The organism is Microbacterium sp. 05N427, assembly GCF_056397105.1.
On the sequence record NZ_JBFTMT010000015.1, the window covers coordinates 1 to 55,877 of the forward strand.

Consider the following 55,877-nt stretch of genomic DNA (forward strand, 5'->3'; position numbering starts at 1 on the left):
CAAAAAGGGTGCGAGCTCGACCCGCAACGGTCGTGACTCCAACGCACAGCGACTCGGCGTGAAGCGCTTCGGCGGCCAGACCGTCAGCGCCGGCGAGATCCTCGTCCGTCAGCGCGGCACGCACTTCCACCCCGGCGTGAACGTCGGCCGTGGCGGCGACGACACGCTGTTCGCCCTCTCCGCCGGTGCGGTCGAGTTCGGCGCGAAGGGCGGCCGCAAGGTCGTCAACATCGTCGCAGCTGCCGAGTAACGCAGCAGACAACTTCGGCAACGGGGCGGGCTTCGGCTCGCCCCGTTTCCCCATTTCCGGGCACATCCCGTCCCGCCCCCAATCCAGGAGGATCCGCATGGTCACGTTCGTCGACAGGGTGACGCTGCACCTGCGCGCGGGCAAGGGCGGCAACGGCTGCGTGTCCGTGCACCGCGAGAAGTTTAAGCCTTTGGGCGGCCCGGACGGCGGCAAGGGCGGCGACGGCGGCGACATCGTGCTCGTAGCCGACCCGCAGACCGGCACGCTGCTCTCGTACCACCACTCGCCGCACCGCACGTCCCAGAACGGCGGCTTCGGCATGGGGGACCACCGCTCCGGCTACGACGGTGAGGACCTCGAACTGCCCGTGCCCGTGGGGACGGTCGTGAAGGGCCCGGACGGCGAAGTACTGGCCGACATGGTGACCCCCGGCGAGCGCTTCGTGGTCGCCGCGGGCGGTCACGGCGGCCTCGGCAACGCCTCGCTCGCGACGCCGAAGCGCAAGGCGCCCGGTTTCGCACTGCTGGGCACGCCCGGTTTCGAGGGCGACGTCGTGCTCGAGCTCAAGACCGTCGCCGACGTGGCGCTGGTCGGCTATCCGTCCGCCGGCAAGTCGAGCCTGATCGCGGCGATCTCCGCCGCGCGGCCGAAGATCGCGGACTACCCCTTCACCACGCTGCATCCGAACCTCGGTGTCGTGCAGGCGGGGGAGTCGCGCTACACCGTGGCCGATGTGCCGGGCCTGGTCGAGGGCGCGAGCGAGGGCCGCGGCCTCGGTCTCCAGTTCCTGCGGCACGTGGAGCGCTGCTCCGCTCTCCTGCACGTGCTCGACTGCGCCACGCTCGAGCCCGGCCGCGACCCGCTCAGCGACCTCGACGTGATCCTTGCCGAACTCGGCGCCTATGAGGTGCCGGAGGGGCAGATCCCGCTGCTGGAACGCCCGCAGGTGGTCGCGCTCAACAAGATCGATGTGCCGGAGGCGCGCGAGCTCGCCGACTTCGTGCGTCCCGAGCTCGAGGAGCGCGGCTTCCGCGTCTTCGAGATCTCCACCGTGTCGCACGAGGGGCTGCGACCGCTGACCTTCGCGCTCGGCGAGATCGTCGACGCGCACCGCGCAGAGCTGGCCGCGGCCGCCGCGGCTCCCAAGGAGCTCGTCGTGATCCGGCCCCGCGGCTCGAAGCGCGAGTTCGAGATCCGCGTCGAGGGCGGCAGCTACGGCAACGTGTACCGGATCCTCGGCGACAAGCCGGTGCGCTGGGTGCAGCAGACCGACTTCCAGAACGAGGAGGCCGTGGGCTACCTCGCCGACCGGCTCGAGAAGCTCGGCGTCGAGGACGAGCTTTTCCGCCTGGGCGCCGAACGCGGATCCACCGTCGTCATCGGCGCCGGGGAGAGCATCGTGTTCGACTGGGAGCCGCAGATGTCCTCCGCGGCCGAGCTCATCACCTCGCCGCGCGGTCTGGATTCGCGCTTCGATCCGAACACCCGCCGCACCACGAACGAGCGTCGTGAGCGGTATCACGAGCGCATGGACGCGAAGGCGGCCGCCCGAGCCGAGCTCGAGGAGCAGCGCCTCGCCAGGGGCGCCGCAGCAGGGGAGGAAGCCGGCAGCGAGGACGTCGGATGACGGCGCTGACCCGGGAGGATCTGCCGACCGCGGCGCGCATCGTCGTCAAGGTCGGATCCTCCTCGATCAGCGGTGAGGCGGCCTGGCGGATCCCGGTGCTCGTGGAGGCGCTCGCAGCGGCGCACGCGCGCGGCACTGAGATCGTCCTGGTGTCCTCCGGTGCGATCGCGACCGGTATCCCGTTCCTGCAGCTCGATGCGCGGCCGACCGACCTCGCCACGCAGCAGGCTGCCGCCGCCGTCGGGCAGAACCTGCTGATCTACCGCTACCAGGAGGCCCTGCGCCCGCACGGCATCGTGGCGGGGCAGGTGCTGCTGACCACGGGCGACCTGGAGCATCCGACCTCGCGCAGCAATGCGCGCCGCGCCATGGAACGCCTGCTCGGCCTGCGCGTGCTGCCGATCGTGAACGAGAACGACACCGTGGCCACCCAGGAGATCCGCTTCGGCGACAACGACCGGCTCGGCGCGCTGGTGGCGCAGCTGACCGGAGCCGATGCGCTCGTGCTGCTCAGCGATGTGGAGTCCCTCTACACCCGGCCACCGTCCGACCCCGCCGCCGAACCGCTCGACATCGTCGCGGCTGGTGCCGACCTGTCCGGCCTCGAGTTCGGTGCGACCGTCGTGAACGGCGTCGGCACCGGGGGAGCGGCGACCAAGGTCTCCGCGGCCCGCCTGGCCGCCGCGAGCGGCATCGGGGTGCTGGTGACCAGCGCGGATCTGGTCGCAGAGGCGCTCGCAGGCGCCGAGATCGGCACCTGGTTCGAGCCCGCGGTCTGATTGCGTCATCCGGGCCTCGGGGGTGCGACGCGTGGGTACACTGACCGCATGTCCACCGTGATCGCCGACTTCGCCGTGCCCGCAGACGCCTCCGCGCAGGACGTGCCGGATTCGCCCGAGACGCGGATGCGTGCCGCCAAGGAGGCGTCCCGCGAGATCGCGCGGCTCACGAGCGCCGGCAAGCTCGCCGCCCTGCACGCCATCGCGGACGCGCTCTCGGCTTCATCGGCGGACATCGTCGCCGCCAATGCCCGCGACCTCGCGCGCGGTGCGGAGGACGGCATCGGCGACGGTCTCCTTGACCGGCTGCGCCTGGACGAGAAGCGGATCGACGCGCTGGCGGCCGCGGTGCGCGAAGTCGCCGCCCTGCCCGATCCCGTCGGCCGCGTCGTCGGCGGGCATCGCATGCCCAACGGCGTCGCCCTCGAGCAGGTGCGGGTGCCCTTCGGCGTGGTCGGCGCGATCTACGAGGCGCGCCCCAACGTCACGGTCGACATCGCCGCGCTCGCGCTGCGATCGGGCAACGCCGCCGTGCTGCGCGGCGGGAGCGCGGCCAAGGAGAGCAACACCGTGCTCGTGCGCATCATGCGCGACGCTCTCGCCGGGGCAGGGGTGACCGCAGAGGCGATCCAGACGGTGGACGACTTCGGTCGCGCCGGCGCCACCGCGATGATGCACGCGCGCGGTCTCATCGACGTGCTCGTGCCCCGCGGCAGCGCCGGGCTGATCGAGACCGTCGTGACTGAATCGACCGTCCCCGTGATCGAGACGGGCGCAGGCGTGGTGCACATCGTGCTGGACGAGACCGCGCCGCTGGACTGGGCGCGCGACATCGTCGTGAACGCGAAGGTGCAGCGCCCCAGCGTGTGCAACGCCGTGGAGACCGTCCTGGTGCTCCGAGCAGCCGCCGACCGACTCGTGCCAGAGGTCGCTGAGGCCCTGATCGCGCAGGGGGTCACGATCCACGGCGACGCGGACGTCCGCCGCCTCGTTCCCGCAGCGGTCCCGACGACGGACGAGGATTGGGCCACCGAGCACATGAGCCTCGACCTGTCGATGCGCGTGGTGGACGATCTCGACGACGCGCTCGCGCACATCCGGCAGTACAGCACGGGGCACACCGAGTCGATCATCAGCACCGACGCCCTCGCGATCGAGCGCTTCCTCGCCGAGGTCGACTCGGCCGTCGTGATGGCGAACGCGTCGACGCGCTTCACGGACGGCGGCGAGTTCGGGTTCGGCGCCGAGGTGGGCATCTCCACGCAGAAGCTGCACGCCAGGGGGCCGATGGGACTCGCCGAGCTGACCAGCACCAAGTGGCTTGCGCGCGGGGCGGGGCAGACACGCGCCTGAGGGCTAGACTGAGGAGCTGAGATCCACCCTGATCACTCTGGAGAATCGATGAACCTCGTCGCACAGCTCGTGCAGACCGCCGCAGAGACCACCGAGCACCACGGCAACGTGGCGCTGGAGACCCTTCCGTTCGGTCTGATCGCCGCCGGCGTGTTCGCGCTGCTCGGCCTGGTCGCGCTCTCCTACCGCAACGTCGCCAACCGCCACGACCGCAAGGCGCAGGCGTGGGCCGCGGAGCATGGTCACGAAGGACACGGGGCCGGCCACGGTCACTGAGCTGATCCGATGACGACCACTCCGGCGCCGCGGATCGGCGTGATGGGCGGAACCTTCGACCCCATCCATCACGGTCACCTCGTTGCAGCCAGCGAAGTGGCGCACTCGTTCGGACTGGACGAGGTCGTCTTCGTGCCCACGGGCCAGCCCTGGCAGAAGAGCGGCGTGTCGGACAGCGAGCATCGCTATCTGATGACGGTCATCGCGACGGCCTCCAACCCGTCGTTCACCGTCAGCCGCGTGGATATCGATCGCGAGGGACCGACCTACACGATCGACACGCTGCGGGATCTGAAGGCCCAGCGCCCCGATGCGGAGTTCTTCTTCATCACCGGCGCAGACGCCGTAGCGCAGATTCTCAGCTGGAGGGATCATGATGAACTGTGGGAACTGGCCCACTTCGTCGCGGTTTCCCGACCAGGTCACGTGCTGAGCACGGACGGTCTGCCCAGCGACAACGTCAGCCAATTGGAAGTCCCCGCCCTCTCGATCTCGTCGACAGATTGCCGATCCCGCGTCAGCGAGGGGGATCCCGTCTGGTACCTGGTGCCGGACGGTGTGGTCCAGTACATCGCGAAGCATCATCTTTATCGGAGCACGTCATGAGCACATCGGATCAGCACGAGCACGGCCAGCTGACCCGCAAGCAGCTGCGGGAGGCACGCCTCACCGGATCGACCCCGATCGTCACGCCGGAGGAGGCCGAGGCGGCGCGCCAGCAGAGCATCGCCGCCGCGACCGCACCCGAGGCCGAGCCCGTCGCCGATGCCCCCGCCGTCGATCCGGCTGCAGAGGTTCCCGCGCCTGCCGCTGAGGTTCCTGCGCCCGCCGCCCTCGAACCGCAGGACTCCGCCGAGGAGGAAGAGCCGCTCACGCGTCGCCAGAAGCGCGAGCAGGAGCGGGTCCGCACCGGCGTACTGCCGGTGTCCGATCCGTCCGCGCAGGACACGCCGAGTGCGACCGCGCCTGCTGCCTTGGACCACTCCGCGGCCCCCGCCGCACCGGCCCCTTCGTTCGCGCCGCCGGCGGTCCCCGTTGCGTCGCCTGCCACGCCCGAGCCCGCGCGGAGTGCGTCGACGGCTCCCGACGCATCCGAGATGATCACGGACGTGCCGCGGCCCAGCTACCCGAGCCGACGCCGTTCATTCGAATCCGCCACGGCCGCCGTGTCGGGCGCGGTGCCTGACGAGCAGGACGGCGTCGACGACGCCGAGCAGGGCGTCGCCCCGGTGTCGGTCTCCTCGGTCATGCGCGCCGAGGAGGAGACCGGACGCACGTGGCATGCGGATCCCGTCTCCGCAGCGCCCAGGACCGTCGAAGACGCCCGTCCGGCCGACTCGGCCTCCGCCTCGCTGCTGCCCGCCGTTCCGGCCACGGGCCCCACGCCCGCGCCCGATGCCGGCCCGGTGAGCCTGCCCTTCTCGTCCGAACAGACGGCACTCTGGTCCGCAGCGGCGGACTCCGCCTCTGAGGCTCCGCAGGCCCCCGCCGCCCCGGCTCCGGCCGCGCCCGCCGAGGTCGCGCCGCGCCCCGTTCCGCAGCCCGCAGCCGGTTCCGCGTCCACGCTCAACGCCGGTTTCGGCGAGCGCGTGCTCGCCGAGCAGGCGCGCACCACGCAGGTCGACTCCTTCGACGCGCTGATCGGCGACTCCACCGGGTCGCACCACGCCGCGCCGAACGCGCTGATCTTCCAGCAGGCGCCCGCCGGTCTGTCGCTGTCGGGACCCGTCGCCTCCACCGGCGAGATCCTGGTCACCGGCAGCTACGACCTTCCTTCCGGTCTCGGTTCGCGAGGCCACGCCGACGGCGTCGCCGACGGCAAGGAAGTCGACGCCGTGCTCGTCGACGGCGAGCTCGCGCCCGCGTCCTCTCCCACTCCGATCGCCGCGAGCGCGGCGATCGGCACGATCAAGCCCGCCGGCGAGGTCATCCGCCCGCCCGAGCCCGAAAAGGGCAACAAGCTCATGCTCGCTCTGACCATCACCGCCGGCGCTCTCGCCGTCGCCCTGGTCGGCGCGCTCATCGTCGCCATCACCACAGGAGCGTTCTCTTCATGATGCAGTCGCCGTCCGCCGCAGACATGCTGCAGATCGCCGCCGACGCGGCCCGTTCCAAGGGCGGAGAGGATCTGCTCGCGCTGAACGTGTCAGAGCCGCTGCCGCTCGTCGACATCTTCCTCCTCGTCACCGGCAACAGCGAGCGCAACGTCGCCGCGATCGCCGACGAGGTCGAGGACAGGATGATCGAGGCGGGCCACAAGCGCGTGCGCCGCGAGGGACGCAGCGAGGCCCGTTGGGTCCTGCTCGACTTCGGAGACCTCATCGTGCACGTCTTCCACGAGGAGGAGCGCACCTACTACGGCCTGGAGCGCCTCTGGAAGGACTGCCCCGTGGTGCCGATCGCCGAGCCTGCGCCGCTCGCGGTGCCCGCCGAGCGGGACTGATCCGGCGAGGATCCGGGATCCGCGAGTAGGGTCGAGCCGTGGGACGGATCACGACGCTGCGGCCGGTCACCCGGATCGCCCTGGGGGAGGGCGTGCATCGTCGCGCCGACACGCTCGCGGTCGAGGAACCGCTGGAGATCCGGATCGGCGGTGCGCCGCTCGCCGTCACGATGCGCACCCCAGGTCATGACGTCGAGCTCGCGATCGGATTCCTCGTCTCTGAGGGCGTGATCGCGGAGCGGTCCGACTTCCGTGCGGCGATCCACTGCGGCGGCCCCGGGACCGGCGGCGCCGAGAACACCTACAACGTGCTGGACACGTCGCTCGCTCCGGGGGTGCGACTGCCCGGCGCCGACGAGGCGCGCCGTTTCTACACGACCAGTTCGTGCGGCGTGTGCGGCAGGGCCAGCATCGACGCCGTGCGGACGGTGTCCCACCACGATGTCGCGCAGGACGACGTGCAGGTCGAGGCGGGATGGATCGCGGAGCTGCCGGACCGGCTGCGCGCCGAACAGGCCGCGTTCGACAAGACCGGGGGGCTGCACGCCGCCGCGCTCTTCGACGCCGTCAGCGGTGAGCTGCTCGTGATCCGGGAGGACGTGGGCAGGCACAACGCCGTGGACAAGGTGGTCGGCTGGTCGCTCCAGGAGGGGCGGCTCCCGCTGCGCTCGACCGTGCTGCAGGTATCGGGACGGGCGAGCTTCGAGCTCGTGCAGAAGGCCGTCATGGCCGGGATCCCGATCCTCTCGGCGGTCTCCGCGCCGTCCTCGCTGGCGGCGGAGCTCGCCGAGGAGACGGGTCTGACGCTGATCGGCTTCGTGCGAGGACGATCCATGAACGTGTACGCGCATGCGCATCGCGTGCTGATCGATGCGGTGACGCAGGGCGAGGAGCCCGTGCGGGAAGGACGGGGAGAGCGATGAGCGACGACGTGGACGCGCGCGGAGGAACGGCCTTCGGACTCATGCCGGACGAGCCGAGGCAGGGCGGCTACGGACCGCGCACGACGGCGGCCTGGTCGCGGAAGCCCTACCGCCACCCGGCCGCGGGCTGGGGTGCGGCGAAGTCGGTCGGGCAGGTGCTGCTGCGCGAGCGCGAGCCGATCGCAGGCTCCGGCGCGATGCTCATCATGAACCACGGCGCATCGGGATACGACTGCCCAGGCTGCGCCTGGCCGGACGATCCGGGCAACCTGCGCCTGGACATCTGCGAGAACGGGATCAAGCACGTCACGTGGGAGATGACGCACAAGCGCGTCGACCGGCAGTTCTTCGCGGCGCACACGGTCGCGGAGCTGTCGGAATGGACCGACTTCGACCTCGAGGATGAGGGGCGCCTCACCGAGCCGATGAGCTACGACGCCGCGAGCGACACGTACGTGCCGATCTCCTGGGACGACGCGTTCGCCCTCATCGGCGATGAGCTGCGCGGCCTCGCCAGTCCGGACGAGGCCAGCTTCTACACCTCGGGCCGCCTGAGCAACGAGGCGACCTTCCTCTATCAGCTCATGGTCCGCGAGTACGGCACCAACAACCTCCCTGACTGCTCGAACATGTGCCACGAGGCCTCGGGGCGCGCGCTCAAGGCGTCTCTGGCCACGGGCAAGGGCACGGCGGATCTGCGCGACTGGGAGGAGTGCGACGCGCTCTTCGTCCTCGGCGTGAACGCCGCGTCGAATGCTCCGCGCATGCTGACGGCGCTGTCGGACGCTGTTCGTCGGGGCGCGCAGGTGGTGCATGTGAACCCGCTCGTGGAGGTCGGGGCGACGCGGACGATCGTGCCGCACGATTTCGTCGACATGGCCCTGTTCAAGAGCACTGCCACGAGCACGATGAACCTGCAGGTGCGGCTCGGCGGCGATCTGGCGCTCATCCGCGGGATGGCCAAGGTCGTCTTCGAGGCGGCCGAGACGGATCCCGCCGTCCTCGACTCCGCATTCCTCCGCGCGTACACGAACGGACTCGAGGATTACCGGGCGCTCGTCGACGCCACGCCCTGGGCGGAACTCGTGCGCCAGTCCGGACTCAGCGAGGCGCAGATCCGCGAAGCCGCGGCGATCTACCTCGGCTCGGAGCGGACCATCATCAGCTGGTGCCTCGGTGTGAGCCAGCACGAGCACGGCGTGGACACCGTGCGCGAGATCGTGAATCTGCTGCTGCTGCGCGGCAACGTGGGGCGCCCCGGGACCGGGCCGTCTCCCGTGCGCGGCCACAGCAACGTGCAGGGCAACCGCACGTGCGGCATCGACCATCGCCCGCCCGCCTGGACGGATCGGCTCGCGGAGGTCTGCCGCATCGACCCTCCGCGCCACCCCGGGCTGGACACGGTCAAGACGATCCGCGGCATGCACGACGGAACGGTCAAGGTCTTCGTCGGCATGGGAGGCAACTTCGTGCTCGCCGCCCCCGACACCGCGTACACCGCCGAAGGGCTCAGTCGCTGCCGGCTGACGGTGCAGGTGAGCACCAAGCTCAACCGCAGCCACCTCGTCCACGGCGAGAAGGCGCTGATCCTGCCTTGCCTCGGACGCACCGAACGCGACCAGCAGCAGGCCGGCCCGCAGGGCGTCACGGTCGAGGACGCGATGAGCATGGTGCATCTCTCGGTGGGACGCAAACGGCCGGCCTCGGCCTACCTCCGCTCGGAACCCGCGATCGTCGCCGGGATCGCGAAAGCCACATTGCCGGCGTCGCAGACCCCCTGGGACGACTACATCGCCGACTACGACCGCATCAGGGACGTCATGGCGCAGGTCCTCCCCGGCTTCGAGGGCTTCAACGACCTGATCCGCAACCGCCACGGCTTCCGCATCCCGCAGCCCGCGCGCGAGCGCGTGTTCGAGACGGAATCCGGGCAGGCGGAGTTCTCGCTCGCCCCGCTTCCCGATGTGATCCCCGCTTCCGCCGAGACCCTGGTGCTGCAGACCATGCGCTCGCACGACCAGTGGAACACGACGATCTACTCGAGCAACGACCGCTATCGCGGCGTGAAGAACCTGCGCGAGCTGATCTTCCTGCACGCGGAGGACATGCGCGCGAGGGGGATCGCGGAAGGGGACCTCGTCGACATCCGATCGACCTCGAAGGACGGATCCACCCGTGTCGTGCGCGCCTTCCGTGCGGTGCCCTACGACCTTCCGCAGGGATGCGCGGCCGGCTACATGCCGGAGCTGAACGTGCTGATCGGACATGCCGACTTCAGCGCGCAGAGCGATCAGCCGCTCATGAAGAGCATCCAGGTCACGGTCGCACGATCCGCGGCACGCGCGGCCTGAGCGCGGCCGCGCCGCCGGGAGCCTTCGTCCTCAGGCGACCGGGAGACGCCGGGCTGCTTCTCGGACGGCGCGGAGGCGCTCTCCGAAGCCGTCCGGCACCTCCGCGGGCAGAGCGTCGACCCGGAACCAGCGCACGTCCTCGCTCTCGTCGCTGACGACGATCGGCGCAGCGGGATCCGCGAGGGCCGCGAAGCCGACGTCCCAGTGCGCGGCGCAGGCGAAACCCCCGTGCAGCGCGTGCCGGTCGAGGTCGAGGATCGCGGTGGAGAGCAGGCGCAGGTCGTCGATGCCGGATTCCTCTCGCGCTTCCCTCTGCGCGGCTGCGGAGATCGATGGATCCTGCGGCTCGACGTGCCCGCCGAACTGCACCCAGAATCGTCCCTTGCCATGGAAGCACAGCAGCACGTGGGCGAAGTCGGGGGAGAACACGAAGCAGGATCCCGTGAGGTGCTCCGCTCCGCCGTCGCGGCGCAGTGCGTCATCGCCGCCGGCGCGCACGAACCGCAGGTAAGCGTCCCGCGCGGGAGAAGGCGGCATCGCGGTCAGTTCGCGGATCAGGTCGTGAAGGCGCATCCTGCCATTCTGCCTCGGCACGAGCGAGGCCCTTCGCCCTGGTGCTCAGAGATCGCGGGCGAACAGGTCGTCCCAGGTCTCGCGGCGGATCACGGCTCTGGCCTCGCCGTCGCGCACGAACACCACGGGCGGGCGGCGATAGCCGTTGTAGTTGTTGGCCATGGTGTGCGTGTAGGCGCCGGTGGCGGGCACGGCGAGCAGATCGCCGACGCGGGCCTCGGGAAGGCGCAGGGGATCGATGAGCACGTCGCCCGACTCGCAGTGCCGGCCGACCACGACGACATCCTCCACGGCGTCCTCGTGCAGGCGCTCGGCGAGCGCGGCTTCGTAGCGCTGCTGGAAGAGGGCGACCTCGAGGTTGTCGCCCATTCCGCCGTCGACCGCCACGAAAGTGCGGGCGTCGCGCTTCACGGTGGTCACGGTGTACAGGGTCAGCGCCGAGGCGTTCACCATGCTGCGCCCCGGCTCGATGATGATCTCCGCCTCGGCGGGGAGGTGCTCCGCCGCCGCGGCGAGCAGCGCCTCGACGTAGGCGTCGACCGAGGCGGGGTGCTCGTCGTACGTGTAGCGCGCTCCCAGCCCGCCGCCGAGGTCGTAGACCGGGAACGTGCCGAGCGCGGCGAGAGGTGCGACGGCGGCGGCGAGTTCAGCGGGATCCATGATCTGCGATCCGACGTGGGCGTGCACGCCGCGCATCCGCAGCCGCGGGCTCGCCTCGATCCGGGCGATGAGCGCCTTCGCGGCGGCGGCGGTGAGGCCGAACTTGGATCCGACCTGGCCGGTCTGCACGTGCGGATGCGTGGAGGACTCCACCTCGGGGATCACGCGCACCAGCACGTCCTGGGCGCGACCTTCCGGCACCAGCTGCTCCAGGCGGTCCACGTCGTCGGAGTTGTCGACGACGACAAGGCCGACGCCGGCGTCCACCGCGATCCTCAGCTCTTCGGTGGTCTTCGCGTTGCCGTGCATGACCAGCAGTGCGGGGTCGATGCCCGCGCGCAGCGCGCTGAGGATCTCGCCCCCGCCCGCGACGTCCAGTCCGATGCCCTCCTCGACCATGACCCGCTGCACGGCGGTGGCCGGGAACGCCTTCGACGCGAACACCACGCGGGAGTTCGGGCGGCGTGAGGTCAGCGCGGTGCGGTACTCCTGCGCACGGGCGCGCAGTGCCGTCTCGTCGACGATGATCGCCGGTGTGCCGAACTGGAGGGCGAGGTCGTCGACACGGCACCCGCCGATCCGCAGGGTGCCGTCGGGATCGACCCCGGTGCCGGCGGGGAGGAGTTCGAGCAGGGGGTGCGGCATGGGTATCGCCCTTCGTTCGATTCGGAGTCTACGCAGGGGCCGCCGCTCGAGAGCTGCGGCCCCTGCCGTGCGGAGATCGGGATCCGCCGTACCCGTGGGTCAATCGAGGTCGGGGGCTGCGGCCCCGCGCGGCACCACGACCACCGGAACGGGGGAGTGGCGCACGACCTTCGCCGCGTGCGAACCCAGGAACACCCGAGCGATCGGCCCGAGCGTGCTCGACCCCACCACGAGCACCTCGTCGGCCCGCCACTCGACCTGCGCCATCGCGGAGTCCCAGCCGTCGCCCACGCCGATCTCGGTGCCCGCGACCCGTGGCGCCTCCTCGAGGTGCGACACCCGCGCGAGCAGATCGCCCGCCTGACGCTCGATGTCCTCCGTCCACTGCAGGGCGATGCGCTGCTCGACGTCGCGTCCTGCTCCAGAGGTGCCGGATTCCGGCGGCACGACGGCGAACGAGGCGATGCGCAGATCGGCGCCCACCGCGGCGGCCACGCCGGCTGCGCCGAGCACGAGGTCTCCGGAGGAGTCGGTCCCGCGGAACGCCGCCGTGACCCGGGCCACGCGGGCACCCTCGGCGGCGCGGAAACCGCGAGGGGCGATCGCAACCGGCACGGGCGATGCGTGCAGCAGCGCGTCGCTCTCCGATCCCAGAGCGATCCGGCCCACGGGAGCGGTGGACGAGGAACCGATCACGATGAGGGCGGCGCCGCGTTCGACCGCGAGCTCGGCGAGCCCGCGCCGCGCGGAGGACGCTTCATGCACCAGGTACTCCGCGCGAACGGTGCCCCCCAGCACGGCGGCAGCATGGTCCAGCACGAGGTTCGCGGTGTCGCGCGTATAGCCGCGCCACTCCGCGTCGGCGCTCCCCGCGGCCAGCGGCCAGGTCTGCGGAAGCACCGCGGCGGCGACGAGGTCGGTGTCGGCCGAGCGGGCCAGCATCGCTGCGAGATGCAGTACCGCCGTGGAGCGGTGGGCCGGATCCAGCCCGACGACAAGGCTCATCCCCGGTCCGCCTTGCGACGGGCGGCTGCCGCCTCGCGTACGGCTCCGGTGCTGGGCTGTGCGACGTTGGTGGTGAACGGCGCCTCGGCCTCGATCACGGGATGCCCGACCTGCAGCGCGGAGTGGCGACGGCCGTAGAACCAGTAGAAGATCAGGAAGACGGCGGTCCAGCCGAGGAACACGAGGATCGTGTCGGTGCGCAGCTGGCTGATGATCGCGATGCAGCCGAGGATCGACAGGATCGGGATCGTCCAGCCGAGCGGGAGGCGGAAGCCCCGCTCCAGCTCCGGCTCGCGCACGCGCAGGATGATCACGCCGAGGGACACCACCAGGAACGCGACGAGCGTGCCGATGCTCGTCATCTCCGCGAGGAAGCCGATCGGGACGACCGCGGCGAGGACGCTGGTCGCGATCATGACGATCACCGTGTTGGGGATCGGCGTCATCGTGCGCGGGTTGACCTTCGCGAACACCCGCGGAATCATCCCGTCGCGGGACATTGCGAACAGGATGCGCGTCTGCCCGTACAGGCAGACCAGCGTGACCGAGAAGATCGAGATGATCGCCCCGATCGCGACCACGGTGCCCGGCCAGGTGGATCCGATGATGTTCTGCAGGATCGCGGCGAGGCCGGCCTCCTGGTTCTTGAACTTCTCGGGCGCCTGAGCGCCGAGCGCGGCGAGGCACGTGAGCACGTACAGCGTGATGATGATCCCGAGCGCGAACATGATCGCGAGCGGCAGGTTGCGCTTCGGGTTCTTCGCCTCGTCTCCCGCGGTGGAGACCGCGTCGAGCCCGACGAACGAGAAGAAGATGATGCCGGCTCCGCCGACGACGCCGGCGAACCCGGCGGGGGCGAAGTTGTGGAAGTGGTCGGTGTTCCAGCCGGTGAATGCGACCGCGCAGAAGAACAGCACGACCGCGATCTTGACGAGCACCATGACGCTGTTCACGAGCGTGGACTCGCGGGCGCCGCGCATCAGCAGCAGCGCGCAGAGCACGATCACGATCACGGCGGGGATGTTCACGATTCCGCCCTGCTCTGGCGCCTGCGAGAACTCGACGGGAATCTGCCAGCCGAACAGGTTCTGCAGCAGCTGGTTGACGTACTGGGACCATCCGACGGCGACCGCCGCGGTCGAGACGCCGTACTCCAGGAGCAGGCACGCGCCGACCGCCATCGCGGTGCCCTCGCCGAGGGTCGCGTACGCATAGGAGTAGGTGGATCCCGACACCGGGACGGCACCGGCCATCTCCGCGTAGCAGAGCGCGGTGAGCCCCGCCACGACGCCGCCGATGACGAAGGACCAGATCACGGCGGGGCCCGCGATCGGTACGGCCTGCGAAAGGATGAAGAAGATACCGGTGCCGAGGGTTCCGCCGACGCCGATCATGGTCAGCGAGAACAGGCCGATGCTCCTCTTCAGGTGCACCTCCCCGGTCGCGACCGGCGTCGTGGGTTTCCGGCGCAGCAGTTGCTGGGCAATGGTGGGCATGGACCAATCTCCTTCGAATGGTGGGGCCGACCCGCGACGCGGTGCGCCGCGGGAACCTGGGTCAGTCTTCTCTCGTCACCCGGAAGCGAGACACCTGCGCGTCCACGGCGCCGCGGACGTACCCGCTGGGCGACACGGCGACCGCCTGGAGGAACGCGACGGTCTCGGCCGTGATCTGCTCGCCCGGGATGACGTTCGGGATCCCCGGGGGGTAGGCGGCGAGGGTGTCGGCAGAGATGCGGCCGACCGCTTCCGCGGCAGGGACGAGTTCGGTGGCGGAGAAGAACGCGTCGCGTGGCAGGATCCGCAGCGGTCCCGACGGCGGGAGCGCCGGGAAGGCGGCCCCGTCGCCCGCGGTGCGCTCCGCGTGAGCGTCCGCCGAATCGACGGCGGCGGCGAGCGCCCGGTGCGCGGTCGTGAGGTCCGGCGTCGTCCCGGCGCCGATGAGCGCGACGAGGGAGGTCGCGGTGGACATCTCGAAGTAGATGCCGTCCCTCTCGATGAGGCGCTGACGAAGCCAGTGTCCGCTCACGCCCGTGGCGGAGACGTCGATGGGAACGCGCAGCGGGTCGACCGCGACGATGTCCTCGAAGGCATCGAAGCCGTCGCTGAGGACGGCGAAGCGCGGGTCCTCGCGCAGCGCGTCGCGGAACGCCTCTGTGGCGGCGATGGAACGGCCGATCTGCTCCTCGCCGGTCATCAGGGAGTGGCGGGYGATGTCGAGCGAGGCCTGCAGCAGGGCGGAGGACGAGGTCGAGGCGGTGAGGGTGACCGCGCGCTCGACCAGCGGCTCGATGCGGTCGGCGAACGGGCCGTGCCCGAGATGCAGCATCGCCGACTGGGTGAGCGATCCGGCGAGCTTGTGCGTGCTCGAGACGACGAGGTCGGCGCCGAGCCGGGTGGGCGACTCCGGCAGATCGGGGTGGAACCCGAAGTGCGGGCCCCAGGCGCCATCCACGATGAGCGGAGCGCCGTGCGCATGGGCGACCCTGGCGAGGCCGGCGATGTCCGCGACGGCGCCGAAGTAGCTGGGCGAGACGACGTAGACGGCGTTCGCGGCGTGCCCGTCGCGTGCGGCCGAGGTCATGGCCTCGTCGAGCGCCGCGGGCGAGACGCCGTGGGCGATGCCGTGCCGTGCGTCGAGCGAGGGCAGGACGAACGACGGGGTGAGTCCCGCAGTGAGGACGCCGTCGCTGAAGCTGGAGTGGGCGCTGCGCTGGGAGAGGATCCCCGGTCCGAGCCCGCGCACGGCAAGAGCAGCGACACGGTTGGCCTGAGACGCGCCGCCCGTGAGGAACCAGGTGCGGCGCGCGCCCCAGGCGTCGGCGGCCAGGTCGAGCGCCCGGGAGAGAGGCGAGTCCTCGCCGAGATCGATGCCTTCCAGCAGCATGGGGACGTCGAGCTGCAGCACGCGCTCGCCGAGGAACTCGGCGAGACGAGCGCTGATCCCGCGGCCGGCGCCGCCGTGTCCCGGGACCATCAGCTGGATCGGTGCCCGATCCGCGTGCCACTCCAGGGCGTCGGCGTACGGGGTCTCGAGGTGGCGGGGATCCACGATCGGCGAGCCGGACGTTGCGGCGGGGGACGGGTCGAGGGTGAGGGGCTCGGGGAACGGCATTGGTCCATGGTGCGGCCTTTCGAGCGGAGGAGGAATCCCCGGAAGTTCTCCTGCCCCACATATCCTGTATGTGACGGGATGCCAACAAGAGGCGCTTGCCGACATAGGAGGTTGGTTTCGATGCTCGATCTGCGTCAATTGGAAGCGCTTCGCGCCGTGCATGCCGAGGGGTCGGTGACGGCGGCCGCGCGACGGCTCGGCTGGGGGCAGCCGACCGTCGACTACCACCTCAAGAACCTCGAACGCCTCGTCGGCTCGCCCGTGCTGATCCGCTCGTCGCGCGGCAGCCGGCTCACCCCGGTCGGATCACTGCTGCTGGAGAGGGCGCAGGAGATCCTGACCCTGGGGGAGCGCGCGATCCGGGACGCCAGGGAGCTGACCGCGATGGGGCGGGTGCGACTGCGCTTCGGAACCTTCCCCACGGCGGCCGCGAAGATCCTGCCATCGGTCGTCACCCGCGTCGACGATCTCGGGATCGAGGTCGACGCGATGCTCGAGGAGGTGCCGACGCTCGTGGACCGGATCAATCGCGGGGGTCTGGATGCCGCGCTCGTGTACACGGTGCCGGGGTACGAACTGCCGTTCCGAGCGCACGTCGCCACGAGAGAGGTGCATCGCGACCCGCTCCTGCTGGCCCTGCCCGTCGGGCATCCGCTCGCGACTCCGAGGCCGATCGACGTGCCGACGCTGCTCACGCTGTGGCAGGAGCGCTGGCTCTTCGCCGCGTCGGGGAACGACCCCATGGACACGATCGTGATCGACGCGTTCGCCGCCCGGGGGCACGCGCTCGACGTCGCGATCCGCACGGACGACTTCCAGGTGATGCTCGGGATGATCGCGGCCCGTCTCGCGGTAGGCCTGCTGCCCAGTCTCGCGGTCGGCGGATCCCATCCCGGGATCGTCCTGCGTCCGATCGAGGATCCGGCATTCGTTCGCTCCATCCTCGTGGCGACGTCGTCGGAGGGGTCCACGCGCGGCCCGTCTACCGCGGTCCGCCAGCTGGTGCTCGCGATCCGCGACGCGTTCAGCGCGCTGCCCTCCGCCTGATCCCGAGGTACGCATGACACGCCCGGCGGCGCATATGCGGCGTCCCGATTAGCGCGGCGTGATCTGCATGTTGTAGTCTGAATGAGTTGTCGCGGGAAGCCGCGAACAGCGTCTGGGCCTGTGGCGCAGCTGGTAGCGCACCTGCATGGCATGCAGGGGGTCAGGGGTTCGAGTCCCCTCAGGTCCACCAGAGAAGTCCTTGGGAAACCAAGGACTTCTTCTTGTTTCCGGGCGTAGTCGTTCCGTGTCGAACCTCCGGCCCCTGCTCCGAGCGGGGTGCCGACGAGCGAATCCCGTGCACCGCGGTCTGCGCATAGGCCGCCTCCCTTTCACGGGCATCTTTGCCGACAGCAGATCGCCGAGACTGGACATTGGTAACGCTGTGCCTGCCGAATGTCTTGCAATTGTGGACGAATGTCCATTGAAATCTCGTGCTGAGGCGACGCCCCGTCGGCTACGGTCATGGCGAGTGCACGGTGTACTCGGTCTGGGGGCGAACGGGAATCATGAAGAAGAGGAACTTCTCGAAAGCGGCTCTGGCGACGACGGCGGCGGTGGCGATCATTCTGGGGACGGCTTCGGCGGCGAATGCGGCGACGGAGTACCCCGAAGGCGGCACATGGCGATACGGCGTGTATGAGCCCGCCAGCGTCTCCTATGTGTATTCGAACTACTATCACCCCGCGAACTGGCATCGGTCGAGTGTCATCCGTGGGGTGAACGACTCCACGGTGTACCGCTCGGGTGACAAAGTCGCGAAAGTGTGGGCGAACGTCGAGAAGACCGTCGCGGGTTTGTCTGGACGGAAGTCGTTCTACTTCAAGTACAGCTACTGAGAAACCGGCAGAAGAGAACAGATCTTGCGAAGCCTGTTTCATACAGCGAAGGCGGCCGTCGTTCTGGCGACCTTCGCATGCCTCACGCTGACGTCGTGCAGCACGCCCGGGGCGAGTCCATCGACGAGTACAGGTTCCTCCGGAGAGCAGCCTGCGTTCAGCGGACCTTTCGCGGGCGATTTCACGCAGACGTGGCAGAAGAACGAGGACGCATTCATCCGGGGAGTCATCGCCGATCAGAAGATCACCGACCAGGAGTGGGCGGAGATCGTCGCCCGGATGAAGGCGTGCTTCGAGAGCGAAGGAATGTCGGTCAAGGAATACAATCCGGATGGCAGCTATTCCTTCGATCTGGGGTCTCACGACGCCGAAACCGGAAACCGGCTGGCCACAGGATGCGAAGACTCCTCAGGGGTCTCGTCTGTGGGGCGTCTTCGCATCAGCATGCAGACCAATCCCGACAACAGAGACATGGATGAGCTGATGCACGAATGCCTGGTCCGAGTCGGAGCCGTGCCGAAATCGTACGCTCTTGACGAGTACAGGCGGGACAATTCGACGTTCTCATTCCCCTTCGTCACCGACGACGACAAGAAGTACTACGACATCTGCGCGGCCTCCCCGATGACGGCGCAGCGAGGCGATTGACTCGATGAGATCCCTAAGAATCGCGTCGCTCGTGATCGGCGGCATTCTCTTGGTCGGGGGCATCGGCTGGGGGCTCGGCGTGCTGGGCAATCAGTCCGCGCCGCCGTCGCTGAGGAAGCCTATCGACCCCGAATACGCGGCCGTGCATCTGGTGCAGTTCCGGGATCCGCAGGACGTCACCGTCGAGGTGATCGCGGCCGCAACCGTCTCGGTGGCCTCGCCCGTTGCGGGGACGGTCACCTCGTCGACCTGCGCGGCCGGATCCCCTGTCACGTCGGGAGAGAGCCTGATCTCGATAGACGGCGAGCCGCTCATCAGCCTGGCGACCTCGGTGCCCTTGTGGAGGGACCTCGTGGTCGGAGACAAGGGCGCGGACGTCGCAGCGATCCAGACCGAGCTGTCCCGTCTCGGCTACGACGTGCGACAAGACGGCGTCCTCGGCTCGGAGACTCTGGCGGCGATCGCTGCGCTTCGCGGAATCGCAGCTCAGACCTCGCTTCCGCGGTCTCTATTCCTGTGGATCCCCGTCGATGGAGCGCGGGTGTCCCAGTGCACGGCCGGACGAGGGACGCATGTGGACGCAGCCGCCGCGCTGCTCGACGTCGAAGCCGCCGTGCCCTCCATCAGGATCACGGACCTGCCGAAGAAGGCGATCGCGGGGGAGCGCGAGCTCACGATCAACGGCGCGGTCTATCCGGTCGCCGCCGATCAGACCATTCAGGATCCCGCAATGCAGCGCGAGCTCCTCGAGAGCTCCGCCTACCAGGAGGCCAAGAAGGAGGAGGGCAAGGCGCGAATCGCCGCCGTGGCGACGCTGGCGACACCGGTCGGTGTGAGCAGCGTGCCTCCCAGTTCCGTCATCGGCGGAAAGGAGGGCACGATGTGCGTCGTTGCGCGGGGCGGCATCGTCCCGGTGACCATCATCGGGTCGCAGCTGGGGCAGAGCTTCCTGTCCTTCGAGGCGGAAGCTCCGAAGGAAGTGCAGATCGCGCCAGCCTGGGATACGTCATGCCGGTGACCCTGGACGGCGTCGGACACTGGTTCGTCGAAGGGACCTGGCTGTTCCGGGGGCTCGACCTGCTGCTTCTGCCCGGGCGCACGTATGCGCTCACCGGTCCGTCCGGATCCGGAAAATCGACCCTTCTGAGCCTCATCGCGGGCTGGGAGCAGCCCCGTGAAGGACGCATCACCGCAGAGGACGGTCGTGTGTCGTGGGTCTTCCAGAACCCGACCGGAACGCCGCGCCGATCGGCCCTCGATCTCGTCGCCTATCCGCTGCTCGCCCGTGGTGCTTCCCCGGCCGCGGCGCGTCGCACGGCACAGGGGACGATGGACGCTTTGGGACTCGCCCATGTGGCGGACTCGCCATTCGGATCGCTGTCCGGCGGAGAAGCACAGCGGCTGATGCTGGCGCGGGCGGTCAGCGCCGCTCCTCGCCTGCTACTCATCGACGAACCCACCGCTCAGCTCGATCGGAGCACCGCCGCGACCGTCAACGACGCCATCCGAACCCTGGCGAAAGACGGAGCGATCGTCGTCATCGCGACACACGACGCAAGCACGCGCGACGCCTGCACGGATGTCGTCGATCTCGCCCTCCTGGCTGCGGGGCAGGGGAGCGGATGAGGATTTCCACCATCGTTCGCGAAGCGCTCGCGAACATCCTCAGCGGCACCAGCCGTACGATCGTGTACTTCTCTCTTGCCCTCGTCGTGTGCGGAGGCCTGGTCCTCGCGGACGCCCTCTCGGTCCGCGGCCTCATCGATGAAGCGGTGCGCTATCAGCAGGTGGGCGCATCCACCGTGACCGTGATCGCTCCCGGCCGCATAGATGGCGCCGCGTGCGATGAGCTGCGGCGCGCGGACGGTGTTCTCGAGGCCGGTGCGGTTCGAAAGCGTGCGAAGGAGTACTCGCTCCCCGCCGTGCCGAACAGCCCCGTGCCCGGGTACGAGGTCACGGTGTCCTTCCCGCTGGCGTCCGCCGGGCCATCCTCGGGTCTGTTGATATCCGGCGAGGTGGCAGAGATGCTGCGCCTGGCGCCGGGGGACGGCTTCGCGATCGATGCGGATGACGCGAGGGTCGCCGGCGTCTTCGACTACCCGTTGGATGGACGGCGCGCCGGATTCGGCTGGTCGATCCTGGCCCTGGTTCCGGAGAACGGGATCTTCGACGAATGCTGGGTGAGGGTCTGGCCGGAGAATGAGGAGTTGCGCACGCAGCTGCTTCAGATCGTCCTGCCCTCGCGTGGGGACTCGAACGCCGGCGCGCCCGAGATCACGCAGCTCAATCAGACTCTGGGGCGGTCCTTCACCGGCCAGGAGAGGTTCGACGCCAGAATCACCCGATTCGCGGTTCCGCTCGTCTTCGCGGCGGGTTTCGGCGCGGCGCTCCTCGCGGTGCGCACACGGCGGCTGGAGGTCGCCTCGAACCTGCACGCGGGGGCTGCCAAGCGGAGCATCCTGATCCAGCTCACGGTGGAAATGCTCGTGTGGGCCCTTCCGGTGGCTGTGCTGATCTGGCTCTCGGGGTTCGCGCTCGCCTTCGGATCGCCACCGGAGGATGCGACGCACCTGCGTTGGCAGGAAGGATTCAGTGCCGGAGCCTTCCTTCTCGGCGCCCTGCTCGGAACGGCCGCGTCGGCCTTCTCCGTCAATGAGACGCACTTCTTCCGCTACTTCAAGGATCGCGCGTGAGGCGGYTCGCCGCGGGGAAACGACCGCCCTTGATAGGCTGATGCCTTTGGGAACGTCGCGTTCCACAGTCGTAGGGATCGATCGTGACCGGAAGCAGAGCAGAGGGCGCCTATCTGCGCGCTCTTGCGGCGTTCAAGACGCCGACGCTCGATCTGCTGCACGGCCGGTACGCGCCCTTCGTCGTCGCGGCGCTGAGCCAGATGTTCTCCGCCGACCGGCCGACGGTGGCCGTCGCCGATGCGCACGTCGAGGTCGGCGAAATACTCGATCAGCTCCGCACGGCGGGCTATGAGGGCGGCGACCGGCGGCTGCCCGCCACGACCGGCCGCGAGATCTGCCGATACTGGGTCAGGGTCGGCTGGCTCGGGCAGCAGATCGAGGGCGAGAGCGAGGTCTATCGACTCACCGCGCACGCCGTGCGCGCGCTCGAGATCGCTGACCTCACCGGCGGTGGCGCGCGCGTCTCGAACTCTCGGGTGCGCACCCTGCTCGAGGCCGTGGAGCGCCTCGCGGGGAACGCGGACGACGACCCGGCGCGACGCCTGAGGCGCCTGCGCGCCGAGCGGGCGGCGCTCGACGCCCAGATCGCGGCGCTCGAGAGCGGTGCGGCGGATCCGGTGCCGGAGGACGAACTGCTCGAAGAGGCCGAGAACGTGCTGCACCTCTCGCGGGGGCTTCCCGCGGACTTCACGCGCGTGGCGGAATCGATCAAGGCCATGCAGCGCGACGTGATCCGCGACCTCCGTCGCGACGAGCGCCCGACCGAGGAGGTGCTGCGCGAGTATCTGCTGCGCGGCCAGCAGGTCATGCAGTCCACGCGCGAGGGGCAGGCGTTCGCCGGCGCGTTGCGGCTCATCGGGGATCCGGAGCGGATCGACGAGCTCACCGATCAGCTGCACGGCCTGCTCTCGCGCCCGTTCGCGCAGCTGCTCGACGGCACCCAGCGTGCGGAGCTCGACATGATCGGGCGCCGCATGGAACTGGGCGTGCAGGAGGTGCTGACGGCCCAGCGCCGCGCCTCGCACGTCATCGCCGGGCAGGTGCGCACGCACGACCCCGCCCGTGACCGCCAGGTCGACGAGCTGCTGCGTGACGTCATCGCGGGGATGCAGGCCTGGACGCAGACGCGGACGCCCGAGACCCCGGTGGAACCGCTCCGCCGCCTGCCCGTGGCGAGCATCGGCCACCTGCGCCAGTCGCTGGGCGACATCCGCCCTCCTGGGACGCCGGCGGCGCTGGGCATGCAGGGGCAGGACGTCGAGTTCGTCGATGCCGACACCCGCGCCTGGGGCGGCCCGCACTACGCCGAGCTCGAGGCGCACGTCGCCGGACTCGGCGGCACGTTCGATCTCGGCGAGGCGTTCCAGGCCATCGCGGAGCAGAGCACCCGCCGCCCCGTCGACCTGCTCGGCCTGCTCGAGATCGCCCACCGCAACGATCTCGTCGAGGTCGAGGGGATCTCGATCGTGGAGACCGTGCGCCCCGACGGCACCGCGCGGCGGTTCGCTTTCGGATCCGTCACCGCGCATACGAGGAAGGAAGAGGAATGACGACCTCCGATGCCACAGAAACCTCCGATGCCACAGAGACCTCCGGGTTCATCGAGCCCGTCGCGATGGAGGACGACCTCGCCGAGCTGTTCCCCGGCGACCGCGGGGTGCTCGACCCCGAGGTGCGGCGCACACTCGCGCTGATCCTGCACCGGCGGTTCCTGCTCGCCGACCGCAACCGCACCGAATGGCGCACCCTCCTCGACCACCAGACCGTGATCGAATCGCGCCTCAACGACCTGTACATCCGGCTGATCGTCGATCACGAGCACGGCCTGGCGTACAAGCAGCAGATCCGCATCGACGAGCTCGACATCCCGATCCTCCTGCGCGATACGCCGTACACCCGCTCCGAGACCCTCGTGCTGGTGCATCTGCGCACGGTCTACGAACGGGAGAACGTCGCCGGCGAAGCCGCGCCGCGCATCGACATCGAGGACGTCGAGCAGACCGTGCTCAGCTACTTCACCGATGCCGACGGCGACATCTCGCGACGTCAGAAGGCCGTGCGCGATGCGATGCGAAAACTCTCGAACGACGGGATCATCAGCGAGGAGACCACCGGCCGATTCCGGATCGGTCCGCTCGTCGAGGTCGTGCTGAGTGCGGAGAAGCTCACCGAACTGCGCGACTGGCTGCGCGACACCGCGGCGGAACGACGCGCCGGTGCGGGTGGCGTCGCGCTCGACGACGCTGCCGCCGAGGAAGCCCTGGAGGACGCCCTTTCATGACGATGGTCGACACGCTCTTCGGACTCATCCCCGAGGCTTCCCGCGGCCAGCAGTGGGTCGCCGAGGATCTGCAGCTCGTGAACTGGGGCGGCTACGACGGGGGACCGCATCGTGTGCGGTTCTCTCCTGCCGCGACCCTGCTCTGCGGCGGATCCGGATCCGGCAAGTCGACGCTCATGGACGCCTACATCGCGCTCATGATGCCGCACACGACGCCGTTCAACGGCGCATCGAACGGCGGCGTCACCGGACGCCCCCGCGGGGACGAACAGCGCAACGTGCTGTCTTACKGTCGCGGCAAGCTCGACGAGACGCGCACCGAGGAGGGCACCAAGGTGCAGGTGCTCCGCGGCGACGGAGAGGACACCTGGACCGCGATCGCGATGACGTGGCGCGACCACGACGACTCGCGCTTCACGGCTGTGCGTGCCTGGTATATCCCGGCCGGTGCGCGCGTGCTCGAGGACACCGTGCGCGTGCGGGCCACGGCGAACTCCGGGTTCGACCTGGCCGCACTCGAGCGCGCGGCCGCGCAGCGCCTCACCGACGCTTCCGTGCGCGCCGCAGGTCTCGAGCCCGTAGGTACGGACCGCGAGTTCTCGGCCCGGCTGCATTCGGTTCTGGGCATCGGAGCCGCGGGATCCGGATCCAACGCGATGAGCCTCCTCGCCCGCATCCAGGCGGGACAGCAGATCACCACGGTCGACGACCTCTACAAGCGTCTGGTGCTCGAGGAGCCCGAGACGATGCGCACCGCGGATGCCGTGGTCGTGCACTTCGACGAACTCGAGAGCACGAAGCAGCGCATGGTGGTCGCGCGTCAGCAGGTGGCGGCCCTCGAGCCGATCCGTGACCTGCGCCAGCGCATCGACGCCGCGGCTGGACGGATGACGCTCATCGACGAGGTCGGCGTGTTCGAGGATCCGGCGTCGGTCGCCTCCCTGTGGCGTGCAGAGCGGCGCATGGATCTGCTGCGCGAGGTCGAGGGCGAACTCCGCGACCGCACGCGCGTGCTCGACGTGCTCGTGCGGGAGAAGCGCGTGCAGGCGGAGGGTGCGGAGGTCGAGCACGATGGCCTGCGTGATCTGCTGCGCGAGCGCGGCGGCGACCGGCTGGAGACGGCGCAGCGGGAGCTGCGCGGAGTCGAGCGGCGCCTCGAGGAGGCGCAGGCCCTCCGTGCGAGGTTCGACGACGACCTGCGCGCGCTCGGTGCGGAGGTGCACAGCCGGGCAGAGTTCGACAAGCTCGTCGGGCGCGGTCGCGCGGTGCTCGGCGACGCGGATGCCAAGGGCAGCGCGCGCGAGGCCTGGGCCGACGCGCGTCGCACCCGGGATGGTCTGAAAGCCGAGCTCGCGCAGCGCGAGCGTGCGGTCGAGGAGGCGACGGCGTTCTCGGGCAACATCCCGGGCGACCTGTACCGGTCCAGGGAGCTGCTCGCCGAGGCGGCAGGGCTCGAGCCGCACCAGCTGCCCTTCGTCGGCGAGCTCATCGAGGTGCGCACCGAGTACGAGCCGTGGCGCGAGGCGTTCAACCTCGCTCTCGGCGGCTTCGCGACGACCGTGCTGCTCGACGTCGCAGACCTCGACCGGTTCCGCACCGCGATCGACAGCGTGCGCACTCCGCGCCGCCTCACCTATCAGGGCGTTCACACCGGGCTCCGGGCGAGCGGCGGGGGAGCCGAGAACCGGCTGCCGGGTCGCCTCGACTACGCCGACAGCCCGTTCACGGGCTGGCTGCAGGTGCGTCTGGCCGAGCGGTTCGGCTTCGTCTGCGTGAACTCCGCCGCAGAGCTCGTGGCGCACGAGCAGGCGCTCGCGATCACGGGTCAGGTCTCGCGGGGAGACCAGGGTGCGCACGGTGGCCACGGCCGAGCGAACGTGCTCGGCTTCTCGAACCGTGCGCGGCTGCGCGAGCTGGAGGCCGCGGCCGAGGAGCTGCGACCCGCTCTCGAGCGCGCCGACGCAGCGGTCGCGGCCGCCGAGACGGCGCTGGATCGATTCGACGCCGAGCGTGCGGCCTTCGCGCGGATCGTGGACGTCGTGTGGGACCAGGTCGATGTCGACGCCCTGCTCGCCGTGCAGGAGCGCTGGCGTGGTGTCGAGTCGGAGGTCGCGGAGAAGAACCCGGACATCGCCGGGATCGCGGCGCAGATCGAGAAGGCCAAGGCGCTCGCGGGGCGACTCCGCGAGGAGATCGGCGCGGCCATCGCCGAGCGCCAACAGGTCGAGCAGCGGTGGGGTGAGATCACCGACGACGTCGACGCCGGGCAGGCGCTGATCGATGAKGCGGCAGGATCCGATCTCGCCGTGGGCCCCGAGCAGGCGCAGTACCTCGACGACCGCTTCGCTTCGCCCGCGTCGGCCAAGGCCGCACCCTCGGTGCTGCTGGAGCGCTTCGACGGCACGCTGCAGACCGCCGGCAACCGTCTGACCGAGGACCGCGCGTCGGCGTTCGAGGCCCATCACGAGCAGCGCGAGAGCATGCGCCGGCTGATGGGCGGATTCCTGGAGCGCTGGGAGAACCCCAACCTGGTCGCCGATCCGGATCTCTACGTCGACGACTTCGAGAGCATCCTCACAGCGCTCGAGACGAGCGGACTGCACCGGCTCGAGAGCGAGTGGAGGGACAGCCTCGTCCACCTCTCCGGGAACGACCTGACGAGCCTCGACTCCGCGCTCGGCCGCGCGCTCCGGGACATCCGGGAACGGATCGAACCGATCAACCGGATCATGCAGGATCTGCCGTTCTACGACGATCACCACCGCCTGCAGATCACGACCCGCGAGAGCCAGTCCGAAGCGCGCAAGCGCTTCCGTCGCGACCTGCGCGAGGTGCGAGGGCTCATCGAGACCGCCGCCGGCGACCAGGATCGCGAGCAGGCCTACCGCCGGATGTCCCGTCTCATCGCGCACCTGCGGCGTTCCGCTCCCGACTTCGCCGACCTCATCGACGTGCGCAACCACGTGCGGGTGAGCGCCGAGCGGGTCATGGCCGACACCAAGCAGCACGTGGCTCTGTACGACCACATCGGCGAGAAGTCCGGCGGCGAGTCGCAAGAGCTGATCGCATTCATCGTCGGCGCCGCACTCCGCTACCAGTTGGGCGATGCCGGCGCCGAGCGTCCGCGCTATGCCCCGGTGTTCATGGACGAGGCCCTGATCAAGGCCGACGCGCATTTCACCAAGCGGGCGATCGGCGCATGGCGGGGGCTCGGTTTCCAGCTCGTGATCGGGGCGCCCAACGACAAGTACAGTGCGATCGAACCGCACGTCGACGTGGAGTACGACATCCTGAAGGACACCCAGGGCCGATCCTGGGCGAAGCTCAAAGTCGCCCTGCCCGAGTCGCACTGAGCAGCGGCTCGGATCCTCGCCTCAGGGGCGGCGCGTCACCAGTCGCTGCGGTCGAGTGCTGCCCGCAGGTCGTGCAGCGCGCGCTCGTCCTCACGAGTGGGTACGCCGCCGCGCTGCAGGATCCGTCGCGGCAGCCACGTCGGCATCGTGAGGCGCGGGCGTCGCTGCGGCGACGGCGCGGTGTCCGCAGCGGCTCGCGGGGACGCGTCTGTGCGGGTCAGGGGGATCCGGAAAGGGGCGGGGGTCGTGGCGGTCTCGGTCATGGCTTCAAAGCTACGAGCATCAGAATCCTGCCACCAGGTGGCGGAAAGACTTTCGCCACAAAGATCCAGCCAGTATGATCGGGGCATGCTGCAGAGCGTCACTCTTCCCGTGATCGACGGGCTCGCCGTGTTCGAATTCGGCCTGCTCAGCGAGGTGTTCGGTTTGGACCGCAGTGTCTATTCGGACGTCCCGGCCTTCGACTTCCGCGTATGCGGGATCGAGGCCGGGCGGCCCGTGACCACCGAGGTCGGGGCGCAAGTCATCCCTGCCTACGGACTCGAGGCCATGGAGCACGCCGATGTGATCGCGGTGCCCGCGGCGCGTGTGCGTCCTGCTGAGGAGTATCCGGCCGAGCTTCTGGATGCGCTGCGCCGGGCCGCGGAACGGGGTGCGATCCTGCTGAGCGCGTGTTCCGGTGCCTTCATCCTCGGGGCCGCCGGACTTCTCGACGGGAGGCCCTGCACGACGCACTGGCGGTACGCCGAGGAACTGCAGCGCCGCTACCCGACGGCCCGCATCGATCCCGACGTGCTGTTCGTGGACGACGGTGATCTCATCACGAGCGCCGGGACCGCGGCGGGCATCGACGCGAGCCTGCACCTCGTCCGCCGTGAGCTCGGCAGCGCGATCGCGAATGTGATCGCCCGGAACATGGTCGTGCCGCCGCAGCGCGACGGCGGGCAGCGCCAGTACATCGAGCGCCCGGTGCCGCAGGCGGACTCCGACACGCTGGGCGACGTCCTGGCCTACATGAGCGATTGTCTCGGCGCCACGCACTCGGTCGCGTCGCTCGCGCAGCGCGCCCACATGTCCACCCGCACGTTCGCCCGCCGGTTCGTCGCGGAGACCGGCGTCACGCCGATGCAGTGGATCACCGCCCAGCGCGTGCTGCATGCGCGGCTGGCGCTCGAGACGACGGACGCCTCGATCGAGGAGATCGCCGCGACCTGCGGATTCGGCAGCGCGACGCTGTTCCGGCACCACTTCACGCGCGAGGTCGGGATCGCACCGAGCGCGTACCGTCGCACCTACGCCTGCCCTGAAGCGGCGGAGGAGGCTGCGGAGCGGGAGCTGCTGGCCCTCGGGTAGCAGCCGTCCGGGCGGCCTGCTCGGAGTGCCCCGCTAGCGCGTCGACAGGTAGAGCACCAGTACGCCGATGATCACCAGGGCGACCGCGAGCATGCCCCATACCGGCGCTCCGTAGAAGTCGCGGAGGATCCACGGCGTGCGATATCCGCGCTCCGCGGCCGTCCGCCTGCGATGTCGCCTTCCGCCGTTCTGCGTCGCCATCGGGCGAGCGTAGGTCGATGGGCTGAGGCTCGGCTATGTCTGGGCCCGGTGTCGCCTGAGCGCGGTCGCGGGGTGCGGTGCGGTGCGGACGCGACAGGGCGCCGCTCTTCGGGGTTCCGGCGGGGGATGACAGACTGATCATAGGTCCGACGTCTTTCGGGGGAGCGAGCATGCACGACGATCGCAGCGATGCGGAGCTGCTCCGCGCTGTGCGAGACGGTGACGGCGGCGCCTGGGAGCGCCTGTGGCACCGGCACTACGACGCGGCTCTCCGTTATGCCAGGCGCCTGTACTGGTCGCGGGCGGAGGATCTCGTCTCGGAGTCCTTCCTCGCGATCTACCAGCAGCTGAGAACCAAGGGCAACGGGCCGGAATCGTCCTTCCGCGCCTACCTCAAGACGGTGATCCGCAACACCTCCGCGCGGTGGCACGCGGATGCCGGTCGCGTTCTCGACGCCGAGGACGTCGATCAGGTCGACACTCGCGACGGGCTCCGTCATGTCGAGCGCGAGTCCGGCTCGGCGGAGGTCCTCGCCGCCTTCGGATCACTTCCCGACCGCTGGCAGCGCGTGCTCTGGCTCTCCGAGGTGGACCAGGCGGCGCGTCCGGTGATCGCGCGCGAGCTCGGCATCAAACCGAACGCGGTGTCGGCGCTGCAGCGTCGGGCCCGCGCCGGCATGAGGTATCAGTGGCTGCTCAGGCAGGTTCCCACGGGGTTGCGCGGCGACGCTGCGCATGTCGCCCGGCTGCTGCCGCAGCATGTGGCGCACCCCCGGAATGCTGCTCTCGCCGCGGAGGTCGCCGCGCACCTTGTCACGTGCATGCTCTGCGCGGACCTGCTCCGGGGCATGCACGCCTCCGTCGCGCGGGCCCAGGGCGGGGCGCTGTCTGCGGTGCTGCTCGGTGCGGTCGGTGCAGGGGTTCCGATCAGTGCGTCGCTGAGCGCCGGATCGGCCGCCGCGGCCACGACCACCGCGGGAGTGGGCGTGCTCGCGTGGTTGTTCGCGGGCGGCGTCACCGCGGCAACGGTCGGAGGTCTCGTGGCGACGACGCTGCTCACGGCGGCGCCGGCGGTCGCACCGCCGGCGGATGCCCTCCGCGCCTCGCCCGCGCCTGCGCGGGCGACGCCGTCGCCGTCGCCGGGACCGTCCTCGTCCGCCGAAGCGGCGGGGATCGAGGCTCCTGCTCCTGTCGAGGCCGGGGCGGATCCGGCCGTCGACGCGGCTCCGGATCCCGTTGTCGAGACGGCGCCTGCGCGTGCCCCCATCGCGGCTGCTCCGGATCCGGCACCCGAACCAGCCCCGGTGACGGTGCCGGTCGCACCCGTTTCCGGGGCGGAACCGGCTCCGGCCGCCGAGCCGGCCCCGGTGACCGTGCCGGACGCACGCATTTCGGTGACGGCACCACTGCAGACGGGCGTGCCAGTCGTCGCGACGGTCTCCGTCGCAGGGGTGTTCTCCTCCGTGGATCCGTCGGCGAGCGCGTCCGGGGCGGTTTCGGTGGCGTCGCCGCTCGATGCGGTCGCTGCGGGGACGTTCGCCGTGCAGGCTCAATCGGTGGTGCAGGCTGAATCGGTGGTGCAGGTCGGATCGGCGGTGCAGGCCGGGCTCACGGCGCCGGCCGGGCCTGCGATGGCTTCCGCGGGTGTCGCGGGTGTCCCGGCTGTCACGGCTGTCGCGGGTGTCGTGGTGCAGAGCGGCTCAGACTGTGCCGTCAGCGCGACGTCGAACATCAGCGTGCCGGGGCTCTCCGTGGACCTGCATGTGGTGATTCCCGACCGCTAGCCGCGTGTCTGTGCGGCCCCTTTGCGCAGGATACGACGCGGGTGATCGTGCGGGCGGGGGTCATGAGCAGTGCGGTGGGGCATCGTGTCTTGAGGCCGCGTGACGGTCGCGGGGATCGCGGCGGCTTCTGCGGCCGCCTTCGCAGCGTCGTCGGCCGCGGCGACCGCGGTGATCACGGATAGGTTCCACGCCGCGCTGGGGCGCACCCTTCGCCGGTCGATCGTGCGCTCGTCCGGCTCATCCGGGTCGAGAGCGGATCCTTCGGGCGATGTCTCGGGGTTGCGCATGTCATCCTCACTCCTGCATCGACTCCTCGCGAGCCGATCCTCCGGCCCGACGACAGGCCTTCGATGTAGAGAGTCCGCAACTCGTCGATAGTGACGCGCCCCATCGAAGAAATCTCGAGGGGCGTCCGGGGAACGGCACGGGAACACCGAAGACGGGCAGGATGTTGCACCGGCCGTGGACATCCTCGACAGCATCGTGATCGGCGCCGGCCAGGCCGGCCTGTCGAGCTCGCACCATCTGCGTCGGCTCGGGATCGCACACGTGGTCCTGGACGCGGACGACGCGCCGGGCGGGGCGTGGCAGCACCGCTGGGACGCGCTCACGATGCAGGACGTGCACGGCGTCGCGGAGCTGCCGGGATCCGTTCCGCCCCCGCGCACCACGGAGCAGGCGAACCGTGCGGTGCCCTCGTACTTCGCCGGCTACGAGCGCGCCCAGGAGCTGCCGGTGATCCGTCCGGTGCGCGTCGACCGGGTGACCGACGACGACGGGATCCTCGTCGTGCACGCGGGCGATCGGAGCTGGCGCTCGCGCACCCTGGTCAACGCCACGGGCACCTGGACGCAGCCGTTCCTGCCGCATTACCCGGGCATGGAGACGTTCCTCGGGGAGCAGTTCCACACGGTCGACTACCCGGGGCCGGACCATTTCCGCGGCAAACGCGTGCTCGTGGTCGGCGGCGGGGCCTCGGCCGTGCAGTTCCTGGGTGCGCTGGCTCCGATCACCGACGTCGTGTGGGCCACGCGCCGCCCGCCCGTGTGGCGCAACGACGACTTCACCCCCGAGGCGGGGGCCGCCGCAGTGGCGCTCGTCGAACAGCGCGTCGCGCAGGGCCTCGCCCCGCAGAGCGTGGCCAGCGTGACCGGCCTGATGCTGCGGCCGCAGGAGCAGGCGGCGGCGCGACTCGGCGTCTATGACGCGCGCCGGCCCATGTTCGAGCGCATCGAGCCGGACGGGGTGCGCTGGGCGGACGGTTCGTTCGAGCCCGTGGACGCGATCCTGTGGGCCACGGGGTTCCGTCCCGCCATCGGGCACCTCGCCCCGTTACATCTGCGCAGCGAACGCGGCGGGATCCAGCTCGACCGCGCAGGGCGCGGAACGACGGCCGTGAAGGATCCACGCATCCAGCTCGTGGGCTACGGCCCCTCGGCGAGCACGATCGGCGCGAACCGGGCCGGCCGCACCGCGGCGCGGGGCGTGCAGCGGTACCTCGCGCGGACGCCCGTCGCGGTCGACGCGGGCTGAGTCGGTCAGGCCGCAGGGCCGTCGGGGCCGGATCCGGGACCCGGCGCCGCGTTCGGGGCGCGTTCTCCGGTATTGGGGCGCACCGCGCGGTCGAAACGGGACACGGCGCGCCCCAAAACGAGGGCGTGCGCCCCAAATCGGCCGAACGCGTCTCAGAGACGACCGGGGCTCAGCGGATGATGCGGATCGAGCCGGTCGCGGTGGAGGGGGAGACGGGGCGGGTGATCCGCAGCGCGTCCGCGATCAGTGCGCCGACCTTGGTCCCGATGCACAGGCTGATGAAGATCATCGGGGCGGCTGCGAGTGCCGCGGCGTCGAACGATGCGAGCGCGACAAGCCCGACCGTGCCGGGGACCAGCAGCAGGAAGGCCGGCTGGAACGAGACCGTGGCGGGGACTGCGAGCGTCATCCGCTCCAGCACGCGCGCAGCGAGGAACAGCAGTCCGGCCGTGATCCCGGTCGCGATGGTGCTGCCCGTGTACGGGCTCAGTAGCATCAGCGCCGCATAGGTGCAGATCATCACGATCACCGTCGCGATCGTGAGGCGGAATCCGGATCCGAAGCTCAGCCCGATCCCGATCGCGAGCACAACGACGCCGATCCAGCTCCAGGCGAGCGGCGGCACCGCCTCCCACCCTCCGTGCCCTGTGACCAGCGAGGTCTCGCCGACGAGGGCGGCGGACCGAGGATCCACGCGCAGCCCGGTCGCGGCGGCGCCGGTGAAGATCCCCGCCGCCATGAAGGTGAGCATGATCAGGCCGTACACGAGGCGCGACGCACCGGTGACGATGTCGGCGGCGGTGAGCTCGAGAAGAGCGTTCGTGATGAGCGCGCCGGGGACCAGGAGCGCGACCGGCGCGCACACCGCGAAGAGCGGCACGGCACCCAGATCCAGGCGATCGGCGACCACCCCGACGACGAGGGTGGAGATCAGCGACGCGACGAACGGGACCACGGCGGCGGCCGCGCGGATCCGCTCCGTGGCCAGCACGATCGCGGCGACGAGCCCGCCGACCAGCAGTGCGAGCACGATCGCCCACCACGGGCAACGGAACAGTATGGCGAGGCCCGCGGCCAAGAGCGCGCCGCCGAACGCGGTCTGCAGGACCGGGTGCCGGCGCTGCAGACCTCGGATGTGCGAGATGTGCGAGGGAACCTGGTCCAGCGTGACGCGCCCCGCCTCCAGCCGCCGCGCGAGGAGCGACGCGTGCGCGGTCTGGCGGAAGGTCAGCCCGGGCCCGCCACCGGCCGCGATCGTGGTCGCCCCAGGGACGCCGGGGCGGCTCACGAACACGTGCTCGGGGAGCACGGCGAACGAGAGCTCGGTATCGGGTGCGGTGGCGTCGCGGGCACGCTCGAGCGTGCCGCGCACATCGGTCACGGAAACGCCGGAGTCCAGCAGCAGCGCTCCGAGGTCGCCGAGTGCGACGTCGGGGGAGACGGGTTCGGAAGGGGACATCACCTGAAATCGTAGAACGTGCGACGCCTGTCCACGGTTCGCGACGGCCGGCACCCACCGGCGCCCCCGTCGGAGACGCTCAGCCGCGTCGACCTAGGCTGGAAGCATGCGGACCTTCAGGAAGCGAGCCCACGAGTCACACGCGGTCGGCAGGCGTGCGGGCGCCGTGGTCCTGCTGCTCTCGACCCTGCTCGCGGCAGCCGCCTGCGCACCCGGTGCGTCGTCGGCGGGCGGATCCGGTGGGGCCTCACCCACCGCTCAGACGCCGAGTGCCGGGCCGGCGCCGACGTCCTCGCCGCGCCCTCGTGCCGAGGACGTCGTGGCCAGGATGGATCCCGCGCAGCAGGCGTCAGCGGTGGTCATGGGCAATCTGCCCGGCACGAACCCGGCCGCGATGCGCGCGATGATGAGCCGCGGGTTCGGCGGGTTCATCCTGATGGGGTCCAATGTGCCGGCCGGTCCGAGCGAGCTGCATGCGATGACCGAGGCGCTCACGATCGATCCCGCGTTGCCGCCGCTGATCGCGACCGATGAGGAGGGCGGCGACGTGGTCCGCCTGCCCTGGGACGATCAGCCGGGTGCGGACGTGCTCAAAGCTCAGCCCGCGAGCGCGACCAGGGCCGCGTTCGCCCGGCGCGGCCAGCTGCTCGCGCAATCGGGAGTGACCGTCAACTTCGGCGTGGTCGCGGATGTGGCGACCTCGCCGGACTCGTTCATCTACGACCGCTCGTTCGGCACCGATCCGTCGGCGGCCGCCGAGCGCGTCGACGCCGCCGTGCGCGGAGAGGCGTCCTGGGTGTCCACCACCCTCAAGCACTTCCCGGGGCACGGCGCCGCCGAGGGGGACTCACATCACGTGATCCCGAGCACGGGGATGGATCTGGCCACCTGGCGTTCGCAGGTGGCGCCGCCGTTCCTCGCCGGGATCAGGGCCGGAGCGCCGATCGTGATGATGGGGCATCTCGCCTACACGGCCATCGACCCGCAGCCGGCGTCGCTGTCGCCGCGCTGGCACCAGATCGTGCGCGACGACCTCGGCTTCCGCGGCGTGATCGTGACGGATGACCTCGACATGCTGGTCGACTCCGGCGACCCGGCCTATGCGGACGAGGTGGCCGACGCCGTGCAGGCGGTCGCCGCGGGGAGCGACCTCGTGCTCGCCCTGGACGGCGCGGGGCCGGACACGGCGCAGAAGATCGCCGATGGGCTCGTCGCGGCGGTACGCAGCGGCGCTCTTCCCGCCGAGCGCCTCCGCGAGGCGGCATCCCGGGTGGTCGCGCTCCGCCTGGACATCGCGGCCCGCCGACACGACTGAGTCGTCCCCGGCTCCGCTCGTCAGCCCGCCGCGCCCAGCCAGGCGTCGAGGATCCGGATGCGCAGGGCGTTGCCGCGTTCGGCGAAGTCGCGCTGGCGACGCACGTACTCGGCCTTGCCGTCCGGCGTCTCGATCTGCACCGGGACCACGCCCCAGTCGGCGAGATCGTAGGGGGCGGCCGCCATGTCCAGGATGCGGATGTCGCGGGCCAGCTCGAACGCGTCCAGCAGGATCTCACCTGGGACGAGCGGTCCGAGCTTCATCGCCCACTTGTAGACGTCCATGCCCGCGTGCAGGCAGCCGGGCTGCTCGAGGAGGGGCTGGGTGTCGCGGGTCGGGACGAGCCGATTGCGCGGAACCGCCTCCGGTGTGAAGAAGCGGAACGCGTCGATGTGCGTGCAGCGCAGCTCGCCCTGCTCCACGACCGCGTCAGTGCCGGCCTGGCCCAGCCGCAGCGGCACCGCGTGCCGATGCTCCGGAGTCCGGTAGACCATCGCCCATTCGTGCAGGCCGAAGCAGCCGAACTGCCCGGGACGCGCGGCAGTGCGCGTGAGCATCGTGCGCACGAGGCGCGCGAGCTCCGGCTTGTCGGCGGCGAAGGCATCGGCGTCGGGCATGACGGCAGCGGATCCGGATCCTGAAAATGCGGATCCGGAGGATCCGGCCTGCGGTTCCTCGACGGCGGAGTACCAGCGCCAGTCCGCCCGTTCCGGGGCATCCTCGAGCGCCACTCCCGCCCCGGGGTGCCAGCGACGCAGCTGGCCCGGCTTGTAGCCGTAGTAGGTGAACAGGAAGTCGTGGACGGGGTGCTTCTCACGGCGCGCCTGGCGGGCGCGGTGCTCCGCGGTCAGCCCGTCGGCGCGCTCCGCGTGGGCCTCCGCACGGGCCGACCAGGTCTCGCGGTCCAGACGGGTGCGGGGGATCGTCGCGCCGGGAACGGTGGTCGGCACGCCGGCTGCGGCGCTCATGGCTCCGAGTGCACGACGCCGGCGTCGATGAGCTCTTCGAGAATGCCGGCGCCGTCCTCCGCGCTCACCCACGGCGCGAGGTCCTCATCGCGCGCCTCGGCGTCGGCCCCGTCGCCATCCGCGCGGGCCGCGGCGCGACGGCCGGCGAGCACGCCTTCGGCGGGGAGCAGGCGACGAATCGCGACGGCGGCCACGTTCTCGGGGTGATCGATGAGGAACTGCCCGTAGATGGCTTCATCGTGCTGCCCGTCGTCGCCGATCAGCAGCCACCGCATGTGCGGGAACTCCTCGGCGAGACGGGAGAGGTTCTGCAGCTTGTGCTCACGTCCGCTGCGGAACCAGCGCTCGTGCGTGGGACCCCAGTCGGTGAGCAGCATGGATCCGGCAGGGAAGAGGTGACGGGAGAGGAAACGGTTCAGCGTCGGAGCCACGTTCCATGCGCCCGTGGAGAGGTAGATCATCGGCGAGCCGGGGTTGTCGCGCATGAGCCGTTCGAGCAGAACCGCCATGCCGGGGACCGGGGTGCGTGCGTGCTCGTCGACGACGAAGGAGTTCCACGCGGCGATCAGCGGCCGCGGCAGGGCCGTCACCATCACCGTGTCGTCCACGTCGGAGACGACGCCGAAGCGGACGTCGTCGGCGACCACGAACACCCGCGCGGGGATCGGATCCTGCCCTTCGACGGTCATCGTCACCTGTTGCCAGCCCGGTGCGAGATCGGCCTCGATGCGGCAGTCGACGACGCCGCCGCGATCGGCCGCGACCTCGTGCGTGCGGCCCGCGACCGTGATCGTGACGGTCGCGAAGCTCACCGGGATGCCGACGAAGCTGCGCCAGCCGCGCACGCTCGCGTCCTTGCCGCCGCGACGCGTCTTCGGCAGGATCAGCACGCGGCCGACGACGCGGATCCAGCCCGCTCCGCCGTAGCCGGGGAAGGGCACCACGCTCGCGCTGCGGCCGCGTCTGCGGGCGCGCCGCTCACGCCACGCATGGAAGCGGTGCTCCAGGCGGGCGAACCAGTGGATCCGCTCCGGTCGGGCTGAGGACGAGGGCATAGCGCGTCTAGTCTTTCACGTCCGCGCCTGGACGCAGGCTCCGGAGCCGAACGCCGGTCCGCGCGGGCTGGGATAATCTGGAGGTTGCCCTGTTCTGGGCATTCTTTTCCCTGCAGCAGAGAATGGTCGTCGCGTTGTCTGAGAACCCGTCCCACACCGCCTTCCCGTCGAACGACGAGTCGCTGCCGGTGCACGAGCTTCAGGCGCATCAGGCCCAGCGGCTTCAGGAGAAGTGGCAGAAGTACTGGGCCGAGAACGAGACCTTCAAGGCCGGCGGCACCGAGGACGTGYGTCCCCGCAAGTACGTGCTGGCGATGTTCCCGTATCCATCGGGCGACCTGCACATGGGGCACGCCGAGAACTACCTCTACTCCGACATCGTGGCGCGCTTCTGGCGCCACCGCGGCCACAACGTGCTGAACCCGATCGGCTGGGACTCCTTCGGGCTGCCCGCCGAGAACGCGGCGATCCGTCGCGGAGCGGATCCGCGCGAGTGGACGTACCAGAACATCGCCCAGCAGAAGGCGGGCTTCCAGGCCTACGGCGTCTCCTTCGACTGGAGCCGCGTGCTGCACACCTCGGACGAGGAGTACTACCGCTGGAATCAGTGGCTGTTCCTGAAGCTGTACGAGCGGGGCCTGGCCTACCGCAAGAAGAGCCCGGTCAACTGGTGCCCGAACGACCAGACCGTGCTCGCGAACGAGCAGGTCGTCGACGGGCGCTGCGAGCGCTGCGGCGCCGAGGTCGTCAAGAAGAACCTCACCCAGTGGTACTTCCGGATCACCGACTACGCCGACCGCCTGCTGGACGACCTGAACCAGCTCGAGGGCTTCTGGCCGCACAAGGTGCTGCAGATGCAGCGCAACTGGATCGGCCGTTCGATCGGCGCCGACGTGGACTTCGCGATCGAGGGCCGTGAGGGCGTCGTGACCGTGTTCTCGACGCGCCCCGACACCCTGCACGGCGCGACCTTCATGGTCGTCGCGCCCGACTCCGACCTGGCCTCCGAACTGGCCGCCGGATCGTCCGAGGACGTGCGGATGCGCTTCCAGGACTACCTGACCCAGGTGCAGAAGACGAGCGAGATCGACCGTCAGTCCGCCGACCGCCCGAAGACCGGCGTGTTCCTGGACCGCTTCGCGATCAACCCCGTGAACGGCGAKCGGCTGCCGATCTGGGCCGCCGACTACGTGCTGGCCGACTACGGCCACGGCGCGGTCATGGCCGTGCCCGCCCACGACCAGCGCGACCTCGACTTCGCCCGCGCGTTCGACCTGCCTGTGAAGGTCGTGGTCGACACGACCGCACCGATCACCGGCGCGCTGCCCGTGATCGAGGTCGACGAGGACGGCGTCCCGATCGAGCCGCTGGAGGCGCTCGACGACCAGCACCCGGCGAAGACCGGTATCGCCCTGACCGGCGACGGCCGCATGATCAACTCCGGCGAGCTGAACGGCCTCTCCAAGCGCAACGCGATCGCCCGCGCGATCGAGCAGCTGGAGGCGGCCGGCACCGGCCGCGCCGCGAAGAACTACCGGCTGCGCGACTGGCTGATCTCACGCCAGCGGTTCTGGGGCACCCCCATCCCGATGCTGCACACGCAGGACGGCGAGATCGTGCCGGTGCCCGAGGAGCAGCTGCCCGTGCGCCTGCCCAGCATCGAGGGCCTCGACCTTTCGCCGAAGGGATCCTCGCCGCTGGGCGCCGCCACCAGCTGGGTGCAGACGACCGTGCCCGGCACGGGCGAGCCCGCGCTGCGCGACCCGGACACCATGGACACGTTCGTGGACAGCTCCTGGTACTACCTGCGCTTCCTCTCGCCGAACAGCGACACCGTGGCCTTCGACGTGGACGAGGCCCGCCGCTGGGCGCCCATCGACTCGTACATCGGCGGCGTCGAGCACGCGATCCTGCACCTGCTGTATGCGCGGTTCATCACCAAGGTCCTGTTCGACATGGGCCTGATCGACTTCACCGAGCCGTTCTCCAGCCTCATCAACCAGGGCATGGTGATCCTCGACGGCGCGAAGATGTCGAAGAGCAAGGGCAACCTGGTGCTCTTCCAGGAGGAGCTCGACGCCTACGGTGCCGACGCGCTGCGCGTCGCCCTGGCCTTCGCCGGACCCGTGGAGGACGACAAGGACTGGAAGGACGTCTCGACGACGGGAGCGCAGAAGTTCCTGGCCCGTGCGCTGCGCGCGGCGCACGACGTCTCGAGTGCCGTCGACGTCGTCTTCGACGGAGGCGATGCGGCGCTGCGGCGGATCACCCACCACCTGCTGGCCGACGCGCCGGCGCTCGTGGAGCAGACCAAGTTCAACGTGCTGGTCGCGCGTCTGATGGAGCTGGTGAACGCGATCCGCAAGACGATCGACGCCGGATCCGGTCCCGCCGACCCCGCCGTCCGCGAGGCCGCGGAGACGGTCGCCGTCATGCTGGACCTCGTCGCGCCGCACACGGCGGAGGAGATGTGGGAGATCCTCGGTCACGAGCCGTCCGTGGGACTGGTCACGTGGCGCCAGGCCGATCCGCTGCTGCTCGTCGAGGACACGGCCACCTGCGCCGTGCAGGTCAACGGCAAGGTGCGCACGACGCTCGAGGTGCCGGCCAAGATCGGCGACGCCGACCTCGAGTCCCTGGCCCGTGCGGACGAGAAGGTTCAGCGGGCGCTCGACGGCAAGGAGATCGTGCGCGTCATCGTGCGGGCTCCGAAGATCGTGAACTTCGCCGTCAAGGGCTGAGATCCACTGCGCTCCTGTTAGGGATCGCACGCCGTCCGGGTAATGCGGCGCCTGCTCGGCCCGGCGGCGGTCGTTGCCCTGCTCGCGCGCGGGGGGCCGCTGCTGGCCTGGCCGCTGCCGCGCCCCGTCAGCGACATGAGATGTGGCAAGAGGCCTATCCGAACGCGGCGATCGTCGTGGACGGAGTGATGAGCCGCGCCGATGCCGCGCGCGCCGCACGCCGCACGATTACGCCGGCGCGCTGCGCGCTGCGTGCTGCGTGCTGCGCTCGGACGCTGATCCGGCCGACGCTCCGCGCACATCCCGGATCGCGGGCCCTGGATCCGGTCAGATCCGCTGGGGCGGGTTTATTGGTGAGCTTGCTCGGCCCGCGTGGGATCGGGCTCCGCTCTTGCTGGGACCGGCGCCGGTATGTAGTCTGCCTTCAATGAATGTGGTCAAGTTGACCGGTTTTAGCGCGCGAAGGAGATACCCGTTGCCCCTAGTCCTTGCGGTTCTGCAGCACGGCGGCCACGGCGATGACGTCGACGCCAACCTCAGGACCCTGAACCAGTACGCGGAGCAGGCGGCGAATCAGGGCGCTGGACTGCTCTTGACGCCGGAGATGTTCGTCACGGGGTACAACATCGGCGATCGCGTGCATGAGTACGCGCGCATGCCGCTGGTCGAGCGTATCCGCGAGATTGCAACCAGCAACGGGCTCAGCATCGCTGCAGGCTTGCCTCTCCCCAGTGAAAGCGGAACGACCAACTCCGTCGTCCTCGTGGACAAGAACGGAGAGTTGCGCGCCCGCTACGACAAAACCCACTTGTTCGGCGAACTGGATCGACGCATGTTCACGGCCGGAGCGGAACTTCCGCATACGCCCGTCGAGATAGACGGAGTTCGAGTCTCGTTCCTGATCTGTTATGACGTCGAGTTCCCCGAGGCTGTGCGGACGATTGCGCGCAGCGGCACAGAACTGCTGCTCGTTCCCACCGCGCAGATGGAGCCTTTCTCATTCATCCCCGCGCACCTTATCCGTGTGCGCGCTTGGGAGAACCAGATCTACGTCGCCTACTCGGATCGGATCGGGGACGAGGGTGAACTGCGGTATGTGGGTCGCAGCAGCATCGTCGGGCCGTCAGGCGATGTCCTCGCGGCGGGGAGCCCCTCCGATCCCGCGTTGCTTCTCGCACAGATCGACCCTGCGGCAGTCGTCGATGCTCAACAACGCAACCCCTACCTCGCCGACACCCGGCCCGAGCTCTACCTCTGATCACGAAAGATGACAATGTCTGAATCTCTCCGTGTCCCCAGCTCTGACCGCCTCCGCGGGCAGCTCGGTACCAGCTCTATCGTCTTCATGGTTATTGCGGCCGCAGCACCGCTCACGGTGATCGGCGGCAATGTGCCGCTCGCCGTAGGCGTCGGTAACGGGGTCGGCGCCCCGATAGGCTTCCTCATCGCGGCCTTGGTGCTGCTGATCTTCTCCGTGGGCTTCGTCACCATGACGCCCCATGTGCGGGAGGCCGGCGCCTTCTTCTCCTATGTGAGCGCAGGCCTCGGGTCGCGCGCCGGCCTCGGGACGGCCTTCACCGCCCTGGTTGCCTACACCGCCATTCAGGTCGGTGTATACGGATACCTCGGCTGGGCCGCCAACGATCTGGTCACTTACTTCGGCGGCCCCGCCATATGGTGGCCGGTGTACTCGTTCGCCGCTCTCGCGGTCGTCGCATTTCTCGGCTACCGGCATATCGACCTCAGCGCACGAGTCCTAGGAGTCGCCCTGGTTCTGGAAATCGCGGTGGTCGTCATTCTCGACGTTGTCATCTTCGGACAAGGGGGCCACGACGGGATCGTCTTCGAGACGTTCGCACCTCAGAACGTCTTCACTCCCGGACTCGGAGTCGCAGTCCTCTTTGCGCTCACGGGGTTCATCGGCTTTGAGGCGACCGCCGTCTTCCGCGACGAAGCGCGCGACCCCGAGAAAACGATCCCCAGAGCTACCTATCTCGCCGTACTGATCATCGGCTCCTTTTACGCGATCTCCTGCTGGGCACTCATAACCGGGGCTGGCGCGGACCACGCCACCGCCATGGCGAAGAAGACGCTTGCAGGTGACGGGAACTTCCTCCTGGACACGGCCGGTCTGTATTTGGGCCCCGTGCTGCGCGACATCATGCAGGTTCTGCTCATTACGAGTCTCTTCGCCTGCGTTCTCTCGTTCCACAACGTGATCGCGCGCTATCAGTTCACGCTTGCGAACAAGGGTGTGCTTCCCCGGGCGCTCGGGCACCGCCATGCTCATCACGACGCACCATCGATGTCATCCGTCGTGCAGAGCATCACAGCGGCCATCGTGCTCGCTGTCCTCGTGCTCGTGGGGTTGGATCCACTGGTCGGTGTGTTCGGATCCATGGCGGGGGTTGCGACGGTTGGAATGGTCCTGCTCATGCTGGCCACCTCGGTCGCGGTTGCCGTGTTCTTCGCTCGGAGGCCTGGGCTCGCTCAGGGCCGCCCCGTCAGGACTCGGATCGCCCCGATCCTGGCCGCGGCCGGCCTCTTGGCCTGCCTCTGGCTCGTGCTATCGAACTTCACCCTCGTGACAGGTGGCTCCCTGACCGTGAGCATCATCCTCGCGGCCGTGCCTGCCCTCGCATTCGTTGTCGGGGTCGCTCTGGGCGGACTCTTCAAGCTCCGAGGAGACGACGAACTAGACTCGGATCATGAAACGGCATCCGCCGTCCGTTGAGTCACGGCTGGAAACAGTGAACACGTCGAGATCCCCTGTTGCCGCAGACGCGATGATGGATCTCGAGGCGCCGCCCCTGTCGGCGATCAAGCGGCTCAGCGCTGTCGAGGCGGTCGAGGCCCGCATTCTCCTCGCGCTGCAACTGGACCTCCTCGCTCCGGGCGACCGCCTACCGCCCCCGTCGGTCGCGGCCACCGCGCTCGGCGTGAGCGACACCAGCGTGCGGCGTGCGTACCGGTTGCTCGACACGCGGGGAGTGCTCCGAAGCGTCCGTGGAAGGGCCGGCGGAACGTACGTCGCCGCGAACCCGCCGCACAGCGATTCCCTCGCACTGGCCGCGTACGACGCTGACAGTTCCCGCGTACACGGGCTCATCGATGAACGAGCCGCAATCGAGGCGGGCCTCGCTGCGATCACCGCAAGCCGTGGCGACACTGACGCATTCGCTGCCATGCATGCGGAGGTGCGACGCATGCACGCTGCGAGTGACTGGGCCACTTTCCGCGAAGGTGACGCAGCATTCCACGACCTTCTCGCTACGGCGGCGGCGATGCCTGCAGCCGCCAGCTTGCACCGCCGGATCTCTCGGGAGCTCTACGCCTACTTTCTCCCTTACCCGATCTCGTACCTGCACGAATCCAACAAGGAACACGCCGCCATCCTCAGTGCGATCGAGCAGGGCGATGTCGCAGAGGCCGCCCTGCTCGCCCACGCCCACATCACTGAACTGCACCGATCGATGTACGTGGGTCAGCGATAACTCCGGTCAGATCCGCTCGAGCGGGTTGTCCGCCAGTTTGCCGATGAGCCCGCCCTCGACGAGACGGCGCGCCTGGCTGTACGGCTTGCGCTCCGCCTGCTCCTGCACGCTGTCGCCGAACTCCGCGGCGAGGTCGAGCCGGGGGTAGGCCGCCAGCACCTCGCGGCGGAACTCGAGCGGGATCTCCTCATCCCGGCGTCCGGAGATGTCGAGACCGGTCGCCGTCTCGAGCAGGTATCCCTCGGCGTCCTGAGCGGGATCCACGGACGGCCAGTTGTGCCGCACGATGATCTCGTTGACGCGGCGCTGCCGTTCGACGGGCCATCCGGCGCCCGCGGTGAGTGCCTCGCCCACGAAGCCGCCCGCCTCCTCGTAGCCGAGCACGTGGTTGTCATACGCCGGCGCGAGTCCGATGTCGTGCAGCACGGCTCCGGTGTAGAGCGGCTCATGGTCGATCTCGCGGTGCCCCTCCACAATCGCGAACGCCTCCGCCCACAGCCAGCTGCGCAGGACGTGGTTGACCAGAGCGGGGGACTGGAACCGGGTGACGAGCTCGTGCGCCCCGCGAGCCGCGGCGGTGTCAGGTGGGAGGAAATCGTGCAGGCGCATGGCGGCTCCGGGTCGATCGTGGGATGCGATCAGCGTAGCGCGAGGCCCGGACCGCGCATCAGCATCTTGGCGCGGAACCCCTGCCTGACGCTGACGCTGGTCGAATCGCTCGAGGCCATCTTCTTGTCCACGTTCGTCATGATCGGTCAGAACAGGCAGACGTCCTTTCAACAGGCCAAGGCCGATCGGGACTATGCCGACCAGGAGTAGTTCGTCGGGGAGAACACCGAGCTCACCCGCACCATCCGCGACCTGTCCATGCAGATCCGCGACTTGAGTGCCCAGATCCACGCCCAGGCTACGCGTCGCCGATCACGTCGAGATAGGCGCGGAGTTGATCCGACGGCCCCGACCTTCTTGGCGGCTGACGTGCTTGGATCGGGTCCCATTTGCAACTCACCTGGCGGGTCGGGGCCCAACTGTCCTGGCTGCGGTCGAGCTGCAGGGAGACGCTTCTGTTAACTGACGCTCTGCCAGACTGCGTGCATGGATCAGCCGGATTTCGAGGTGCGCGTGGGAACGATGCTGGAGGGGGTCATCATCAACGTACGTGGCCGGGAGGTTCCTGGAGCGATGGACTGGGCGGACGGGAACTGGCTGGTCAGCCCGATCCGGATCGACGTGGGCCGTTTCCAGGCTGACCTGCCGGCCACGCTCCGCGTCGATGAGCTCGCCCGATTCCGGGCCGGCCTCCAGGAGATGTGGCAGACGGTTTCAGGCGAAGCCGTACTGGTTTCGATGGAGAAATGGCTGCAGTTGACCGTGCGGTGTTCTCCCACGGGAGCGTTGCAGGTTATTGGACTCGCAACCGATTTGCCAGGGCTCGGGAACAAGCTTCAGTTTGAGATCAAAGGAATGGACCAGAGCTTCCTTCCGGATCTCATCGGGCAGCTATCGTGCGTCGAACAGGCTTACCCATTGCGGTCGTGACGCTCAGCACGAAGTTCCCGTGCTGAAGCAGACAGTTGGTGTCTAGGCCAGTTGCAGGGTAGGGCAACGGCGAGCAGCTTCGCGGGAAAGAGGACCGGGCTGGTGCTCGTCCTCCACAGCGCTTGTGTCGCCGGGACTCCGCACCGGTTGCGTGGATCCGTCTCCGGGCGCGTCCGCGCGCGCCTAGCGTCGGCGTGTGAGCGAGCAATCGGGGACGGACGGGGCACAGCCGACGATCGTCGTGCGCGCCCCACGTCGGTTCCGTCTGGGGCTCGGCGCGGCCGTGGTGGTCGGGCTCGTCGCGGTCTCGGTCACGGTGGGCATCGGCCTGCTCGGCCGGTCGGCGGTGCCGGAGGGGATCACGGTGTCACCGTCGCCCCGCGGGACCGGGTCTGCGGTGTCCACGGGTGCGGTCTACGCGCACGTGCTCGGAGAGGTGACGAAGCCGGGGCTGTATGTGCTCGACGACGGCGCGAGGGTCGCCGAGGCACTGGCGGCGGCGGGCGGCACGCTGCCGACGGCCGACCTGGCTGCGGTGAACCTCGCCCGCACGGTCGCCGACGGCGAGCAGATCCTGGTGCCGGCGGTGGGCGCGTCCGGCGCTGCACCGGGCGCGACTTCGGGCGCGACTGCGGGCGGATCCGGCGGGGGAGCAGCGGGCGGGCTCGTCGACCTCAACACCGCGGACGCCGCCGCCCTCGACCAGCTGCCCAGGATCGGCCCCGCGCTCGCGCAGCGCATCATCGACTGGCGCACCGCCAACGGGCGCTTCACGAGCGTGGATGATCTCCTCGGCGTCTCCGGCATCGGCGAGAAGATGCTGGCCGGGATCCGCGACCTGGTGCGGGTATGACAGCGTCGGGACACGCGGCGGTGACCCGCGCTCGACGCCGGGAGGCGGGGCGAGGCGCAGCGCCCGACGCATCCGAACTGCGGGCTCCGCGTCGTCGGCTGCGGGACGTGCGGATGGTGCCGATCGCCGTCACGGCGTGGGCGGTCGCGCTCCTTGTCGCGTTCCTGCCCTGGACGGCCGCGACGGTGATCGCTCTCTCCGCAGCAGGGGGCGTCGCGCTGCTCATCATGTGTCGCCTCCGGATTCGCTGCGCCATCGTTCGTATCGCGCCCCTCTCGATAGCGTGCCTGATGGTCGCGGCGTCGATCGCCGGCGCAGCGGCGGCGGCCGCGCCGGCGCGAGGGCAGGCCGCCGCACTGGGTGGACACGCGGTCATCGCCGAGGTGAGTGTGCGGTCCCTTCCCTCGCTCGGCGCCGACGGCCGGCTCTGGGCGGACGCGGACGCCCTCCGACTCGGTCCGGGACCCGAGCCCGCTCCGCTCCGGGTGCCGGTGCGCATCGGGATCCCGCCCGACGCGGGCTCCGCCACGCTCGGACCGGGGACGGTGCTGCGGTTCACGGCGCAGACGAAGCGCACGGATCCGGGTGAGCGGGCGGCCCTCGTGCTGTTCGCGAACGGGGCGGCGGAGCAGCTTTCCCGCGGCGGTCCGGTCGAGCGGCTCGCTGGTGATGTGCGCGCTGCGTTCATCGAGCGTGCCGGGCGGCTGCCCGAACCCGGCTCCGAGCTGCTTCCGGGGCTCGCGGTCGGCGATGTGCGGGCGGTGAGCGACGATCTCGACGCCGCCATGAAGGCCAGCGGGCTGTCGCACCTGACCGCCGTGAGCGGCAGCAACCTCGCGCTCGTGGGCGCGGCAGCGTTCGGGATCGTGGCACTGTGCGGTGGCGGAAGGGTGATCCGCGTCGCGGTCGCAGTGCTGGCGCTCGCCGGTTTCGTCGTGCTGGTCACGCCGCAGCCCAGTGTCATCAGGGCCGCGGCCATGTCCGGAGCGGCGCTGGTCGCGCTGCTGCTGGGGCGCCCGCGCGCAGGGCTCTCGGTGCTGCTGCTCGCCGTCACGGTCCTGCTGCTCGCGGATCCGCAGCTCGCGGCTGCTCCCGGGTTCGCGCTGTCGGCCGCGGCGACGGCCGGCCTCATCGTGCTCGCCCCGCCGCTGGCCCTGGGTCTTGCGCGCCGGYTGCCCCGACCGGTCGCCGTGGCGATCGCGGTCCCGTTGTCGGCGCAGCTCGCCTGCGGTCCCATCATCGCGCTGTTCGCGGCGCAGCAGTCCCTGGTCTCCGTGCTGGCGAACCTGCTGGCCRGTCCTGCTTCGCCGATCGCGACGGCGCTCGGTCTGCTCGCGTGCCTCGCGATGCCGGTCCCTCCGCTCGCCGACCTGTTCGCGGCCGCAGCCTGGCTGCCTTCGGCCTGGATCGCGCAGACCGCCGTGACGACCGCAGCGCTGCCGCTCGCCACGATCGAGGCCCCGGCCGGTGTCGGCACGGCACTCGTCGTCGCGACGCTCAGCGCAGGGGCCTTCTACGCGGTCGCGCCGCATCACCCCCTTCGTGCTCCCTGGCGCGCCGTCGTCGGCGGCCTCCTCGCACTCGTGGTCGGCGCGGGGGCGGGCTGGGGCATCGTCGCCGGTCCCGTCGCTCTGCTGCAGCGCCCGGCCGACTGGGCGATCGCCGTGTGCGACGTCGGGCAGGGCGACGGGGTGCTGGTGCGCTCGGCCGGCCGCACCATGCTCATCGACACCGGGCCCGAGCCCGAGCCGCTGCGGCGCTGTCTGGACGGGCTCGCGATCGCGCGGCTCGACGTGCTGCTGCTGACCCACTTCGACCAGGACCATGCCGGGGCCGCCGACGCGGTCCTCGGGCGTGCCGACATGGTGCTGCACGGGCCGGTGGGCACCGCCGCGCAGCAAAGCCGGCTCGATCGGCTCGGAGCAGGGGGAGCGGATCTCGTCGAGGCGGCGGCCGGCATGACTGGACGCCTTGGGGACGCGGAGTGGCGCGTCCTCTGGCCTCGTCGTGCCGAGAAGGTCTTCCCGCCCGGCAACGACGTGGGTGTGATCATGCAGATCGAGGGCGGTGGCGTCCCGCGGAGCCTGTTCCTCGCGGACCTCTCGGGAACGGCGCAGGGAGCGTTGCGACGGTTCGCGCGCCCGCACGATGAGAGTGTGGTCAAGGTCGCCCACCACGGAAGCGCCGATCAGGATCCGCAGCTCTACGCGGATCTGGATCCGGCGCTGGCCCTGATCTCTGTGGGCGCGGGAAACGACTACGGACATCCGCGCGCTCCGACGCTGGAGATGCTGCGGGCGCTGCGCGCGCCGATCCTGCGCACGGACCAGCGCGGCATGATCCTGGTGTCGCAGGGGGAGGACGGGGTGCGCGTCTGGGCAGAGCGCCCTGATCCGCAGGGTCGTCCGCCGGACCGTCCGCCGTGATCCTCGGCCGATCGCCCGGTGCGGCAGTACGATCGTCCACGACATATAATCGTTCATATAGTGCATGAGAGGAGGCCTGACATGGCTGTGACGAGCGTCGACCTGAACCCAGAGCTCATCGAGCGCGCCCGGGCACTCACCGGTGAACCTTCCAACCGTGCCGTCCTCGATCTCGCGCTGCGTCGGCTGATCGCGTCGAAGCAGAAGGGCGCGATGATCGACGGCATCGCAGAGCTTGCTGACATGCCTGCGGGGCTGGACGCGCCCGTGGAACGGCCCGCGGTCGCACCACAGTGACCGACTACCTCGTCGACAACTCGATCTGGGCACGACTCGCGCTGGGAGATCCCGTCGTCAGCGCGAGGCTGCGACAGATCGAGCGCGCGCCCGCGGATCTCTTCGTCACCTGTCCGCCCCAAGTTCTCGAGTTCTGTCACAGTGCACCCAGCCCCGAACAGCACGCCAGGTACAGAGAGCGGATCAGTCTCGGCTTCCCCCTCGAGCGAGCCCCTGATGAATCGGTTGTGCTCGATATTCAGAGCGCGCTGTGGAACTCGGGCCTCGTGCGCGCCGCCGGCGCCGTCGACGTCCTCATCGCCGGATACGCACTCGTGAACGACGCCACCGTGCTGACCGCGGATCATGACTTCGATCACATCGCCGCGGTAACCGAACTGAGCCATGAGTACGTGGCGCCGGCCGACTGAGGCGTCACGTTTGTCCGTCTCGGAGCACGTCTTCGGGTCGAGGTCGCCCGGTGCGGCATATGCGCGGCGGACGCGCGAAAGCTAGCCTGTACCCGGGGTCGCGACGAAAGGTCTTGATGGAAGGCACGAACTTCACTTATGTCATCAAGCAGCTCGAACTCGCGCTCCGTCCTTATTTCGAGGAGGTCTGCGCCCAGGCAGGCATGACGATCGCGCAGTTCACGGCGCTCACCGTGCTGGAACGGCGCCCCGGCATCACGAGCTCCGAACTCGCCCGGCGTTCCTTCGTGCGTGCGCAGACGATGGCCCAGACCATGGATCCGCTCCTGGACGCCGGCCTGGTGCGACGGGAGCGCGATCCTGAGCACGCTCGACGGCTGCTGCTCTTCCTCACCGAGGAGGGCGCGGCGGCGGTGGCGCGCACCGCGCCCCGGCTGGCCGAGCTGGAGCGGCTTCTGACCACGGGTTTCGCGGAAGAGGAGAGCGCGGCGCTGGCGGACTATCTCCGACGGGCACGTCGCACGCTCGAGTCGCACACGCTGGCCGAGTTCAGAGCGGGCGCCACCGACCTCGTGCCCTAGCCGGCCGTGCCGTCGTTCGGCTGGACGTGCGCTTCTGTCGTCGCCGAGCCTCACGCGCTGGTCGTGCGCCAGCCACCCTGATACTCGGTGCGGGCGGTCACGGCATAGGGCACCGGGCTCACCACGGCGCGCACCGCGAACTGCTCATGCGGCTCGACGGTCGTCTTCCGCGAGCCGCCGTCGGGCTCGCCCCAGACGACCCGGACCTCGGCGCCGATCGGCACGTCGTGGTCGACGGTCGCCAGCGAGAGCCCGCGTCGCTCGTTCGCGGTGACGCCGGTGAACAGGGAGAGTCCGACGTTCTCGCCATCCGCGTCGATCACCGCGTCGTAGTTCGATGAGCCGTAGTTCGCGTTCGGGAGGTCGAAGAACTGGTACCCGGGGCCGTTCCGGTCGATCGCGCTGACGAGGATCTTCCCGAGGTCCTCGTCGTTCCAGGCGAGTGTCACCTTCTTGCGCTGCAGCGAGGGGTCGATCTTCTCGAGCGCGTCGCGTCCGATGAAGTCGTGGTCGAACTTCACGAAGGAGCCGTACCCGAGCTCCCAGGGGTTGAGGTAGTAGTCCTCGATGTCCTCGGACACGAACGACCCCGCGACGGCGTTCACGGCCTCGTAGCCGGTCGCCGGCAGCCACTCCCGGTAGGATCGCTCCGCCTCGCCGGTGTAGATGGCCGGCAGCGGTGAGGGGATCCAGCCCGACTCGAGCGTGTTCGAGGAATACGCACGCGATCCGCAGGGCTCGATGCCGAATTCGCGGCCGGCCTCGAGGATCGCGTCGCGGATCCTCCCGTGCTGCGCATACGGACCCCACAGCTCGAGGCCGGGCGCTCCCGCCATGCCGTGCCGGAGCGTGCGCACGCGCTCTCCCGCGATCGTCATGTGCCCCATCCGGAAGAACCGCACCGGTTCCACGGGGCCGCCTGCGAGCTTCTCGATGATCGCCCAGGCGTTCGGGCCCTGGATCTGGAAGCGGTAGTACTCGCGGTGCACGGCCTGGCCGTACGGGCGCGACGGCGACCGATCGTCGTAGCGGAACTCGACGTCGTAGCCGCCGGTCTCCGCGTGGAACTGGAGCCAGTTGGCACCAGGGGCACGGCCGACGTACACGTAGTCCTGCGCGGCCTCGTGGAACAGGATGCCGTCGCCGATCACGCCGCCGTGCGATGCCGTGGGGACGAACTGCTTCGCGGTGTCGACGGGGAAGTCGGCGAACGAGTTGATGCCGGTGTCCGACAACAGGCGCAGCGCGTCGGGGCCCGAGACGAAGAAGTTCACCATGTGGTGCGTCTGGTCGTACAGGACGGCGGTCTCCCGCCAGGCCTTCTGCTCGCGGCGCCAGTTCGTGAACTCCGCCGGTACGACCGGGTAGATGTACGTGCCGAGGGGCGAATCGCGCAGCATCCGGACCGCGTCGCCCTTCTCGTCGAGCAGTTCCTGCAGGGTGCTGGCCATGGTGTCTCCCTCGACATCGATCCGGCTGATCGATGCCGCCTTCGGCCCGATCTGAGCCCTGATGCTACGGAACTCGTGTCCCTCTGTCCATAGGTAAATCGAGAAGGGAAATAATTGGCGACAAGATTGGCGACAATCCTTGACCTCGGGGGAGACGCTGTGTTTGTGTGGGGGCCGGCGCGGCGAAGATCGGCGCCGGCCGGCCCTGTCCGGCGCGGACACGAGGAGTCCCATGTCGCAGAACAAGCCCTGTCTGGTGGTGGTGAGCGCGCACGCGGGCGACTTCGTGTGGCGGGCCGGAGGCGCCATCGCCGCGGCCACGATGCGCGGCGAACGCGCGGTTGTGATCTGCCTGTCCTACGGCGAGCGAGGGGAGTCCGCGAGTCAGTGGCTTGCAGGCAAGGGGCTCGATGAGATCAAGGCGATCCGGCGGGCGGAGGCGACGGAGGCGGCGAACGCGCTCGGCGCCGAGATCGAGTTCCTCGACCTCGGCGACTACCCGCTGCGGGAGTCGCCGGAGGCGGTCGCGGCGCTGGTCGACGCGTTCCGGCGCGTGCAGCCGACCGTGCTGCTGACCCATCCGCTCGCCGATCCGTACAACGGCGACCATCCGGCGGCGGCGAGGATGGCGCTGGAGGCGAGAGTTCTCGCGCAGGCGATCGGTGTCGCGAACGCGGATGGCTGCTATCCGAGGGCTGACGACGTCATCGGCGCCCCGTTGGTCTTCTTCTTCGAGCCGCATCAGAGCGAGCAATCCGGTTTCGTGCCCGGCGTGCTGCTGGACATCACCACGGCGTTCTCGCGCAAGCAGGCGGCGATGGAGTGCCTGCCCGCCCAGCAGCACATGTGGTCCTACTACACCGATCTCGCCGTGCGGCGCGGGGTGCAGCTGAAGCGCAATGCAGGGCCCAATCTCGGCCTCGCCCACCAGACGATGGCCGAGGCATACATGCGCTACTACCCCCAGGTCACGGACGTGCTGGCATGAGCCCCGTCGTCATCACCGACATCGCCCGCGCCGAGCGCGCACTCGTCGACGCCCTGGCCGCGTTCGGCTCGGCCACGGTGCACGAGGCGCTCGGCCGGATCGGCTGCGCGGGGGCGCGGATCCGCCCGATCCAGGAGGGCGTCGTGGTCTCCGGCAGCGCGATCACGGTGCTCCCGGCGCCGGGGGACAACCTCATGGTGCACGCCGCGATCGAGCAAGCGAGGGAGGGCGACATCATCGTGGTGGCCCCGGCGTCCGAGTCTCTGCACGGCTTCATCGGGGAGCTCATGGCGACCCAGATGCAGGCTCGAGGGGTAGGCGGTTATGTGACGTCCGCCGGGGTGCGTGACGTCGCGGAGCTGCGGGCCATGCGGTTCCCGGTGTGGACCGCGTACATCACCGCGCAGGGCACCGTGAAAGAGGCGGCCGGATCGGTGAACGTGCCGGTCACGCTGGACGGCGTCGTCGTCGAGCCGGGCGACATCGTGGTCGCCGACGACGACGGCGTGACGATCGTGCCGCGTCGGCGTGCGGCCGAGGCTCTGGACGCCGCGCGGCGGCGAGCGGAGCGCGAGGCCGTGGCGCGGGAGCGCTACCGGGCGGGCGAGATCTCGATGGACGTCGGTGGCCTCCGGGCGGTGCTCGACCGGCTCGGCGTCGAGCACGTCGCCCAGCGGAGCGGCGATGCGCGCTGACGCCGCCGCCGGAGGCGCGTACCCCGGAGGCATCCGCTGCATGCTCATGCGCGGCGGGACGTCGAAGGGGGCGTTCTTCCTCGCGTCGGACGTCCCGGCCGATCCCGAGGAGCGCGATGAGCTGATGCTCCGGCTCCTGGGCAGCCCGGATCCGCGGCAGATCGACGGTCTCGGGGGCGGACACGCGCTGACCTCCAAGGCGGCGATGGTGTCCGTCTCCGAGGACCAGGATGCAGACCTCGACTACCTCTTCCTGCAGATCGGCGTCGATCGTGCCACGGTGGGCGATGCGCAGACCTGCGGCAACCTCCTCGCCGCCGTGGGGCCCTTCGCCGTCGAGCGCGGGCTCCTGGCGGCCGGCGGCGAGGGGATGACCACCGCGCGCATCCGGCTGCGCAACACGGGCGGTGTCGCGACGGCGACGTTCGCTACCCCCTCGGGGATGCCCGACTACGACGGCGACGCCGCGATCGACGGCGTGCCGGGCACCGCGGCACCGATCGAGCTCCGGCTCGGTGTCGGCGCGGGGCCCGTGCTCTCGACCGGTCTGGCGATGCAGGAGATCGCCGGCCACCGCGTGACGCTGGTCGACAACGGCATGCCCGTCGTGCTCATGGTCGCAGCGTCGCTCGGCGTGACAGGAGATGAGGATCCGGGCGAGCTCGAGGCCGACGCCCGGCTGTGCGCGGTCGTGGAGGAGGTCCGCCGCGAGGCCGGATCGCTGTTCGGCCTGGGCGATGTGGCCGAACAGACCGTGCCCAAGATCGTGCTGCTCTCGCCGCCGCGGCACGGCGGGACGATCTCCACGCGAGCCTTCATCCCGTTCCGCGTTCACACGTCGATCGGCGTCCTGATGGCGGCATCGGTCGCCGCCGGCGTCAGCATCCCCGGCGCCGTCGGACACGATCTGGCCCCGCTCCCCGCGGGGCCGGAGCACGACATCGAGCACCCCTCCGGCGTGCTCCGCACCCGCGTCGACGTCACGCGCGGGGACGACGGGGAATGGCGGGCGTCGTCTCGTTCGACGCGCACCGCACGCAAGATCTTCGACGGCATCGTCTTCCCGCGTCCGCGGCGCTGATGTCGCCCCTCACACGACCAGAGCAAGGACGGATCCCATGGCAACCAGCGACAACTTCGACCTCGCCCACCTCGGCGCGATCGAGCTGCACACCCCTAAGTTCGAGGAGAGCCTGCGCTTCTTCCGCGACATCTGCGCGATGCGCGAGGTCGCCCGGGTCGGCGACTCCGCATACCTGCGCTGCTGGGACGAGTATCAGCGGTACACGCTCAAGCTCACCGCATCCGACACCAACGGGGTCGGCCGCACGCTCTTCCGTACGACCAGCCAGGAGGCGCTCGCGCGCCGCGTGGCCGCGATCGAGGCGACCGGTCTCGGGCACGGCTGGCGCGATCCCGAGATCGGCGTCGGACCGTCCTACGAGTTCGAGGATCCGGACGGGCACCTCATGGCGCTGCACTACGAGACCGACCTCTACGTCCCGGACGAYGAGGACCGGCCCGCGCTGAAGAACCAGGCCTCCGCGTACCCGGGGCGCGGCATCAACACGCGCCGCATGGACCACATCAACTACCTCGCGAGCGACGTGACCGCCGCCGGGGAGTTCTGGGCGGATGTCATGCGCGCGCGGGAGTCCGAGCGGGTGCGTCAGGACGACGGCCGCTACGCCGCGCGGTGGTTCCGGTTCCATCAGAAGTCCTACGACGTGGTCTACTCCGCGGACTGGACCGGCAGCCGCGGCCGCTTCCATCACTTCGCGTTCGCGCCGGACTCCCGTGAGGACATCCTGAAGGCCGCGGACATCTGTCTCGAGAACGGGATCCACATCGAGTACGGGCCCTACAAGCACGCGATCAACCAGACCTTCTTCCTCTACGTCTGGGAGCCGGGCGGTAACCGCATCGAGTTCGCGAATGCGCAGGCCAGGCTCCTTCTGGATCCGGACTGGCCGGTCGTCGAGTGGAGCCAGGCCGAGCGCGCCAAGGGGCAGGCCTGGGGCATGAAGACGGTCGCCACGTTCCACACGCACGGCACGCCGTTCGTGGAGAACCAGGAGGAGATCGACCGCGAGGCGCTCGCCGGATCCCGGTGAGGCCGCGCTCCCGGCCTAGTCGCCGAGGCGGTCCACGAGGTCGAGGCCGCTCCTGGCCCAGGCGATCTCGAGCCGTGCCCGCTCGACCAGGCCCTCGTAGGCGAACCTCTTGTAGGCGATCGTGCGCTCGCGCTCACTGTCCGGCGTGACGTTCAGCCGGCGCGTCAGCATCGGGTTGCTCAGGTTCTCGATGTGGGTGAGCTCGCCCTCCCACTGCTCCAGCTCGCCCTCCCACTGCGCGATGTGCCGGCGCAGGAAGTCGCGCGCCGCCTCCGGGGTGGTGTTCTCCAGGTAGGCGGCGCGCAGGTGCGCGGGATCCCGCACGCGCTGGTAGTCCAGGGGCGTCTGCATCCACGCGAGGTAGTCGGCGTCGCCGGCGGGGGTCACGGTGTACATCCGCCGGGTGCCGCGCTGGCCGCGGGCCTGCTCCTCGCCCTCGATGAGCCCCGCGGCTTCCATCTTGCGCAGCTCCGGGTAGATCTGCGAGTCGGGGGCGTGCCATACGTGGCCCACGGACTGCGAGAACTGCTTCTGCAGGTCATATCCCGACAGCGGCCCGACGCGCAGGATCGCCAGGATTGCGTAGCGCAGACTCATGCGGTTCCTCCCGCGTCGAGCCTACTGCCGGGATGACGGGATTCAGTTCTGGTAGCCGGTGCGCCACCCGCCCTGGTAGGTCTGCCGGGCGACCGAGGAATACGGCGTCGGGCTGACGACCGCGCGGACCGCCAGCTGCTCGTGCGGCTCGACGGTCGCCTTCGCGGTGTTCGGCCCCTCGCCCCACAGCACGCGGAGTTCCGCGCCCTCGGGGACATCGGGGGYGACGGTCGCGAGCGAGAGCGCGCGGCGCTCGTTCGCGCTGTAGCCGGTGAACATGGAGAATCCGACGACGTTGCCGTCCGCGTCGACGACCGAGTCGTAGTTCGCCGACCCGTAGTTCGCGAGCGGCAGGTCGAAGAATTTGTAGCTGGGGCCGTCCACGTCGAACAGCGAGCCGAAGATCTTCGTCATGTCCTCGGCGTCCCAGGCCAGGGTGACCTTGCGGCGCTGCGTCGCGGGGTCGACCTTCTCGAGCGCGTCGCGGCCGATGAAGTCGTGGTCGAACTTCACGAAGGATCCGTAGCCGAGCTCCCACGGCGTGAGGTAATAGTCCTCGATGTCTCCCGACACGAACGAACCGGCGAGCGTTCCGGTGGCCTCGTAGCTGTCTGCGCCGAGCCACTCGCGGTAGCCGCGCTCGGCCTCGCCGGTGTAGATGGCGGGGAGCGGCGAGGGGATCCAGCCCGACTCCAGCGTGTTGGACGGGTACGCCCGGGATCCGACCGGCAGCAGCCCGAACTCGGCGTCGGCGGCGACGATCGCGTCACGGACACGGTCGTGGTCCTCGTACGGGCCCCAGACCTCGAGGCCCGGCGCGCCGGCCATGCCGTGGCGCAGCGTGCGCACCTGCGCACCGTCGATCGCCATCGTGGACATGCTGAAGAACCGGAGTTCCTCGAGCGGGCCGCCGTTGAGCTTCTCGATGACCTGCCAGGCCTTGGGCCCCTGGATCTGGAAGCGGTAGTAGCGGCGCGACACCGCATGCCCATAGGGGCGGGACGGCGAACGTCGGTCGACGGTCACCTCGAGGTTCCCGTATCCGCCGGTCTCGCCGTGATACATCAGCCAGTTCGAGGCCGGGGCCCGGCCGACATAGACGTATTCGTCCTCAGCCTCGCGGAACAGGATGCCGTCGCCGATGACGTGCCCCGACGCGGTGGTCG

Annotated in this window: 52 protein-coding genes and 1 tRNA gene (1 of these 53 running past the window's edge); 38 read left to right on the forward strand and 15 right to left on the reverse strand. The window is 69.9% G+C overall.

Annotated features, from left to right (window positions below; all coding sequences use genetic code 11):
• From rpmA to AC1DG4_RS14885, 10 genes are all read left to right on the forward strand, one after another.
• Positions 1-250 (forward strand): 50S ribosomal protein L27 (gene rpmA / locus AC1DG4_RS14840; RefSeq protein WP_477421314.1); only part of this gene is annotated, 250 nt, incomplete at its 5' end.
• A 97-nt stretch (positions 251-347) separates the two neighbouring features.
• Positions 348-1,877, forward strand: a complete 1,530-nt coding sequence (gene obgE, locus AC1DG4_RS14845; protein ID WP_477378769.1) for a GTPase ObgE — start codon at positions 348-350, stop codon at positions 1,875-1,877.
• Positions 1,874-2,656 carry a glutamate 5-kinase gene (proB, locus tag AC1DG4_RS14850; RefSeq protein ID WP_477378771.1) on the forward strand — a complete coding sequence of 261 codons (783 nt, stop codon included), beginning with the start codon at positions 1,874-1,876 and terminating at the stop codon, positions 2,654-2,656. The genes obgE and proB overlap by 4 nt, the downstream gene beginning before the upstream one ends.
• 126 nt (positions 2,657-2,782) lie before the next feature.
• Entirely contained in the window at positions 2,783-4,009 is a 1,227-nt protein-coding gene (locus AC1DG4_RS14855) for a glutamate-5-semialdehyde dehydrogenase (RefSeq protein WP_477379328.1), read from the forward strand.
• Positions 4,010-4,057: 48 nt separating this feature from the next.
• Positions 4,058-4,285, forward strand: a complete 228-nt coding sequence (locus tag AC1DG4_RS14860) for a hypothetical protein (RefSeq protein WP_045272563.1) — start codon at positions 4,058-4,060, stop codon at positions 4,283-4,285.
• Between the two features lie 9 nt (positions 4,286-4,294).
• Complete coding sequence (gene nadD, locus AC1DG4_RS14865; RefSeq protein WP_477378773.1) at positions 4,295-4,891, forward strand: nicotinate-nucleotide adenylyltransferase; 597 nt, start codon at positions 4,295-4,297, stop codon at positions 4,889-4,891.
• A complete protein-coding gene (locus AC1DG4_RS14870) occupies positions 4,888-6,342 on the forward strand; it encodes a hypothetical protein (protein WP_477378775.1) in 1,455 nt (484 codons plus the stop codon). The genes nadD and AC1DG4_RS14870 overlap by 4 nt, the downstream gene beginning before the upstream one ends.
• Positions 6,339-6,728, forward strand: coding sequence for a ribosome silencing factor (gene rsfS, locus AC1DG4_RS14875; protein ID WP_477378777.1), 390 nt, complete (start codon positions 6,339-6,341; stop codon positions 6,726-6,728). The genes AC1DG4_RS14870 and rsfS overlap by 4 nt, the downstream gene beginning before the upstream one ends.
• A 38-nt stretch (positions 6,729-6,766) precedes the next feature.
• Positions 6,767-7,651 carry a formate dehydrogenase accessory sulfurtransferase FdhD gene (gene fdhD / locus AC1DG4_RS14880; RefSeq protein WP_477378779.1) on the forward strand — a complete coding sequence of 295 codons (885 nt, stop codon included), beginning with the start codon at positions 6,767-6,769 and terminating at the stop codon, positions 7,649-7,651.
• Positions 7,648-10,002, forward strand: a complete 2,355-nt coding sequence (locus AC1DG4_RS14885; protein ID WP_477378781.1) for an FdhF/YdeP family oxidoreductase — start codon at positions 7,648-7,650, stop codon at positions 10,000-10,002. Before fdhD ends, AC1DG4_RS14885 begins: the two co-directional genes overlap by 4 nt.
• 30 nt (positions 10,003-10,032) lie before the next feature.
• On the opposite strand, the gene AC1DG4_RS14890 is transcribed toward AC1DG4_RS14885, so the two are convergent.
• From AC1DG4_RS14890 to AC1DG4_RS14910, 5 genes are all read right to left on the reverse strand, one after another.
• Entirely contained in the window at positions 10,033-10,575 is a 543-nt protein-coding gene (locus AC1DG4_RS14890; protein ID WP_477378783.1) for an NUDIX hydrolase, read from the reverse strand.
• A gap of 45 nt (positions 10,576-10,620) precedes the next feature.
• On the reverse strand, positions 10,621-11,880 hold the full coding sequence (gene lysA / locus AC1DG4_RS14895) for a diaminopimelate decarboxylase (protein ID WP_477378785.1): 1,260 nt from the start codon (positions 11,878-11,880) through the stop codon (positions 10,621-10,623).
• Positions 11,881-11,979: 99 nt separating this feature from the next.
• Positions 11,980-12,885: a universal stress protein gene (locus tag AC1DG4_RS14900; RefSeq protein ID WP_477378786.1), complete on the reverse strand. Its 906-nt coding sequence runs from the start codon at positions 12,883-12,885 to the stop codon at positions 11,980-11,982.
• Positions 12,882-14,381, reverse strand: a complete 1,500-nt coding sequence (locus AC1DG4_RS14905) for an amino acid permease (RefSeq protein ID WP_477378788.1) — start codon at positions 14,379-14,381, stop codon at positions 12,882-12,884. Before AC1DG4_RS14905 ends, AC1DG4_RS14900 begins: the two co-directional genes overlap by 4 nt.
• A gap of 61 nt (positions 14,382-14,442) precedes the next feature.
• Positions 14,443-15,999, reverse strand: a complete 1,557-nt coding sequence (locus AC1DG4_RS14910; protein ID WP_477421315.1) for an aminotransferase class I/II-fold pyridoxal phosphate-dependent enzyme — start codon at positions 15,997-15,999, stop codon at positions 14,443-14,445.
• 120 nt (positions 16,000-16,119) lie between these two features.
• On the opposite strand from AC1DG4_RS14910, the gene AC1DG4_RS14915 reads away from it, so the two are divergent.
• The 10 genes from AC1DG4_RS14915 to AC1DG4_RS14960 all read left to right on the forward strand — a co-directional run bounded on the left by AC1DG4_RS14915 (position 16,120) and on the right by AC1DG4_RS14960 (position 26,857).
• Positions 16,120-17,046 (forward strand): LysR family transcriptional regulator, encoded by a 927-nt coding sequence (locus tag AC1DG4_RS14915; RefSeq protein ID WP_477378792.1) that lies wholly within the window; start codon positions 16,120-16,122, stop codon positions 17,044-17,046.
• 114 nt (positions 17,047-17,160) lie between these two features.
• A tRNA-Ala gene (locus tag AC1DG4_RS14920) sits at positions 17,161-17,236 on the forward strand.
• 316 nt (positions 17,237-17,552) lie between these two features.
• Positions 17,553-17,882: a lactococcin 972 family bacteriocin gene (locus tag AC1DG4_RS14925; RefSeq protein ID WP_477378794.1), complete on the forward strand. Its 330-nt coding sequence runs from the start codon at positions 17,553-17,555 to the stop codon at positions 17,880-17,882.
• 24 nt (positions 17,883-17,906) lie between these two features.
• Complete coding sequence (locus AC1DG4_RS14930; protein WP_477378795.1) at positions 17,907-18,530, forward strand: hypothetical protein; 624 nt, start codon at positions 17,907-17,909, stop codon at positions 18,528-18,530.
• Between the two features lie 4 nt (positions 18,531-18,534).
• A complete protein-coding gene (locus AC1DG4_RS14935) occupies positions 18,535-19,548 on the forward strand; it encodes a peptidoglycan-binding domain-containing protein (protein WP_477378797.1) in 1,014 nt (337 codons plus the stop codon).
• Positions 19,539-20,156: an ATP-binding cassette domain-containing protein gene (locus AC1DG4_RS14940; protein ID WP_477378799.1), complete on the forward strand. Its 618-nt coding sequence runs from the start codon at positions 19,539-19,541 to the stop codon at positions 20,154-20,156. Before AC1DG4_RS14935 ends, AC1DG4_RS14940 begins: the two co-directional genes overlap by 10 nt.
• Complete coding sequence (locus AC1DG4_RS14945) at positions 20,153-21,223, forward strand: hypothetical protein (protein WP_477378801.1); 1,071 nt, start codon at positions 20,153-20,155, stop codon at positions 21,221-21,223. Before AC1DG4_RS14940 ends, AC1DG4_RS14945 begins: the two co-directional genes overlap by 4 nt.
• A gap of 83 nt (positions 21,224-21,306) precedes the next feature.
• On the forward strand, positions 21,307-22,773 hold the full coding sequence (locus AC1DG4_RS14950; RefSeq protein ID WP_477378803.1) for a DUF3375 domain-containing protein: 1,467 nt from the start codon (positions 21,307-21,309) through the stop codon (positions 22,771-22,773).
• Entirely contained in the window at positions 22,770-23,504 is a 735-nt protein-coding gene (locus AC1DG4_RS14955) for a DUF4194 domain-containing protein (RefSeq protein WP_477378805.1), read from the forward strand. The genes AC1DG4_RS14950 and AC1DG4_RS14955 overlap by 4 nt, the downstream gene beginning before the upstream one ends.
• Positions 23,501-26,857 carry an ATP-binding protein gene (locus tag AC1DG4_RS14960; protein ID WP_477421316.1) on the forward strand — a complete coding sequence of 1,119 codons (3,357 nt, stop codon included), beginning with the start codon at positions 23,501-23,503 and terminating at the stop codon, positions 26,855-26,857. Before AC1DG4_RS14955 ends, AC1DG4_RS14960 begins: the two co-directional genes overlap by 4 nt.
• 35 nt (positions 26,858-26,892) lie before the next feature.
• Here AC1DG4_RS14960 and AC1DG4_RS14965 read toward each other — a convergent pair whose 3' ends face one another.
• Positions 26,893-27,120, reverse strand: a complete 228-nt coding sequence (locus tag AC1DG4_RS14965) for a hypothetical protein (RefSeq protein ID WP_477378808.1) — start codon at positions 27,118-27,120, stop codon at positions 26,893-26,895.
• Positions 27,121-27,205: 85 nt separating this feature from the next.
• On the opposite strand from AC1DG4_RS14965, the gene AC1DG4_RS14970 reads away from it, so the two are divergent.
• Complete coding sequence (locus AC1DG4_RS14970; RefSeq protein ID WP_477378810.1) at positions 27,206-28,210, forward strand: helix-turn-helix domain-containing protein; 1,005 nt, start codon at positions 27,206-27,208, stop codon at positions 28,208-28,210.
• Between the two features lie 33 nt (positions 28,211-28,243).
• On the opposite strand, the gene AC1DG4_RS14975 is transcribed toward AC1DG4_RS14970, so the two are convergent.
• Entirely contained in the window at positions 28,244-28,411 is a 168-nt protein-coding gene (locus AC1DG4_RS14975; RefSeq protein ID WP_477378812.1) for a hypothetical protein, read from the reverse strand.
• A 170-nt stretch (positions 28,412-28,581) separates the two neighbouring features.
• Between AC1DG4_RS14975 and AC1DG4_RS14980 the strand changes: the two genes are divergently transcribed.
• Positions 28,582-30,195, forward strand: coding sequence for an RNA polymerase sigma factor (locus AC1DG4_RS14980; protein WP_477378813.1), 1,614 nt, complete (start codon positions 28,582-28,584; stop codon positions 30,193-30,195).
• On the opposite strand, the gene AC1DG4_RS14985 is transcribed toward AC1DG4_RS14980, so the two are convergent.
• Positions 30,192-30,482, reverse strand: coding sequence for a hypothetical protein (locus AC1DG4_RS14985; RefSeq protein WP_477378815.1), 291 nt, complete (start codon positions 30,480-30,482; stop codon positions 30,192-30,194). The two genes, AC1DG4_RS14980 and AC1DG4_RS14985, sit on opposite strands and share 4 nt — an antisense overlap.
• Before the next feature lie 175 nt (positions 30,483-30,657).
• Between AC1DG4_RS14985 and AC1DG4_RS14990 the strand changes: the two genes are divergently transcribed.
• Entirely contained in the window at positions 30,658-31,728 is a 1,071-nt protein-coding gene (locus AC1DG4_RS14990) for a flavin-containing monooxygenase (protein ID WP_477378817.1), read from the forward strand.
• Between the two features lie 169 nt (positions 31,729-31,897).
• Here AC1DG4_RS14990 and AC1DG4_RS14995 read toward each other — a convergent pair whose 3' ends face one another.
• Positions 31,898-33,187, reverse strand: coding sequence for a threonine/serine exporter family protein (locus tag AC1DG4_RS14995; protein WP_477378819.1), 1,290 nt, complete (start codon positions 33,185-33,187; stop codon positions 31,898-31,900).
• A gap of 106 nt (positions 33,188-33,293) precedes the next feature.
• Between AC1DG4_RS14995 and AC1DG4_RS15000 the strand changes: the two genes are divergently transcribed.
• Positions 33,294-34,502 carry a glycoside hydrolase family 3 N-terminal domain-containing protein gene (locus tag AC1DG4_RS15000; protein WP_477378821.1) on the forward strand — a complete coding sequence of 403 codons (1,209 nt, stop codon included), beginning with the start codon at positions 33,294-33,296 and terminating at the stop codon, positions 34,500-34,502.
• Positions 34,503-34,522: 20 nt separating this feature from the next.
• Here AC1DG4_RS15000 and AC1DG4_RS15005 read toward each other — a convergent pair whose 3' ends face one another.
• Positions 34,523-35,470: a 3-methyladenine DNA glycosylase gene (locus tag AC1DG4_RS15005; protein WP_477378823.1), complete on the reverse strand. Its 948-nt coding sequence runs from the start codon at positions 35,468-35,470 to the stop codon at positions 34,523-34,525.
• Positions 35,467-36,525, reverse strand: a complete 1,059-nt coding sequence (locus tag AC1DG4_RS15010; RefSeq protein WP_477378824.1) for an App1 family protein — start codon at positions 36,523-36,525, stop codon at positions 35,467-35,469. Before AC1DG4_RS15010 ends, AC1DG4_RS15005 begins: the two co-directional genes overlap by 4 nt.
• 122 nt (positions 36,526-36,647) lie before the next feature.
• Here AC1DG4_RS15010 and leuS point away from each other — a divergent pair, with 122 nt between their 5' ends.
• The 4 genes from leuS (at position 36,648) to AC1DG4_RS15030 (ending at position 42,760) form a co-directional block, all read left to right on the forward strand.
• Complete coding sequence (gene leuS, locus AC1DG4_RS15015; RefSeq protein WP_477421317.1) at positions 36,648-39,266, forward strand: leucine--tRNA ligase; 2,619 nt, start codon at positions 36,648-36,650, stop codon at positions 39,264-39,266.
• 427 nt (positions 39,267-39,693) lie between these two features.
• Positions 39,694-40,524, forward strand: coding sequence for a carbon-nitrogen hydrolase family protein (locus tag AC1DG4_RS15020; RefSeq protein WP_477378828.1), 831 nt, complete (start codon positions 39,694-39,696; stop codon positions 40,522-40,524).
• A 15-nt stretch (positions 40,525-40,539) separates the two neighbouring features.
• A complete protein-coding gene (locus tag AC1DG4_RS15025; RefSeq protein ID WP_477378830.1) occupies positions 40,540-42,000 on the forward strand; it encodes an APC family permease in 1,461 nt (486 codons plus the stop codon).
• The gene (locus AC1DG4_RS15030) at positions 41,975-42,760 is read left to right on the forward strand and encodes a FadR/GntR family transcriptional regulator (protein ID WP_477378831.1); all 786 of its coding nucleotides are present in this window, start codon (positions 41,975-41,977) and stop codon (positions 42,758-42,760) included. The genes AC1DG4_RS15025 and AC1DG4_RS15030 overlap by 26 nt, the downstream gene beginning before the upstream one ends.
• Before the next feature lie 6 nt (positions 42,761-42,766).
• Here the strand turns inward: AC1DG4_RS15030 and AC1DG4_RS15035 are convergent, their stop codons facing one another.
• Positions 42,767-43,369: an HD domain-containing protein gene (locus tag AC1DG4_RS15035; protein WP_477378833.1), complete on the reverse strand. Its 603-nt coding sequence runs from the start codon at positions 43,367-43,369 to the stop codon at positions 42,767-42,769.
• 486 nt (positions 43,370-43,855) lie between these two features.
• Here AC1DG4_RS15035 and AC1DG4_RS15040 point away from each other — a divergent pair, with 486 nt between their 5' ends.
• From AC1DG4_RS15040 to AC1DG4_RS15065, 6 genes are all read left to right on the forward strand, one after another.
• The gene (locus AC1DG4_RS15040; protein ID WP_477378835.1) at positions 43,856-44,299 is read left to right on the forward strand and encodes a WapI family immunity protein; all 444 of its coding nucleotides are present in this window, start codon (positions 43,856-43,858) and stop codon (positions 44,297-44,299) included.
• A gap of 196 nt (positions 44,300-44,495) precedes the next feature.
• Positions 44,496-45,152: a ComEA family DNA-binding protein gene (locus tag AC1DG4_RS15045; RefSeq protein WP_477378836.1), complete on the forward strand. Its 657-nt coding sequence runs from the start codon at positions 44,496-44,498 to the stop codon at positions 45,150-45,152.
• Between the two features lie 113 nt (positions 45,153-45,265).
• On the forward strand, positions 45,266-47,578 hold the full coding sequence (locus tag AC1DG4_RS15050; protein ID WP_477421322.1) for a ComEC/Rec2 family competence protein: 2,313 nt from the start codon (positions 45,266-45,268) through the stop codon (positions 47,576-47,578).
• 81 nt (positions 47,579-47,659) lie between these two features.
• Positions 47,660-47,875: a type II toxin-antitoxin system VapB family antitoxin gene (locus AC1DG4_RS15055; RefSeq protein WP_477378840.1), complete on the forward strand. Its 216-nt coding sequence runs from the start codon at positions 47,660-47,662 to the stop codon at positions 47,873-47,875.
• The gene (locus tag AC1DG4_RS15060; protein ID WP_477378842.1) at positions 47,872-48,285 is read left to right on the forward strand and encodes a PIN domain-containing protein; all 414 of its coding nucleotides are present in this window, start codon (positions 47,872-47,874) and stop codon (positions 48,283-48,285) included. The genes AC1DG4_RS15055 and AC1DG4_RS15060 overlap by 4 nt, the downstream gene beginning before the upstream one ends.
• Positions 48,286-48,401: 116 nt before the next feature.
• Positions 48,402-48,866 (forward strand): MarR family winged helix-turn-helix transcriptional regulator, encoded by a 465-nt coding sequence (locus tag AC1DG4_RS15065; protein WP_477378844.1) that lies wholly within the window; start codon positions 48,402-48,404, stop codon positions 48,864-48,866.
• A gap of 50 nt (positions 48,867-48,916) precedes the next feature.
• Here AC1DG4_RS15065 and ligM (AC1DG4_RS15070) read toward each other — a convergent pair whose 3' ends face one another.
• The gene (ligM, locus tag AC1DG4_RS15070) at positions 48,917-50,317 is read right to left on the reverse strand and encodes a vanillate/3-O-methylgallate O-demethylase (protein ID WP_477378846.1); all 1,401 of its coding nucleotides are present in this window, start codon (positions 50,315-50,317) and stop codon (positions 48,917-48,919) included.
• A gap of 232 nt (positions 50,318-50,549) precedes the next feature.
• On the opposite strand from ligM (AC1DG4_RS15070), the gene AC1DG4_RS15075 reads away from it, so the two are divergent.
• Genes AC1DG4_RS15075 through AC1DG4_RS15090 form a run of 4 tightly spaced genes read left to right on the forward strand, consistent with a single transcriptional unit; the run spans position 50,550 to position 54,114 of the window.
• Positions 50,550-51,305 carry a PIG-L deacetylase family protein gene (locus AC1DG4_RS15075; RefSeq protein WP_477378848.1) on the forward strand — a complete coding sequence of 252 codons (756 nt, stop codon included), beginning with the start codon at positions 50,550-50,552 and terminating at the stop codon, positions 51,303-51,305.
• Entirely contained in the window at positions 51,302-52,000 is a 699-nt protein-coding gene (locus AC1DG4_RS15080) for a 4-carboxy-4-hydroxy-2-oxoadipate aldolase/oxaloacetate decarboxylase (RefSeq protein WP_477378849.1), read from the forward strand. Before AC1DG4_RS15075 ends, AC1DG4_RS15080 begins: the two co-directional genes overlap by 4 nt.
• Positions 51,990-53,081 carry a PrpF domain-containing protein gene (locus AC1DG4_RS15085; protein ID WP_477378851.1) on the forward strand — a complete coding sequence of 364 codons (1,092 nt, stop codon included), beginning with the start codon at positions 51,990-51,992 and terminating at the stop codon, positions 53,079-53,081. Before AC1DG4_RS15080 ends, AC1DG4_RS15085 begins: the two co-directional genes overlap by 11 nt.
• 37 nt (positions 53,082-53,118) lie before the next feature.
• Complete coding sequence (locus tag AC1DG4_RS15090) at positions 53,119-54,114, forward strand: VOC family protein (protein ID WP_477378853.1); 996 nt, start codon at positions 53,119-53,121, stop codon at positions 54,112-54,114.
• Positions 54,115-54,129: 15 nt separating this feature from the next.
• Here the strand turns inward: AC1DG4_RS15090 and AC1DG4_RS15095 are convergent, their stop codons facing one another.
• Positions 54,130-54,711, reverse strand: coding sequence for a PadR family transcriptional regulator (locus tag AC1DG4_RS15095; protein WP_477378854.1), 582 nt, complete (start codon positions 54,709-54,711; stop codon positions 54,130-54,132).
• Between the two features lie 42 nt (positions 54,712-54,753).
• A protein-coding gene (ligM, locus tag AC1DG4_RS15100) for a vanillate/3-O-methylgallate O-demethylase (RefSeq protein WP_477421318.1) crosses the window boundary here: on the reverse strand, positions 54,754-55,877 show its 3' portion. Its footprint extends 277 nt past the window's final position; 1,124 of the gene's 1,401 nt are visible here — the last part of the coding sequence; the start codon falls outside the window, past its right edge — the gene reads right to left on this strand; it ends in the stop codon at positions 54,754-54,756.

Excerpts from the sequence above, each read along its gene's own strand:
- AC1DG4_RS15005 (WP_477378823.1), bottom strand. The coding sequence starts at position 35,470 with ATGAGCGCCGCAGCCGGCGTGCCGACCACCGTTCCCGGCGCGACGATC.
- AC1DG4_RS15000 (WP_477378821.1), top strand. The coding sequence starts at position 33,294 with ATGCGGACCTTCAGGAAGCGAGCCCACGAGTCACACGCGGTCGGCAGG.
- AC1DG4_RS14890 (WP_477378783.1), bottom strand. The coding sequence starts at position 10,575 with ATGCGCCTTCACGACCTGATCCGCGAACTGACCGCGATGCCGCCTTCT.
- AC1DG4_RS14995 (WP_477378819.1), bottom strand. The coding sequence starts at position 33,187 with ATGTCCCCTTCCGAACCCGTCTCCCCCGACGTCGCACTCGGCGACCTC.
- AC1DG4_RS14940 (WP_477378799.1), top strand. The coding sequence starts at position 19,539 with ATGCCGGTGACCCTGGACGGCGTCGGACACTGGTTCGTCGAAGGGACC.
- AC1DG4_RS14965 (WP_477378808.1), bottom strand. The coding sequence starts at position 27,120 with ATGACCGAGACCGCCACGACCCCCGCCCCTTTCCGGATCCCCCTGACC.
- AC1DG4_RS15065 (WP_477378844.1), top strand. The coding sequence starts at position 48,402 with ATGGAAGGCACGAACTTCACTTATGTCATCAAGCAGCTCGAACTCGCG.
- AC1DG4_RS14885 (WP_477378781.1), top strand. The coding sequence starts at position 7,648 with ATGAGCGACGACGTGGACGCGCGCGGAGGAACGGCCTTCGGACTCATG.
- AC1DG4_RS14900 (WP_477378786.1), bottom strand. The coding sequence starts at position 12,885 with ATGAGCCTTGTCGTCGGGCTGGATCCGGCCCACCGCTCCACGGCGGTA.
- AC1DG4_RS14905 (WP_477378788.1), bottom strand. The coding sequence starts at position 14,381 with ATGCCCACCATTGCCCAGCAACTGCTGCGCCGGAAACCCACGACGCCG.
- AC1DG4_RS14870 (WP_477378775.1), top strand. The coding sequence starts at position 4,888 with ATGAGCACATCGGATCAGCACGAGCACGGCCAGCTGACCCGCAAGCAG.
- AC1DG4_RS15075 (WP_477378848.1), top strand. The coding sequence starts at position 50,550 with ATGTCGCAGAACAAGCCCTGTCTGGTGGTGGTGAGCGCGCACGCGGGC.
- AC1DG4_RS15055 (WP_477378840.1), top strand. The coding sequence starts at position 47,660 with ATGGCTGTGACGAGCGTCGACCTGAACCCAGAGCTCATCGAGCGCGCC.
- AC1DG4_RS14980 (WP_477378813.1), top strand. The coding sequence starts at position 28,582 with ATGCACGACGATCGCAGCGATGCGGAGCTGCTCCGCGCTGTGCGAGAC.
- AC1DG4_RS15095 (WP_477378854.1), bottom strand. The coding sequence starts at position 54,711 with ATGAGTCTGCGCTACGCAATCCTGGCGATCCTGCGCGTCGGGCCGCTG.
- AC1DG4_RS15085 (WP_477378851.1), top strand. The coding sequence starts at position 51,990 with ATGCGCGCTGACGCCGCCGCCGGAGGCGCGTACCCCGGAGGCATCCGC.
- AC1DG4_RS14935 (WP_477378797.1), top strand. The coding sequence starts at position 18,535 with ATGAGATCCCTAAGAATCGCGTCGCTCGTGATCGGCGGCATTCTCTTG.
- AC1DG4_RS15010 (WP_477378824.1), bottom strand. The coding sequence starts at position 36,525 with ATGCCCTCGTCCTCAGCCCGACCGGAGCGGATCCACTGGTTCGCCCGC.
- obgE (WP_477378769.1), top strand. The coding sequence starts at position 348 with ATGGTCACGTTCGTCGACAGGGTGACGCTGCACCTGCGCGCGGGCAAG.
- AC1DG4_RS14925 (WP_477378794.1), top strand. The coding sequence starts at position 17,553 with ATGAAGAAGAGGAACTTCTCGAAAGCGGCTCTGGCGACGACGGCGGCG.
- proB (WP_477378771.1), top strand. The coding sequence starts at position 1,874 with ATGACGGCGCTGACCCGGGAGGATCTGCCGACCGCGGCGCGCATCGTC.
- AC1DG4_RS14945 (WP_477378801.1), top strand. The coding sequence starts at position 20,153 with ATGAGGATTTCCACCATCGTTCGCGAAGCGCTCGCGAACATCCTCAGC.
- nadD (WP_477378773.1), top strand. The coding sequence starts at position 4,295 with ATGACGACCACTCCGGCGCCGCGGATCGGCGTGATGGGCGGAACCTTC.
- lysA (WP_477378785.1), bottom strand. The coding sequence starts at position 11,880 with ATGCCGCACCCCCTGCTCGAACTCCTCCCCGCCGGCACCGGGGTCGAT.
- AC1DG4_RS14955 (WP_477378805.1), top strand. The coding sequence starts at position 22,770 with ATGACGACCTCCGATGCCACAGAAACCTCCGATGCCACAGAGACCTCC.
- AC1DG4_RS15080 (WP_477378849.1), top strand. The coding sequence starts at position 51,302 with ATGAGCCCCGTCGTCATCACCGACATCGCCCGCGCCGAGCGCGCACTC.
- ligM (WP_477378846.1), bottom strand. The coding sequence starts at position 50,317 with ATGGCCAGCACCCTGCAGGAACTGCTCGACGAGAAGGGCGACGCGGTC.
- AC1DG4_RS14855 (WP_477379328.1), top strand. The coding sequence starts at position 2,783 with ATGCGTGCCGCCAAGGAGGCGTCCCGCGAGATCGCGCGGCTCACGAGC.
- AC1DG4_RS15020 (WP_477378828.1), top strand. The coding sequence starts at position 39,694 with ATGAATGTGGTCAAGTTGACCGGTTTTAGCGCGCGAAGGAGATACCCG.
- AC1DG4_RS15025 (WP_477378830.1), top strand. The coding sequence starts at position 40,540 with ATGTCTGAATCTCTCCGTGTCCCCAGCTCTGACCGCCTCCGCGGGCAG.
- AC1DG4_RS14975 (WP_477378812.1), bottom strand. The coding sequence starts at position 28,411 with ATGGCGACGCAGAACGGCGGAAGGCGACATCGCAGGCGGACGGCCGCG.
- AC1DG4_RS15035 (WP_477378833.1), bottom strand. The coding sequence starts at position 43,369 with ATGCGCCTGCACGATTTCCTCCCACCTGACACCGCCGCGGCTCGCGGG.
- AC1DG4_RS14915 (WP_477378792.1), top strand. The coding sequence starts at position 16,120 with ATGCTCGATCTGCGTCAATTGGAAGCGCTTCGCGCCGTGCATGCCGAG.
- AC1DG4_RS14860 (WP_045272563.1), top strand. The coding sequence starts at position 4,058 with ATGAACCTCGTCGCACAGCTCGTGCAGACCGCCGCAGAGACCACCGAG.
- rsfS (WP_477378777.1), top strand. The coding sequence starts at position 6,339 with ATGATGCAGTCGCCGTCCGCCGCAGACATGCTGCAGATCGCCGCCGAC.
- AC1DG4_RS14985 (WP_477378815.1), bottom strand. The coding sequence starts at position 30,482 with ATGCGCAACCCCGAGACATCGCCCGAAGGATCCGCTCTCGACCCGGAT.
- AC1DG4_RS14970 (WP_477378810.1), top strand. The coding sequence starts at position 27,206 with ATGCTGCAGAGCGTCACTCTTCCCGTGATCGACGGGCTCGCCGTGTTC.
- AC1DG4_RS15040 (WP_477378835.1), top strand. The coding sequence starts at position 43,856 with ATGGATCAGCCGGATTTCGAGGTGCGCGTGGGAACGATGCTGGAGGGG.
- AC1DG4_RS15030 (WP_477378831.1), top strand. The coding sequence starts at position 41,975 with ATGAAACGGCATCCGCCGTCCGTTGAGTCACGGCTGGAAACAGTGAAC.